Source organism: Telluria sp. AIW5 (assembly GCF_056680575.1).
Genome location: NZ_CM155289.1, coordinates 400558 through 458087, shown reverse-complemented (window position 1 = coordinate 458087; position 57530 = coordinate 400558). Strand labels below are relative to the sequence as shown.

At 65.2% G+C, this 57530-nt stretch carries 46 protein-coding genes and 1 riboswitch (2 of these 47 only partly in view); of the genes, 23 read left to right on the top strand and 23 right to left on the bottom strand.

Going from position 1 to position 57530, the window contains the following annotated elements; all coding sequences use genetic code 11:
- On the bottom strand, positions 1 to 171 hold the 5' end (the start) of the coding sequence (locus AC1MEM_RS02050) for a D-amino acid dehydrogenase (protein ID WP_499475017.1). The gene continues 1083 nt to the left of window position 1, outside the view; the window shows 171 of its 1254 coding nt (coding positions 1-171); its start codon is at positions 169 to 171; the stop codon falls past the left edge of the window.
- A 178-nt stretch (positions 172 to 349) separates the two neighbouring features.
- Positions 350 to 456: riboswitch (TPP riboswitch) on the bottom strand.
- Positions 457 to 630: 174 nt separating this feature from the next.
- On the opposite strand from AC1MEM_RS02050, the gene astC reads away from it, so the two are divergent.
- The 9 genes from astC to AC1MEM_RS02005 all read left to right on the top strand — a co-directional run bounded on the left by astC (position 631) and on the right by AC1MEM_RS02005 (position 15277).
- Entirely contained in the window at positions 631 to 1875 is a 1245-nt protein-coding gene (gene astC, locus AC1MEM_RS02045) for an acetylornithine/succinylornithine family transaminase (protein WP_499475015.1), read from the top strand.
- Between the two features lie 83 nt (positions 1876 to 1958).
- Positions 1959 to 2984, top strand: a complete 1026-nt coding sequence (locus AC1MEM_RS02040) for an arginine N-succinyltransferase (protein WP_499475014.1) — start codon at positions 1959 to 1961, stop codon at positions 2982 to 2984.
- Positions 2985 to 2994: 10 nt separating this feature from the next.
- On the top strand, positions 2995 to 4026 hold the full coding sequence (gene astA, locus AC1MEM_RS02035) for an arginine N-succinyltransferase (RefSeq protein ID WP_499475013.1): 1032 nt from the start codon (positions 2995 to 2997) through the stop codon (positions 4024 to 4026).
- Positions 4019 to 5488, top strand: a complete 1470-nt coding sequence (gene astD, locus AC1MEM_RS02030) for a succinylglutamate-semialdehyde dehydrogenase (protein WP_499475012.1) — start codon at positions 4019 to 4021, stop codon at positions 5486 to 5488. The genes astA and astD overlap by 8 nt, the downstream gene beginning before the upstream one ends.
- A gap of 3 nt (positions 5489 to 5491) precedes the next feature.
- Positions 5492 to 6835, top strand: a complete 1344-nt coding sequence (astB, locus tag AC1MEM_RS02025; protein ID WP_499475011.1) for an N-succinylarginine dihydrolase — start codon at positions 5492 to 5494, stop codon at positions 6833 to 6835.
- 424 nt (positions 6836 to 7259) lie between these two features.
- The gene (locus AC1MEM_RS02020; RefSeq protein ID WP_499475010.1) at positions 7260 to 11969 is read left to right on the top strand and encodes an NAD-glutamate dehydrogenase domain-containing protein; all 4710 of its coding nucleotides are present in this window, start codon (positions 7260 to 7262) and stop codon (positions 11967 to 11969) included.
- A 3-nt stretch (positions 11970 to 11972) separates the two neighbouring features.
- Positions 11973 to 12968 carry a succinylglutamate desuccinylase gene (locus tag AC1MEM_RS02015; protein WP_499475009.1) on the top strand — a complete coding sequence of 332 codons (996 nt, stop codon included), beginning with the start codon at positions 11973 to 11975 and terminating at the stop codon, positions 12966 to 12968.
- 201 nt (positions 12969 to 13169) lie between these two features.
- A complete protein-coding gene (locus tag AC1MEM_RS02010; RefSeq protein ID WP_499475008.1) occupies positions 13170 to 14282 on the top strand; it encodes an NADH:flavin oxidoreductase/NADH oxidase in 1113 nt (370 codons plus the stop codon).
- Positions 14283 to 14410: 128 nt separating this feature from the next.
- Positions 14411 to 15277 (top strand): head GIN domain-containing protein, encoded by an 867-nt coding sequence (locus tag AC1MEM_RS02005; RefSeq protein ID WP_499475007.1) that lies wholly within the window; start codon positions 14411 to 14413, stop codon positions 15275 to 15277.
- Between the two features lie 248 nt (positions 15278 to 15525).
- Here AC1MEM_RS02005 and AC1MEM_RS02000 read toward each other — a convergent pair whose 3' ends face one another.
- Together AC1MEM_RS02000 and AC1MEM_RS01995 are read right to left on the bottom strand one after the other, a co-directional pair.
- Entirely contained in the window at positions 15526 to 16722 is a 1197-nt protein-coding gene (locus AC1MEM_RS02000) for a globin domain-containing protein (protein ID WP_499475006.1), read from the bottom strand.
- Positions 16723 to 16807: 85 nt separating this feature from the next.
- Positions 16808 to 17272, bottom strand: a complete 465-nt coding sequence (locus AC1MEM_RS01995) for an RrF2 family transcriptional regulator (RefSeq protein ID WP_499475004.1) — start codon at positions 17270 to 17272, stop codon at positions 16808 to 16810.
- Positions 17273 to 17451: 179 nt separating this feature from the next.
- On the opposite strand from AC1MEM_RS01995, the gene AC1MEM_RS01990 reads away from it, so the two are divergent.
- The gene (locus AC1MEM_RS01990) at positions 17452 to 18918 is read left to right on the top strand and encodes an APC family permease (protein ID WP_499475003.1); all 1467 of its coding nucleotides are present in this window, start codon (positions 17452 to 17454) and stop codon (positions 18916 to 18918) included.
- 438 nt (positions 18919 to 19356) lie between these two features.
- Here AC1MEM_RS01990 and AC1MEM_RS01985 read toward each other — a convergent pair whose 3' ends face one another.
- The 3 genes from AC1MEM_RS01985 to AC1MEM_RS01975 form a co-directional block, all read right to left on the bottom strand.
- The gene (locus tag AC1MEM_RS01985; RefSeq protein ID WP_499475002.1) at positions 19357 to 21516 is read right to left on the bottom strand and encodes a S46 family peptidase; all 2160 of its coding nucleotides are present in this window, start codon (positions 21514 to 21516) and stop codon (positions 19357 to 19359) included.
- A gap of 126 nt (positions 21517 to 21642) precedes the next feature.
- Positions 21643 to 22920, bottom strand: a complete 1278-nt coding sequence (locus AC1MEM_RS01980) for a phospholipase D-like domain-containing protein (RefSeq protein WP_499475001.1) — start codon at positions 22918 to 22920, stop codon at positions 21643 to 21645.
- A 63-nt stretch (positions 22921 to 22983) separates the two neighbouring features.
- A complete protein-coding gene (locus tag AC1MEM_RS01975; RefSeq protein ID WP_499475000.1) occupies positions 22984 to 23253 on the bottom strand; it encodes a GlsB/YeaQ/YmgE family stress response membrane protein in 270 nt (89 codons plus the stop codon).
- Between the two features lie 300 nt (positions 23254 to 23553).
- Here AC1MEM_RS01975 and AC1MEM_RS01970 point away from each other — a divergent pair, with 300 nt between their 5' ends.
- On the top strand, positions 23554 to 25047 hold the full coding sequence (locus AC1MEM_RS01970; protein WP_499474999.1) for a hypothetical protein: 1494 nt from the start codon (positions 23554 to 23556) through the stop codon (positions 25045 to 25047).
- Positions 25048 to 25125: 78 nt separating this feature from the next.
- Here AC1MEM_RS01970 and AC1MEM_RS01965 read toward each other — a convergent pair whose 3' ends face one another.
- From AC1MEM_RS01965 to AC1MEM_RS01955, 3 genes are read right to left on the bottom strand one after another with little or no spacing between them, the layout of a single operon-like run.
- Positions 25126 to 25695, bottom strand: a complete 570-nt coding sequence (locus tag AC1MEM_RS01965; protein WP_499474998.1) for a YceI family protein — start codon at positions 25693 to 25695, stop codon at positions 25126 to 25128.
- A 22-nt stretch (positions 25696 to 25717) separates the two neighbouring features.
- Positions 25718 to 26281 (bottom strand): YceI family protein, encoded by a 564-nt coding sequence (locus AC1MEM_RS01960; RefSeq protein WP_499474997.1) that lies wholly within the window; start codon positions 26279 to 26281, stop codon positions 25718 to 25720.
- Between the two features lie 3 nt (positions 26282 to 26284).
- On the bottom strand, positions 26285 to 26836 hold the full coding sequence (locus AC1MEM_RS01955; RefSeq protein ID WP_499474996.1) for a cytochrome b: 552 nt from the start codon (positions 26834 to 26836) through the stop codon (positions 26285 to 26287).
- Positions 26837 to 27054: 218 nt separating this feature from the next.
- On the opposite strand from AC1MEM_RS01955, the gene AC1MEM_RS01950 reads away from it, so the two are divergent.
- Entirely contained in the window at positions 27055 to 29004 is a 1950-nt protein-coding gene (locus AC1MEM_RS01950; RefSeq protein ID WP_499474994.1) for a TOL_0244 family TonB-dependent receptor, read from the top strand.
- 193 nt (positions 29005 to 29197) lie between these two features.
- Here AC1MEM_RS01950 and purB read toward each other — a convergent pair whose 3' ends face one another.
- Complete coding sequence (gene purB / locus AC1MEM_RS01945; RefSeq protein WP_499474993.1) at positions 29198 to 30577, bottom strand: adenylosuccinate lyase; 1380 nt, start codon at positions 30575 to 30577, stop codon at positions 29198 to 29200.
- 146 nt (positions 30578 to 30723) lie between these two features.
- Here purB and AC1MEM_RS01940 point away from each other — a divergent pair, with 146 nt between their 5' ends.
- Complete coding sequence (locus AC1MEM_RS01940; protein ID WP_499474992.1) at positions 30724 to 31344, top strand: glutathione S-transferase C-terminal domain-containing protein; 621 nt, start codon at positions 30724 to 30726, stop codon at positions 31342 to 31344.
- Positions 31341 to 32303 carry a PfkB family carbohydrate kinase gene (locus AC1MEM_RS01935; RefSeq protein ID WP_499474991.1) on the top strand — a complete coding sequence of 321 codons (963 nt, stop codon included), beginning with the start codon at positions 31341 to 31343 and terminating at the stop codon, positions 32301 to 32303. The genes AC1MEM_RS01940 and AC1MEM_RS01935 overlap by 4 nt, the downstream gene beginning before the upstream one ends.
- Before the next feature lie 121 nt (positions 32304 to 32424).
- Here the strand turns inward: AC1MEM_RS01935 and AC1MEM_RS01930 are convergent, their stop codons facing one another.
- Positions 32425 to 33000: a TMEM165/GDT1 family protein gene (locus tag AC1MEM_RS01930; protein ID WP_499474990.1), complete on the bottom strand. Its 576-nt coding sequence runs from the start codon at positions 32998 to 33000 to the stop codon at positions 32425 to 32427.
- Between the two features lie 165 nt (positions 33001 to 33165).
- Between AC1MEM_RS01930 and AC1MEM_RS01925 the strand changes: the two genes are divergently transcribed.
- Together AC1MEM_RS01925 and AC1MEM_RS01920 are read left to right on the top strand one after the other, a co-directional pair.
- The gene (locus AC1MEM_RS01925; RefSeq protein WP_499474989.1) at positions 33166 to 35034 is read left to right on the top strand and encodes a M1 family metallopeptidase; all 1869 of its coding nucleotides are present in this window, start codon (positions 33166 to 33168) and stop codon (positions 35032 to 35034) included.
- A 61-nt stretch (positions 35035 to 35095) separates the two neighbouring features.
- Complete coding sequence (locus AC1MEM_RS01920) at positions 35096 to 36730, top strand: serine hydrolase (protein WP_499474988.1); 1635 nt, start codon at positions 35096 to 35098, stop codon at positions 36728 to 36730.
- Positions 36731 to 36935: 205 nt separating this feature from the next.
- Here the strand turns inward: AC1MEM_RS01920 and AC1MEM_RS01915 are convergent, their stop codons facing one another.
- A complete protein-coding gene (locus AC1MEM_RS01915) occupies positions 36936 to 37733 on the bottom strand; it encodes a class I SAM-dependent methyltransferase (RefSeq protein ID WP_499474987.1) in 798 nt (265 codons plus the stop codon).
- A gap of 395 nt (positions 37734 to 38128) precedes the next feature.
- Here AC1MEM_RS01915 and AC1MEM_RS01910 point away from each other — a divergent pair, with 395 nt between their 5' ends.
- Complete coding sequence (locus AC1MEM_RS01910) at positions 38129 to 39295, top strand: GGDEF domain-containing protein (protein ID WP_499474986.1); 1167 nt, start codon at positions 38129 to 38131, stop codon at positions 39293 to 39295.
- Here AC1MEM_RS01910 and AC1MEM_RS01905 read toward each other — a convergent pair.
- Both AC1MEM_RS01905 and AC1MEM_RS01900 read right to left on the bottom strand, forming a co-directional pair.
- Positions 39184 to 41097: an ABC transporter ATP-binding protein/permease gene (locus tag AC1MEM_RS01905; RefSeq protein WP_499474985.1), complete on the bottom strand. Its 1914-nt coding sequence runs from the start codon at positions 41095 to 41097 to the stop codon at positions 39184 to 39186. The genes AC1MEM_RS01910 and AC1MEM_RS01905 overlap by 112 nt on opposite strands.
- Positions 41098 to 41402: 305 nt before the next feature.
- Positions 41403 to 43865 carry a TonB-dependent receptor plug domain-containing protein gene (locus AC1MEM_RS01900; protein ID WP_499474983.1) on the bottom strand — a complete coding sequence of 821 codons (2463 nt, stop codon included), beginning with the start codon at positions 43863 to 43865 and terminating at the stop codon, positions 41403 to 41405.
- A gap of 373 nt (positions 43866 to 44238) precedes the next feature.
- Here AC1MEM_RS01900 and AC1MEM_RS01895 point away from each other — a divergent pair, with 373 nt between their 5' ends.
- Genes AC1MEM_RS01895 through AC1MEM_RS01880 form a run of 4 tightly spaced genes read left to right on the top strand, consistent with a single transcriptional unit; the run spans position 44239 to position 45729 of the window.
- Positions 44239 to 44397, top strand: a complete 159-nt coding sequence (locus tag AC1MEM_RS01895; RefSeq protein ID WP_499474982.1) for a hypothetical protein — start codon at positions 44239 to 44241, stop codon at positions 44395 to 44397.
- A gap of 42 nt (positions 44398 to 44439) precedes the next feature.
- The gene (locus tag AC1MEM_RS01890; RefSeq protein WP_499474981.1) at positions 44440 to 45177 is read left to right on the top strand and encodes an acyltransferase family protein; all 738 of its coding nucleotides are present in this window, start codon (positions 44440 to 44442) and stop codon (positions 45175 to 45177) included.
- 1 nt (position 45178) lies between these two features.
- Entirely contained in the window at positions 45179 to 45388 is a 210-nt protein-coding gene (locus AC1MEM_RS01885; RefSeq protein ID WP_499474980.1) for a hypothetical protein, read from the top strand.
- A gap of 11 nt (positions 45389 to 45399) precedes the next feature.
- Complete coding sequence (locus AC1MEM_RS01880) at positions 45400 to 45729, top strand: hypothetical protein (RefSeq protein ID WP_499474979.1); 330 nt, start codon at positions 45400 to 45402, stop codon at positions 45727 to 45729.
- A gap of 15 nt (positions 45730 to 45744) precedes the next feature.
- Here the strand turns inward: AC1MEM_RS01880 and AC1MEM_RS01875 are convergent, their stop codons facing one another.
- The 8 genes from AC1MEM_RS01875 to AC1MEM_RS01840 form a co-directional block, all read right to left on the bottom strand.
- Positions 45745 to 46527 carry a spermine/spermidine synthase domain-containing protein gene (locus tag AC1MEM_RS01875; RefSeq protein WP_499474978.1) on the bottom strand — a complete coding sequence of 261 codons (783 nt, stop codon included), beginning with the start codon at positions 46525 to 46527 and terminating at the stop codon, positions 45745 to 45747.
- Between the two features lie 48 nt (positions 46528 to 46575).
- Positions 46576 to 47175 (bottom strand): glutathione S-transferase family protein, encoded by a 600-nt coding sequence (locus AC1MEM_RS01870; protein WP_499474977.1) that lies wholly within the window; start codon positions 47173 to 47175, stop codon positions 46576 to 46578.
- A 9-nt stretch (positions 47176 to 47184) separates the two neighbouring features.
- Positions 47185 to 48519 (bottom strand): sensor histidine kinase, encoded by a 1335-nt coding sequence (locus AC1MEM_RS01865; RefSeq protein ID WP_499474976.1) that lies wholly within the window; start codon positions 48517 to 48519, stop codon positions 47185 to 47187.
- 69 nt (positions 48520 to 48588) lie between these two features.
- The gene (locus AC1MEM_RS01860) at positions 48589 to 49929 is read right to left on the bottom strand and encodes a sigma-54-dependent transcriptional regulator (protein ID WP_499474975.1); all 1341 of its coding nucleotides are present in this window, start codon (positions 49927 to 49929) and stop codon (positions 48589 to 48591) included.
- A 30-nt stretch (positions 49930 to 49959) separates the two neighbouring features.
- Positions 49960 to 51192 carry an ABC transporter permease gene (locus tag AC1MEM_RS01855; protein ID WP_499474974.1) on the bottom strand — a complete coding sequence of 411 codons (1233 nt, stop codon included), beginning with the start codon at positions 51190 to 51192 and terminating at the stop codon, positions 49960 to 49962.
- A gap of 13 nt (positions 51193 to 51205) precedes the next feature.
- Complete coding sequence (locus AC1MEM_RS01850; RefSeq protein WP_499474973.1) at positions 51206 to 52516, bottom strand: ABC transporter permease; 1311 nt, start codon at positions 52514 to 52516, stop codon at positions 51206 to 51208.
- A gap of 11 nt (positions 52517 to 52527) precedes the next feature.
- Complete coding sequence (locus AC1MEM_RS01845) at positions 52528 to 53232, bottom strand: ABC transporter ATP-binding protein (RefSeq protein ID WP_499474972.1); 705 nt, start codon at positions 53230 to 53232, stop codon at positions 52528 to 52530.
- A gap of 27 nt (positions 53233 to 53259) precedes the next feature.
- Entirely contained in the window at positions 53260 to 54528 is a 1269-nt protein-coding gene (locus AC1MEM_RS01840) for an efflux RND transporter periplasmic adaptor subunit (protein ID WP_499474970.1), read from the bottom strand.
- Positions 54529 to 54941: 413 nt separating this feature from the next.
- On the opposite strand from AC1MEM_RS01840, the gene AC1MEM_RS01835 reads away from it, so the two are divergent.
- On the top strand, positions 54942 to 56159 hold the full coding sequence (locus AC1MEM_RS01835) for a YeeE/YedE family protein (protein WP_499474969.1): 1218 nt from the start codon (positions 54942 to 54944) through the stop codon (positions 56157 to 56159).
- A 14-nt stretch (positions 56160 to 56173) separates the two neighbouring features.
- Here the strand turns inward: AC1MEM_RS01835 and AC1MEM_RS01830 are convergent, their stop codons facing one another.
- Positions 56174 to 57085 (bottom strand): LysR family transcriptional regulator, encoded by a 912-nt coding sequence (locus AC1MEM_RS01830; RefSeq protein WP_499474968.1) that lies wholly within the window; start codon positions 57083 to 57085, stop codon positions 56174 to 56176.
- Positions 57086 to 57183: 98 nt separating this feature from the next.
- On the opposite strand from AC1MEM_RS01830, the gene AC1MEM_RS01825 reads away from it, so the two are divergent.
- Positions 57184 to 57530: the 5' portion of a mandelate racemase/muconate lactonizing enzyme family protein gene (locus AC1MEM_RS01825; protein ID WP_499474967.1), read on the top strand. Its footprint extends 820 nt past the window's final position; the window shows 347 of its 1167 coding nt (coding positions 1-347); its start codon is at positions 57184 to 57186; the stop codon falls past the right edge of the window.

Genomic DNA, 57530 nt, shown 5'->3' with positions numbered 1-57530 from the left:
ATTGGCCCACGGCTGCGCATGCGACACCGAAATCTGGCCGCCGTTGGCAAAACTTGTCTCGCGCGCCGGTCCGGGCTGGCGTTCAAGGACCGTCACGTCATGGCCGGCCTGCTGCAGGTACCATGCGGACGCCGTCCCGACCACGCCGGCCCCCAATACAATGATTTTCATCGGCTCACCGCCGCTTCATTGTGTGAACAGGACTTCGGCAATCGACGGGTTGCCGCCTCATCCACCGTGGCGGCGGCAGAGAAACATTTCGGGGGGAGGGTGTTCATGTGGCTCCTTGTTGGCTTCTCGGTGGTACGAGCAGGAGCCAGCAAAGGAGTGTAGAGAAACGGCGCGCACGGCCAGTGTCAATATGCTTCCCTTCGCTGGCATTACCCAGATCAGGTTCGAAGGGTGTATCTCACCCGCATGTCGCGTTCGCGACATGCAGGACCCCTAGCGGTTGCCATCATTCGGCAGCCGCAATTCTAACGCGGCCTGCGCTTCTCAGCCCGACCCGGCCAAAAATGAAAATCGCCGTCGCACTTCCGCAAGAACCTGGCAGCTTCTCTTCCTATAATGACCAGACTCGGCGCCCGCGTCCCGGCGCGCCTGTCACTACTTACGGATGAGGAAAAAGTCATGAACGCAAAGCTTGATTCGGGTGTCACAACGCGGCCTGTCACTCGGCAGACCTTCGACGAAGTCCTCGTTCCGACCTACGCTCCGGCTGCGATGGTGCCCGTGCGCGCGTCGGGCCTGGACGTGTGGGACCAGGAAGACAAGCATTACCTCGACTTCACTTCCGGTATCGCCGTCTCGAGCCTCGGCCACGCCAACCCGGTGCTGGTCGACGCGCTGACCAAGCAGATCAACACCCTGTGGCACCTCGGTAACGGCTACACCAACGAGCCGGTGCTGCGCCTGGCCACGGCCCTGGTCGACGCGACCTTCGCCGACCGCGCCTTCTTCTGCAACTCGGGCGCGGAAGCGAACGAAGCGGCCCTGAAACTGGCCCGCAAGTACGCGCACACCAAGTTCGGCCCGCATAAATCGCGCATCATCTCCTGCCTGTCGTCCTTCCACGGCCGCACGCTGTTCACCGTCTCGGTCGGCGGCCAGCCGAAGTACACCGAAGGCTTCGAGCCGCTGCCGCAGGAAATCAACCACATCCCGTACAACGACATCGCCGCCGCGCGCGCCGCGATCCTCGACGATGTCGCTGCCGTGATCGTCGAGCCGATCCAGGGCGAGGGCGGCGTCATCCCGGGCGATCACGCCTTCCTGGAAGCGCTGCGCGAGCTGTGCGACCAGACCGGCGCGCTGCTGATTTTCGACGAAGTGCAGTCGGGCGTGGGCCGTACCGGTTCCTTCTACGCCTACATGGACACCCCGGTCATTCCGGACATCCTCACCAGCGCCAAGGCCCTGGGTAACGGCTATCCGGTCGCCGCGATGCTGACCACCGAGGAAATCGCCCAGCACTTCAACGTCGGTTCGCATGGCACCACCTACGGCGGCAATCCGCTGGCGGCGACCGTCGCGCTGAACGTGGTCGAGCAGATCAACCAGCCGGCCTTCCTCGCGCGTGTCAAGGAAGCCAGCGCGAAGATCTTCGCCAACCTGGAGAAGCTGACCGCCGATTATCCGCAGCTGTTCGGCAAGGCGCGCGGCATGGGACTGCTCATCGGCCTGCCGCTGGCCGGCGCATTCAAAGGCCGCGCCAAGGACGTCACCAAGATCGCCGAGAAGATGGGCCTGATGCTGCTGATCGCCGGTCCCGACGTGATCCGCATGGCGCCGGCGCTGATCGTGTCGGATGTGCAGATCGCGGAAGCCGATCGCATCCTGCGCGCGGCCGTCGACGAATTCCTCGCCGCCGCGTAAAGCCCGCGCTTGCAGTATGTCCCGGCCTGTCCTGTAGAGCGGGGGCCGGGACCCGTTCGCACTGACCCTCCAAGGGAGACCCCATGTATGTTGTCCGTCCGGTAGAACTTGCGGATGTCGACGCGCTGGAAACGCTGGCCGCCGTCATGACGCCCGGCGTGCACACGCTGCCGCGCACGCGCGACACGATCGCCGCGTTCGTCGAGCGTTCGGTCGCGTCCTTCGCGGCCCAAGTCGATATCCCGAGCGAGGAGTCCTACCTGTTCGTGCTGGAAGATTCGAGCAACGGCGAGGTCGTCGGCACGGCCGCCGTGCACGCGTCGGCTGGCTCGAACGGCACGTATTTTGCGTTCCGCAACGACGTGATCCAGCAAGTCTCGCGCGACCTGAATATCTCGCACAGCGTGCACGCATTGACGCTTTGTTCCGAACTGACGGCCTGCTCGCAGCTGGCCGGTTTCCACCTGCGCGACCGTGCGCAGGCCGGCATCGAGGCGGCCCTGTTGTCGCGTGCGCGCCTGCTCTACGCGGTGCTGGCGCCGCACCGCTTTGGCGACCGTTTCTTCGTGCCGCTGGCCGGTGTTACCGATTCCGACGGCGAGTCGCCGTTCTGGAATGCGCTGGGCCGGAAATTCTTCAAGATGGATTTCCTCGATGCCGAACGCGTCATCGGCGGCGCGCGCAACCGCACCATGATCGTCGAGCTGATGCCGCACTATCCAGTCTATGTGCCGCTGCTGCCGGGCGACGCCCAGGCGGCAATGGGACAGATCCATCCGAACGGCCAGCTCGCCTTCGACCTGCTTACCGCCGAGGGTTTCGAAGCGGACGAATATGTCGACATCTTCGACGGCGGCCCGATCCTGGCCGCGCACAAGATGTCGCTGCGCTCGTTCTGCGGCTCGCAGAAGCGCCGCGTTGAAAACGCTTCGCGCGGGAGCGGGGACCAGCTCGTCACCTATGCGGTGGCGACGAACGCCGAGCGCTTCCGCGCCATCACCGTGGCCTGTCCTCCTTGCGACACGTCCGACGCCCTGTGCCTGCCTGCCGCGGCACAGCAGGCGCTGGGCGTGACGCTGGGCGACACCGTCACCTGCGTCAGAATCTGAGAGAGGCACCATGCTCGTTATTCGCTCCATTGCTGCCTCGGACCTCGACCCGCTGATCGATATGGCGCGCGAAGTCGGCGGTGGCATGACCACCCTGAAACCGGACCGGAAAATGCTGGGCGACCGCGTCGCCTGCGCCGTCGCCTCGTTCCAGGAAACGATTCCGCCCGAAGAGCGCGACTACATGTTCGTGCTGGAAGACACCGAGACCGGCAAGCTGGCCGGGGTCTGCGCCATCAAGGCCGCCGTCGGGATGAACGAACCGTTCTATAACTACCGCATCGGCACCCTGGTGCACTCCTGCCGCGAGCTGAACGTGTTTTCGCGCATGGAGACGCTGTACCTCTCGAACGACCTCACCGGCGCGACCGAACTGTGCTCGCTGTTCCTGCAGCCGGATTACCGCAAGGGCTATAACGGCAAGTGGCTCTCTAAAAGCCGTTTCCTGTTCATCGCCCAGTTCCAGCAGCTGTTCACCGAAAAGATCATCGCCGAGATGCGCGGCTACCTGCTGGAAGACGGCACCAGCCCGTTCTACGAGGGCCTGGGACGCCACTTCTTCAAGATGGATTTCAACCACGTCGACGGCCTGACCGCGATGGGCAAGAAGTCCTTTATCGCCGAGCTGATGCCGAGGCAGCCGCTGTACGTGGACTACCTGCCCGAGTCGGCGCGCGAAGTCATCGGCCAGGTGCACCGCTCGACCCTGCCGGCCAGGAAACTGCTGGAGCAGGAGGGCATGCACTACGAGGGTTATGTCGACATCTTCGATGCCGGCCCGGTGCTGCAGGGGCGCGTAAAAGAACTGCGCTCGGTGCGCGACAGCGTGCTGCGGGTGGCGACTGAGGGCCGGGCGGAAGGCGAAACCGAATGGCTGCTGGTGTCGAACACGAAGCTCGACGATTTCAGGATGGTGCTGGCGCAGACGACGATCGATGGCGCCGAAGTGCACCTGTCGGCGCAGGAACTGGCGCTGCTGCGCGTCCAGGCGGGCGAGCCGGTGCGCACGCTGTCACTTAACGTAAGGAAGAACAATGGCTAACCTGTCGAACTACATCAATGGCGAATGGTCTGCGGGAAGTGGCGCGGAGCTGGTCACAGTCGACCCGTCGAATGGCCGCCAGACCTGGACCAGCAAGGAGTCAAACGCGGACGATGTCGCGCGTGCCGCGCAGGCCGCACATGGCGCCTTCGAAGCCTGGGCATTGCGCCCATTGGAAGAGCGCATCGCCATCGCTACCCGTTTTCGCGACCTGCTGAAAGAGCACGCGGAAGAACTGGCGGCGATCATCGCCGAAGAAGTCGGCAAGCCGCTGTGGGAAGCGCGCACGGAAGTGGCGACCATGGCGAACAAGATCGATATCTCGGTGCAGTCGTATGGCGCGCGTACCGGTGAATCAGCGGCCAAGGTCGCCGACGGCAATGCCGTGCTGCGCCACCGCCCGCACGGCGTGTTCGCCGTCTACGGCCCCTATAACTTCCCGGGCCACCTGCCGAACGGCCACATCGTGCCGGCCCTGATCGCCGGGAACACGGTCGTCTTCAAGCCGAGCGAATATGCGCCACGCACGGCCGTCAAAACCGTGCAGCTGTGGGAGCAGGCCGGCTTGCCAGCTGGCGTGCTGAACCTGGTCAACGGCGGCCGCGACACCGGGATCGCCCTCGGCCAGGACCCGCGGATCGACGGCGTGCTGTTCACCGGCAGCAGCCAGACCGGCGCCGCGCTGCATAAACAGTTCGGCGGCCAGCCGGGCAAAATGCTGGCGCTGGAAATGGGCGGCAACAATCCGCTTGTCGTCTGGGATGTGGAGAACATCGACGCCGCCGTGCACCATGCCGTGATGTCGGCCTTTATCTCGGCCGGCCAGCGCTGCACCTGCGCCCGCCGCCTGATCGTGCAGGACAGTGAAAAGGGCCAGGCTTTGATTGACCGCCTGGTCGAAGTGGCAGCCAAACTGCAGGTCGGCGCCTCGAACGCCGAGCCGCAGCCCTTCATGGGCCCCGTGGTATCAAGCGCCGTGGCCGCACGCCTGGTGCAGGCGCAGGCCGAGATGGCAGCGAAGGGCGGCAAGGTGCTGCTGCAAATGCGCCAGCTCGATCCGAACGCGGGCTTCGTCACCGCCGGCATCGTCGACGTGACCGATGCAAAGGGCATTCCGGACGAAGAGTGGTTCGGCCCGCTGCTGCAGGTCGTGCGCGTAAAAGATTTCGACGAGGCGGTCAAGGCCGCGAATGCCACCGAATTCGGCCTGGCTGCCGCGCTGCTGTCGCCATCGGAAGAGTTGTGGAAGCGCTTTGCGGTGCGCGCCCGCGCCGGCATCGTCAACTGGAACCGCCCGACCACGGGCGCGGCCAGCTCGGCGCCCTTCGGCGGCGTGGGTAAATCGGGCAACCATCGCCCGAGCGCCTACTACGCGGCCGACTACTGCGCCTATCCGGTCGCTTCGATCGAAACCTCCGAACTCGAGATGCCGGCCAAGCTGTCGCCGGGACTAACTTTCTAAATCATGCGCAACGCTCGCGAATTCAATTTCGACGGCCTGGTTGGCCCGTCCCATAACTACGCCGGCCTCTCGTTCGGCAACGTCGCCTCGTTCAGCAATGTGCGGAGCAGCTCGAACCCGCGCCTGGCCGCGCTGCAGGGCCTGGCCAAGATGCGCGATTTGGCCGCGCGCGGCTTCGCGCAGGCCGTGATGCCGCCGCAGGCACGCCCCAACTTCCGCCTGCTGCGCAGCCTGGGCTTCTCGGGCACCGATGCCGACGTGCTGGCGCAAGCCTGGAAGGAAGCCCCGGTGATCCTGTCCTGCGCCTGGTCCGCCGCGCCGATGTGGACCGCCAACGCGGCCACCGTCAGCCCGTCGGCCGACACGCGCGACGGCCGTGTGCACTTCACCGCCGCGAACCTGAACAATAAATTGCACCGCTCGGAAGAGCATGCGCAAGCCACGCGCACGCTGCGCGCGATGTTTGCGGACCACGATCACTTCGTCGTGCACGACCCGCTGCCGCCGACGCCGGCTTTTGGTGACGAGGGCGCGGCGAACCACACGCGTTTCGCCGCGAATCACGGCGCGGCGGGTGTCGAGTTCTTCGTGTATGGACGTGTGGAATTCGATCCGTCGGCGCCGTTCCCGAAAAAATACCCGGCACGCCAGACGCTGGAAGCCTCGCAAGCGGTGGCGCGCCTGCACGGCCTCGACCCGGCGCGTACCGTGTTCGCGGCGCAGAACCCGGACGTCATCGACCAGGGCGTGTTCCATAACGACGTCATCGCGGTCGGCAACGGCAACGTCTTGTTCTATCATGAGGAAGCGTTTGCCGACGAGGCCTCGACCATTGACGCGCTGCGCCGTTCGGTGGCGACTGTCGGCGCCGACTTCGTGCCGGTACGTGTGGCCGGCGGCATGGTGCCCGTGGCCGATGCGGTGGCGAGCTACCTGTTCAACAGCCAGCTCTTGAGCAAGCCGGACGGACGCATGGCGCTGCTGGTGCCGCACGAGTGCCGCGAGAATGCGGCGGTGGCCGCTTACCTGGCCGGGCTGGTCGCGAGTGGCGGGCCGATCGACGAACTGCTCGAATTCGACCTGCGCCAGAGCATGCGCAACGGCGGCGGGCCGGCCTGCCTGCGTTTGCGCGTAGCGCTGACGGACGACCAGGCAGCCGCGATGCACCAGGGCGTGATCATGACGGAAACGCTGTACGCGCAGCTGGTGGCCTGGGTCGAGCAGCATTACCGGGATCGGGTGGAGCCGAAGGACCTGGCGGACCCGCAGTTGGCGATCGAGTGCACGATTGCGTTGGAAGCATTGGAGCGGATTCTCGGTTTGCCGGGCTTGTACGATTTTAGTTAATTTGCCGTTGATCGGGCGGTGCAAACGCGTGGGCATGCCCGGTGAACCCGTCATGGCGGCCATTGGCCACCATGACCCCATACGGTGCACCGCAGTCCGTGGCAGTTGCATAACGTAGGGTGGGCATGCCCACGCGGTACGGCAGTAGAAAACAGATAACGCGTCACGCAAGTGCGCCGCGAACGGCGGCATAACGTAGGGTGGGCATGCCCACGCGGTACGGAATCAGAGAGCCGCAAACAGCAGCAAAGAACCGAGGCCTGGCGCACAACGCACCGCCCCGACCCAACAACGAATGACAAGCTTCCGGGACAAGGAAGCCAAGGACCTGGACGGGACAACCCTGTCCACCAAACGCCGGTTGCGCGCAAAGCCACAAGCCGTAGCGCCAACGGGCGACAACACTCGCTTTGGAGAAGCAACGATGAAAGACATGCCGCAAGATTTGCGTACCCAGACCCTGAACCTGGTGACCAGCCAGCCAGCCGCCGGCGCGACCGAACAGGTCCGCGCCCTGATCAGCGCCTGGCTCGGCTCCCTCGACGAAGAAGATCTGGCCGGTACCGCGCCGCAAGCGCTGGCCCCCGTCCTGTGGGACGGCTTCATGCAGGCCGCGAAGCGCACCGCGCACGGCTGCCAGATCGCGCAACTGCGCTACACCGACACCAAGGGCGGCATGGCCACCGCGCTGCTGATCCTCAACCAGGACATGCCTTACCTGGTCGACTCCTTCGTCATGGCCCTGCGCAAGGAGCGCGTCACGGCTGCCGGCGTGATGAACGCCGTGCTGCCGGTCCAGCGCGACGCAAACGGCATCGTCACCGCCGTCGGCACGCCCGGCGCACCGCTCGAGTCCTATGTGCTCGTGCTGCTGAACGACGAACTCGCCTTCGAAGAACTCGACAAGCTGACCGCGCGCATCCGCATGGTGGCCGACGACGCCGCCATCGTGCACCGCGATGCCCTCGCCATGGGCGACCGCATGACCGAAGTGGCTGCCGCAGCAAGCGCCCACGGTACCCCGGCCGGCCAGGAAGTCGCCGCCTTCCTCGAATGGGCGAAGAACGAAGGCTTCGAGCCCTTCGGCTACGCCTACTATGTTGTCCAGCCGGGCCAGGCCCAGCTGGTGCGCGACATCCCGAGCCGCATCGGCGTGCTGAAAGATACGGCGCACCCGGTCTACGGCACCTGCCTGGCCAACATCCCGGGCGAACTGAATACCTTGTCCGGCCGCGCCGAAACCCTGTCGATCGTGAAGGCCGACGTCGAAGGCACGCTGCACCGCGACCAGCCGCTCGACTTCATCGGCGTGCGCAACACCGACGCGCAAGGGAACATCCTGGGCGAGCACTGCTTCGTCGGCCTGTTCACCCGCGCCGCCACGGCGACCCCGCTGGCACGCCTGCCGTTCGCGCGTGGCCGCGTCGCGAAAGTCCTGAGCCTGGCCGGTGTGCGCCAGGAAGGCTTCCGCGCCGAGAAATTCCTCGAGATCCTCGAATCGCTGCCGCGCACCGAAGCGCTCGAAGCCGATCCGGAATGGCTGGCGCAGGTGTGCAGCTCGGTGGTGTCGATGTACAAGCAGCCGCGCCCGAAGGTCTTCGCGCGCCGCGACGTCTATGGCCGCCACCTGAACGCGCTGGTCTACCTGCCGCGCGAGCGCTACAGCGCCGTGATGGCGTCCAGCCTGGCGCAAGCGCTGAAAGAAAGCTCGGGCGCGCGCGAAGTACGCATCCAGACCATGGTGGCCGACGGCCCGCTGGCCCGCGTCTACCTGATCGCGCACGGCGCGCGCTATCCGCTCGACCTCGAGACCGACATCCAGCAGCCGCTGCTGGCGGTGCTGGACGGCTGGCACGACCGCTTCGGCGCCCTGACCAACGCCGTGGAAGACCATGCGCAGCGCAGCAGCCTGCGCAAATTCGGCGCCAACCTGCCGGTCTCCTTTGTCACCGCGACTGCGCCGGACATCGCCTTCCGCGACCTGCAGGCCATGCTGAACAACGGCCAGCACGACCGCGTGGCCGTGCGCATCGAACCTGGCAGCGGCGAGGGCAACGCCGCCCGCGACGCCTCGATCCGCCTGTACTCGGGCGAGAACGTGCCGTCGCTGTCGCGCATCCTGCCGGCCCTGCAGAACGCCGGCATCGCGGTCGACCGCGAGCAGACCTGGTCGATCACGACCGCCGACGGCGTGCGCCGCCACGTCACCGCACTGGCGGTGGACGACGAGAGCGGCGCCAAGCTGGTCAAGGACGGGATCGCGCCGGTGGCCGAAGAACTGTTCACGGCGCTGTTCAACGACGAAGCCGAAGACGGCCGCCTGAACGGCCTCACCATCGAAGGCGGCCTGTCGACGCGCGAAGTGCAGCTGGTGCGCGGCTATATCAGCTACTGGCGCCAGCTCGGCTCGAAGTTCTCGGTGCGCTACATGGCCGAGACGCTGCGCGGCCAGCCGGTCCTGGTGAAGGAATTCGTCACCGCTTTCCTGCAGCGCTTCAACCCGGCCCTGTCGGAGTCCGAACGCGCGCAAGGCACGGCGAAACTGGCGTCGCTGAAGGCCGGCCTGTCGAGCGTGAACCACGCCGACACCGAAGAAATCATGGCCGCCCTGGTCGAGCTGGCGCTGGCAACCGTCCGCACCAACTACTTCCAGAACGACGGCGAAAAAATCATCTTCAAGTTCGACACCAGCAACCTGTCGCTGGCGCCGGAACCGCGTCCGTACCGCGAGATCTACGTGTTCTCGCGCCGCTTCGAGGGCCTGCACCTGCGCGGCGGCCCGGTTGCCCGCGGCGGCCTGCGCTGGTCGGACCGCATGGAAGACTACCGCACCGAGGTGCTGGGCCTGGTGAAGGCGCAGATGGTGAAAAATGCCGTCATCGTGCCGGCCGGCTCGAAGGGCGGCTTCGTGTGCAAGCAGATGCCGAAAGACGCCGTGCGTGAAACCGTGGCGGCCGAGGGCGAAGCCGTGTACCGCCTGTTCATCGCCAGCCTGCTGGAAGTGACCGACAACCGCGTGCGCGGCGCGATCGTGGCGCCGGAAAGCACCGTGCGCTACGACCAGGACGATCCGTACCTGGTGGTCGCCGCCGACAAGGGCACCGCGACCTTCTCCGACATCGCCAACGGCATCGCCGTCCAGCGCGGCTTCTGGCTGGGCGACGCCTTTGCCTCGGGCGGCTCGAACGGCTACGACCACAAGAAGATGGGCATCACCGCCAAGGGCGCCTTCGAAGCGGTGAAACGCCACTTCTACGAAATCGGCCACGACATGAGCACGACCCCGATCACGATGGTCGGCGTCGGCGACATGTCGGGCGACGTGTTCGGCAACGGCGTGCTGCTGTCGCGTCAATTGAAAGTGCTGGCCGCGTTCGACCACCGCCACATCTTCCTCGATCCGAATCCGGACGTCGCGGCCTCGTTCGCCGAGCGCCAGCGCATGTTCGCGCTGCCGCGTTCGTCGTGGGAAGACTACGACAAGTCCCTGATCTCGGCCGGCGGCGGCGTCTTCCCGCGTTCGGCCCGTTCGATCGAAATGTCGCCGCAGATCCGCGCTGCGCTCGACATCGAAGAGACGGCGCTGGCGCCGGAAGAACTGATGCACCGCATCCTGCTCGCGCCCGTGGACCTGTTCTACAACGGCGGCATCGGTACCTATATCAAGTCATCGCTTGAGACGCATGCGCAGGTGAAGGATCGCGCCAACGACCGCATCCGCGTCAACGGCAATGAACTGCGCTGCAAGGTGGTGTCCGAAGGCGGCAACCTGGGCGCGACCCAGGCCGGCCGTATCGAATTCGCCCTCGCCGGCGGACGCATCTTCACCGATGCGATCGACAACTCGGCCGGCGTGGATTGCTCGGACCACGAAGTCAACCTCAAGGTCTGGCTCGACACCGAAGTCAATGCCGGCAAGCTGCCTGAAGCCGACCGTAACCGCATCCTGAACGAGATGACCGGCGACGTCGAGAAGCTGGTCCTGCGCGACAACACGCAGCAGACCCGCCTGCTGACGCGCGAAGTGCAGGCGCAGGGCAACGGTTCCGTCGTCGACAGCTACGCCGCGCTGATCACCAGCCTCGAAGGCGAGGGCGCCGTCTCGCGCGAGCTGGAACAGCTGCCCACCGACACCGAACTGCAGCGCCGCAAAGCGCTGGGCGTCGGCCTCACCGCGCCGGAACTGGCGGTCGTCGTTGCGAACGTGAAGAACCGCTTCAAACGCATCCTGGCCACGCTGCCGCTGACCGACGAACCATGGGCCGACACGCTGCTGCGCCCGTACTTCCCGGCGCAGCTGGTCGCGACCCGCGATCCGCTCGATCACCCGCTGGCCAATGCGATCCTGGCCACCGTGCTGGCGAACGAAGCGGTCAACCGTTGCGGTCCGCTGATGATCCGCGACCTGGCAAGCGAACACCGCGTCGACGAGGCGGAAGTCATCAAAGCCTGGGGCCGCGCCTGGTCGGCGCTGAACCTGGCGCCGGTGTTCGACGCGCTCGACGCCGATGCCCTGAACGTGCCGCGTGAAGTCTCGATCGCGGTCGACCAGCGCACCCGTGCGCTGCTGCGCGCCGTGATCGAAGGCGTGCTGTCGCTGCCGGCAGGTCTTGATGGCATGGCCGAGCTGACCGCGCTGTTCTCGAACAGCGAGCAGCTGCGCCAGCTGATGCCGGCCAAGTCGGAAGCGGACGGCCATGCGGGCCTGAACGCCGGCTTCGTGCAGGCCTGGAAGTCGGTCGAGACGATCGAGTCGCTGGCGACCTTCCTGTTTGCTGCCGTCTCCGTGCAGCGCCCGAGCGGCATGTCGCTGGCCCAGTTCCTGCAGGTCGGCATGGCGCTGCGCGAGAAGGCCGGTATCGACACGCTCGAGCGCGGCCTGAAGCTGCCGCCGCAGAGCAAGTCGCAGGAACAGCTGCGCAACTACGCGATGCAGGCACTGCGCCGCACCCAGCAGCGCCTGCTGCTGCAGGTGATCGAGCGTGCCGGCAGCGGCGATGCGCTGGCGGCGGTCGACAAGGTGACCGCGGATATGGGCCTCACCGGCTATGCGCCGGCCACCGACCTCGAACAGGCAATGCTGGACGTCTGGTCGCTGTCGGAAGGTTCGAACCCCGAACGCCTGGCGGCATAAGCGATGAGCGCGCCCTTGACCCCTGTGGTGTCTGGCGCGGTGCGCGCGCTGGCCGAAGCCGATTTCGGCACGGTCGCGCAGCGCTTCCGCGATGCCGGCTTCGTGGTCGGGATGCCTGCGAAGGGCATCCTGACGGTGAAGGGCGTGCAGCCCGTGACCCGGCCGGCGGTGCTGCTGTCGGTAGGCGTGCATGGCGACGAGACCGGGCCGATCGAAATGGTCGCCCATTTGCTCGACTCCCTCTCGCGCGCACCAGCGGCATTGGCGGTGGACCTGATGCTTTGCGTCGGCAACATCGACGCGATCGCCGCCGGCAAGCGTTTTATCGACGCCGACTTGAACCGCATGTTCAGGGCGGATCGGGGCGCGCTCGCCGGCACCGCGGAAGCGGCACGGGCCGACGAGCTGATCGCCGCCACCGATGCTTTTTTTGCCGGCACCGGCCCGGTGCGCTGGCACCTCGACCTGCACACGGCGATCCGCGCCTCGCACTATCCGATGTTCGCGATCGTGCCGGACCTGATCGCCGACCACGGCAAGGAAGCGCTGATCGACTGGCTGGGACAGGCGGCGATCGGCGCGATCGTCATGAACCCGAAGTCGGCCGGTACCTTTAGCTATTATTCGAGCGAGTACCACGCGGCGGCGGGCAGCACCGTGGAGCTGGGGCGGGTGGGCACGCTGGGCCGGAACAACCTGGAGCAGTTTGCCGATGCGTCCGCGGCGCTGGACGCCTTGCTGCGCGGCGAGCAGGTCGCGGCGAAGACGGAGCCGCATGTGTTCAAGGTGGCGCAGGAGATCGTTAAACTGTCCGACAGTTTCCAGATGGGTTTTAGTCGCGAGACGCCGAATTTTGCATCGCTCAAGCGGGGAGAAGTGATCGCCACCGATGGAGAGACCGTGTATTCGGTGTTCCACGAGGAGGAGATGGTGGTGTTCCCGAATCCGGACGTGCGGGTTGGATTGCGCGCCGGCTTGATGGTGGTGCGTGTGAATTGATCGAAACGCCGCGGCATCCGCGGCGTTTTTTATTTCCGCAGCCATTCACGCGTTCCGTGACGCGTGGGCATGCCCACCCTACGTTACACGACAGCCGCTGGCCCCTGTGCACCGGAGGGTGGGCATGCCCACGCGTACGGCATCTGCAGAATCCCCCCATGTTCGCTAGACTGGCCCTTTGTACAAGACCGGAGCCTTTCCATGAGCATGCTGTTCACCCCCTGCCAACTCGGACCACTAGCACTCACTAACCGCATCGCCATCGCCCCCATGTGCCAGTACTCGGCCGACGCGGGCCTGGCCACCGACTGGCACATGATCCACCTCGGCCAGTTGGCCCTGTCGGGCGCCGCGCTCCTGATCATCGAGGCGACCGCCGTCACGGAGGAAGGACGCATTACGCCGGGCGACCTGGGCCTGTGGTCCGATGCCCACCTGGAGGCCTTGAAACCCGTGATCGCCGCGATGCGCCGCCATGCGCCGATCAAGATCGGCATCCAGCTGGCGCACGCCGGCCGCAAGGCGTCGAGCGCCGCGCCCTGGGAAGGCGGCGCCAACATTCATCCGGACCAGCCGGGCGGCTGGCAGACGGTGGCACCGTCCGCCGTGCCGCATGCCGAAGGCGAGAGCGTGCCGCTGGCGCTCGATAGCGAGGGCCTCCAGCGCATCAAACAGGGCTTCGTCGACGCCGCACTGCGCGCACAAAAACTCGGCCTGGACGCCATCGAACTGCACGGCGCCCATGGCTACCTGCTGCACCAGTTCCTCTCTCCGCTGGCGAACAGGCGCGAGGACGCGTACGGCGGGTCGCTGGACAACCGCATGCGCTTCCCGCTCGAAGTATGCGCAGCGGTGCGCGCGGCGGTGCCGGATATGTGCGTCGGCATGCGCATCTCGGCCACCGACTGGGTCGAGGGCGGCTGGGACCTGGAGCAGAGCGTGCAGTTTGCGCATGCGCTGGAAAAGCTGGGCTGCCACTTCATCCACGTGTCGAGCGGCGGCGTCTCGCCCTTGCAGAAGATCCCGGTCGGCGCCGGCTACCAGATCGCCTTTGCCGAGCGCATCAAGCGCGAGACGAGCATGCCGACCATCGGCGTCGGCCTGATCACCGAGCCGCAGCAGGCCGAGCACATCCTGCGTTCCGGCCAGGCCGACGTGGTGGCACTGGCGCGCGCGATGCTGTACGACCCGCGCTGGCCATGGCATGCCGCGGCCGAACTGGGCGCGCAGGTGGCTGCGCCGCCGCAATACTGGCGTTCGCAGCCGCACCAGTACAAGACGCTGTTCGGCGAGACGCGCCTCGGGCAGCGCTGAACACCGCCTTTTCACGCTCCAGGGCGTGAAATGCGCAGTTCGTCGCAGCCGGCGCGACGGCAGGAGGGACTCGCTCTAGAGTGGATCATCGGCGCACCCGCGCCTCACCACGACTACAGAGGTCCTCCATGCGTAACTTGCTCGCCCTTGCCTGCGTCGCCGCCCTCGGCGGCTGCATCGTCATTGCCACCCCGTCCGGCGATGGCGGCAAGGATTACCAGGTATATACCCCGCTGAACGCGGGGACGATCGAGGGCAACGGCATCGCCGCACGCGATACGCGCAGCGTGGCGCCGGTCCCCGGGCTGGACGTGGGCGGTTCGATGATCGTCGACGTGCGCGTCGGCGGCGCACCGTCGCTGGTGCTGGAGGGCGACAGCAACCTGCTGCCCCTTGTGAAGACCGAGGCGCGCGGCGCGACCCTGTACATCGAGACCAGGAACCGCCTGCGCAGCACCACACCCCTGAAAATTACCTACACGGTGGCGCGCCTGAGCGACCTGCACCTGGGCGGCTCGGGCCATGTCACCGTGCGTGACCTGAACGGCGAACCGCTGTCGGTGCGCCTCGGTGGTTCGGGCGTGGCGCGCCTGTCCGGCGAGGTTGCCGAGTTCGATGCGAAGGTGTCGGGCTCGGGCAAGATCGAGGCGGGCGAGCTGCGCGCGCGCAGTGCGAATGTCGATGTCAGCGGATCGGGCGGGGTGATCCTCGGCCAGGTGCGCGGCGATAACGCGCGCATCGGGATCAGCGGTTCAGGGACGGTGCACACCAGCGGGTCGGTACGCAGCCTGAACGTGCGCGTCAGCGGTTCGGGCAGCGCCGACCTGGCGGGCTTGACGACGGAGCAGGGCGATTTGGCCAGCAGCGGCTCGGGCGGCATCTCCGCTACCGTGCGCCAGTCGGTGTTTGCGCGCACCAGCGGTTCGGGTCCGATCCGCGTGTACGGGCAGCCGGCCCAGCGCGATGTCGGCGGGCGTGGCGTGCAGATGTTGTAAGTAGCGCTGGCGCGTACCTTACATGTAGGGTGGGCGCCGCGTGCCCACGCGGTACGCACGGTTCACGCAGTACGCAGCCGCGACGATCCGCTCGCACAGCATCCGTGCGCCGCGGAATGATCGTGGCACGGTGACGCCGCGCGAGCGACATGTCACCGTATGTAGTGCAAGGATGCGCACGTAAACGCGTGGGCGCAGGGGCGCCCACCCTACGTCAGCACGAGCCAACACCTGGACGCGATTACACCTTACAGCAGGTGATCCAGCAAATCCGGCCCAAACACTTCACGGTGCAGGCGCGGCGCCGGCACGCCGGCATTGAGCAGCGCAAGCCACTGTGCCTGCATGAATTTCAGTGGGCCGCACAGCCAGACTTCGGTCTGCTCCAGGTCCCACTGCGGCAGGCGCGCGATGTCCATGCGCCCGGCCATCACGCCGTCGGCGGCGCTGCCCAGCTCTTCGTAAAAGATCGCGACATGCAGGTTCGGCATGATGGCGCGCGCAGCGGCGAGGTCGGCCTGCAGCGGGTGGTGCGCCGCATCGCGCGCGGCGTGGGCGAAGATGACGCGGCGCTCCGGATGGACCAGCGCGATGCGGTTCAACGCCGAGACCATCGGCGTGATGCCGACGCCGGCCGACAGCAGCACGATCGGCGCTTCGGATTCGGTGTCCGGCGTGAATTCGCCGAACGGGTGCGTCACCTGCAGCACGCTGCCGGCTTGCACGTTGGCGTGGATCCAGTTCGACACTTCGCCGGCCGGCGCGGCTTCCAGCGCATCCTCGCGTTTAACGGAAATGCGCAGGCTGTCTTTACCGAAAGCGTCCGACAGGCTGTACTGGCGCAGCTGGTGGCGCGCGCCCGGCAGGTCGACGGCGACGCTGACGTACTGGCCCGCCTTGAACGGCGGCAGCGGCTGGTCGTCGGCGGGAACGAAGCGGATCGACAGCACGTTGGCGCTCTCACGCGTTACCTCGGTCACGCGCATCGGGCGCGTTTCGCCCGGCTCGATGCCGGCCGTGCTGTACATCTCGGCTTCGGCCGCGATCAGCAGGTTCGCCAGCGAACCATAGGCTTCGGCCCAGGCGTCGAGCAGGGGTTGCGTGGCCGCCTCGCCCAGGGTTGCCGAAATGGCCGCCAGCAGGTTGCGCCCGACGATCGGGTAGTGCTCGGCGCGGATGCCGATCGAGACGTGCTTGTGGACGATGCGCTTGACCACCGGGCCCAAGGCTTCAGGCGTGCCGATATTCGCCGCGTAGGCAAACACGGCCGAAGCGAGCGACTGCTGCTGCGCGCCGCTGGCCTGGTTGCCCATGTTGAACAGGCGCGTCAGCTGCGGGTTCTCGGCGAACAGGTTCTTGTAGAACAGGCTGGTGATGGCAAGACCATGTTCGCGCAGCACGGGGACGCTGGCATCGATATACGGACGGGAGGCGGCGGAGATCATCGTGTTTTCCTCATTGCTGCATTTAATATGCAACTTTACAGTTCAAAAAAACGCCCGCTTCGGGCGCTCCATGCCGGACTGGCTTCTAAGCCGTGCCAGCTGTCGTTCCATTCCAGAACATCTTGTGCATCCGGACGATCTGCTCGCCGGTGCCGCCTTCGGTGATGCGCGCCAGCGTGTAGCGGTCCATCTCCGCGTAAAAGGCGCGCATGCCCGCTTTTAGCAGTCCGCGTAGCTGGCAATCGAGGCTCAGCGCGCAGCGGGTCGCTTCGCAGTCGACGAGTTCGTCGTCGCCTTCGAGTTCGCGCAGCACCTGGCCCACCGTCAACACATGCGGATCGGCCGCCAGGCGCAGGCCGCCGTTGCGTCCGCGCAGCGCGCGTACCCAGCCGACGCGGGCCAGATGGCCGACGACTTTCACCAGGTGGTTTTGCGGGATCGCGAACTGCTTGGCGATCTCGGCAACCGTCACCGGATGGGGGCGTTCGCCGGCGCGCTCGAGGTAAATCAGCACGCGCAAACCGATGTCGGAAAAGCGGGTCAGACGCATAAGATGTCTTCAGGAAAGAACAGGCATATTTTAGCGCATTAAATACGCATTGGAAATGCATCTTTAGGAAAAACTATTTTCTCAAGCATAGCCGAACGGTCCCATGAATCGGCCCTATAATCGCGAACTTTGGCGGCGTTTCGAGCTCAGCCATTTCTCACTCGCGACAAAGGAACACTGTGAATCTGACACTTGGGCAGAAGCTGATTCGTACCAAACCGGCCGAACGTGCACACGAAGACAGCCAGGCCCATGGCGGCGGCCTGAACCGAACGCTCGGCCTGTTCCCGCTGACCATGATCGGCGTCGGCGCCACTGTCGGCACCGGCATTTTCTTCACGATGGTCGAAGCGGTGCCGAAAGCAGGGCCCGCCGTCATTCTATCCTTCCTGATCGCCGCCATCACCGCCGGCCTGACGGCGCTGTGCTATGCCGAGCTGGCCGGGCGCGTGCCGGCATCGGGCTCATCCTACTCGTTTGCCTACGCCACGGTCGGCGAATTCGCCGCCTTCATCGTGGCCGCCTGCCTGCTGCTCGAATACGGCCTGGCCGGCAGCGCGGTGGCGATCGGCTGGTCGGACTACCTGAACAATTTCCTGCAAAATGCGCTTGGCTGGGAAATCCCGGCCCAGCTGCGTTCGCCCATGTTCGTCTCGGACCATAGCAACCTGACTGTCCACTCGGGCGATTTCAATTTGCCGCCGGTGCTGCTGGTGATCATGTGCTGCATCCTCCTGATTCGCGGCACCAAGGAATCGGCGACGACGAATGCCATCATGGTCGTCATCAAGCTGGCCATCCTGACCTTCTTCTCGGTGATCGCGTTTTCCGGTTTTGATGTGAACAATTTCCACCCGTTCTACAATACCGACAACAGCAAGGGTTTTGCCGGCATGGCCGGTGTGACGGCCGCGGCCGGCACCGTGTTCTTCTCCTTCATCGGCCTCGACACCATCGCCACCGCCGGCGAAGAAGTCAACAATCCGCGCCGCAACGTGCCGATCGGCATTCTGGCGGCGCTGGTCATCGTCACCCTGTTCTACATGCTGGTGGCCGTGGCCGCGATGGGCGCGCAACCGGCGCACCTGTTCGAAGGCCAGCAGGCCGGCCTGTCGGTGATCCTGCAGAACGTCACCGGCAAAGCCTGGCCGGCGCTGGTGCTGTCGGCCGGCGCCGTCGTTTCCGTGTTCTCGGTGACCCTGGTGACGATCTACGGCCAGACGCGCATCCTGTACGCGATCAGCCGCGACGGCCTGATCCCGAAGACCTTCCAGAAGGTCAATCCGCGCACGGGCGCACCGGTGTCGAACACGCTGATCGTCTGCCTGGTGGTGGGCCTGGTGGCCGGCCTGGTCGACTCGACCTTCCTGTGGGACATGGTCAGCATGGGTACGCTGACGGCCTTCATCGTCGTCTCGATCGCGGTGCCCGTGATCCGCGCCAAGCAGGGTCCGGATGCCGAGCACGGCTTCCGCGTGCCCTTCGGGCCGTATGTGGTGCCGGGGCTGTCGATCCTGGCCTGCCTGTACATCATGAAAGACTTGCCGCTGGCAACCTTCCGCGTGTTCTTCATCTGGATGGCGGCGACGGTGGCGACCTATTTCCTGTACAGCGTGCGGCACAGCCGGCTGAACAAGAAACTGTAATGACCAACGCCGCGCTCGACGCGGCGTTTTTTTTTGGTGCAGCCTGGATGACCGCGTGGAGTCAGGACTCCACCCTACGAACCGAGGTACGCGTAGGTGGAGTCCCGTCTCCACGCGTGCCAGAGCATGGGCACAGTCCGTAGGGTGGACTCTCGAGTCCACGCGGTACGCACCCTTGCATACCCCAACGCTTGCGATCAACGCTTGACGTACGCTTCCTGGGCTGTGCGCCACGTTTCGATGTGCATGCGTGGTACCGCGTGGACTCAAGAGTCCACCCTACGGATCGCGACACTCCGGTTGCGCGCCATCGATTCATTTCCGGCGCAAACATCGTGGCACTTCTTCCGCTACTTCGCGGAGGGACGAAAAAAAGCCACGCGCCTTGCGGCAGCGTGGCTTTTTATTTTGAAACGGGCACCGTGGCGCCGCTTCACATTACAGCGCGTTCATTTCCTTCAGCAGGTTATCCGCCTTGTCCACATGCTTCATGTTCCACAGGATGTAGCGGATATCGACCTGGATGTCGCGGGTATTGGCCGCATTGAAATCCCAGTCCGAGATGATGGAATCGAGGGTGCCGTCGAAGGCCAGGCCGATCAGCTCGCCGCGCTTGTTCAGCGCTGCCGAACCCGAGTTGCCGCCCGTGATGTCCAGCGTCGCCAGGTAGTTCACAGGAACCGTCTTGAGTGCAGGATCGACGAACTTGCCGAAGTTTTTGGCCTTGATTGCCGCGAGCTGGGCGGTTGGAGCGTTGAACTCGCCTTCGCCGGTGGCCTTCGCGACCACGCCCTTGACCGTGGTGAACGCGGTCCACGAACCGGTGCCGTCGGCGCCATGGTCGCGGCCGGCGATCTTGCCGAAGGTCACGCGCAGGGTGCCGTTGGCGTCCGGGTAGACGGCCTGGCCCTTGCTGTTCATGTAGGCGATCTTCGCTTTCATGTAGGCCGCGTAGGACTTCTGGATTTTGCCGGCGAGTTCTTCCTCCTTGGCTTCGTCCTTCATGTCGGCGTCATACATGGCGACCGCTGCCTTGATGAAGCTGTCGTCGCCGGCCTTGAACTCGGCCGGGGTCTTCTTCAGCCAGGCGGTGCGCTCTTCCTTGTTGGCCAGCCTGGAACCGGCATAGGCCTTGTCGACGGCGGCCTTCAGTTCGTCCTGGCTCATGCCGGAACGGATGCCGAGGGCGGCGTTGAAGGCAGTGTCCTGCTCCTTGGCCGGCTGGGCCAGGTACTTGGTGAGGAAGTGCATGACCAGCGCCTTGTCGACTTTTTCGTCGTAGGTGCGGTCCTGGCCGGTGATGACCGAGGTCATGCGCGCCATGTCGCGTTCCTGGTAGCCCGATTTACGTTCGGCATCCGGCTTGGTGCGCTCGTTGGCGAGGCGGTACAGGGTGCGTGCCGAACCCAGGAAGCGCGGCTGGGCATAGCCCTGGTAGAAGCCTTCCTTGGTGTGGGCGTCGCGCTCGGCGATCAGCTTTTCGACGGCGTCGATGTCGCCGGCAAACTGTTTTTTACGGGCCGCGTCGCTGTTGACCCAGGACTTCAGCGCATTGTGCTCGGCGGTCTTGCGTGCCAGGAAGTCGCTTTCCCCGTAGGAGGTCAGCATGCCCTTGCGGTTCTTGTAGTAATTGTTCACGCCCGCGATCTGGCCGGCGTACTTCAGCTTTGCAGCCGGGTCGTTCTTGGTTTCGCGCTCGATGATGGCGAGCACGTCACCCGAGGCTTGCACGAATGCCGGGTAGTTCCAGTCGAAGGTGTACTGCACTTCCGACGGCAGGCGGTGGCGGTTGGTGCGGCCAGGGTAGCCGACGACCATGATGAAATCGCCTTCCTTCGAGCCTTCGCTGGCGATTTTCAGGAAGTGCTTCGGCACGTAAGGAACGTTATCGGCCGAGTAGTCGGCGGCCTTGCCGTCTTTCGACACGTAGGCGCGGTAGAAACCGTAGTCGCCGGTATGGCGCGGCCACATCCAGTTGTCGGTGTCGCCGCCGAATTTACCGACGCCCGACGGCGGCGCGTGCACCAGGCGCACGTCGCGGATTTCCAGCTGTTTCAAACGATAGAACTCGAGGCCGCCGTAGTAGCTGGCCACGGTGCAGCGGTAGCCCGGCGTTTTTTCGCAGGCGGCAACCATTTCCTTTTGATTCTTTTCGATCGCGGCGATGCGCGCCTTGCCGGTCAGCTTGGCCACTTTGGCGTCGATGATCTGGTCGCTGACGTTGGCCACTTCTTCCGTCACGAACACGCGGCTGCCCGGCGCGGCCGGCAGTTCCTCGCCCAGGCTCTTCGCCAGGAAACCGTTGGTCAGCAGGTCGCGCTGCGGCGTCGAGTTGACGGCCACGCTGTTGTAGACGCAGTGGTGGTTGGTGACGATCAGGCCTTGCGGCGAGACGAACGAGGCCGAGCAGCCGCCCAGGCTCACGACCGCGCCCATCGGGAATTCGGTCAGTTTGGTCAGCGTGGCCGGGTCGAGTTCGAGGCCGGCGGCTTTCAGTTGCTGGGCTACTTGTGGCAGCTGCTGCGGCATCCACATGCCTTCGTCCGCGTGTGCGGCGAAGCTGGAAAGGATGGCCAGCGAGAGGAGGGTCTTTTTCATTCGCGATCGATCAGGAAGGTTATCGGAGACGTCTGCTTCAAAAGAGCATCCCAAGAGTATCCGTAATCCCCGACCGGCTCGTCAACCGTTATTTCCCGCTGCCACACGGCGCCGTACAGACAATATTTACAGCTGTGAACCCAGCAGCGAGGCGAATTCGCCGCTCAGTTTTTCGGTCCACGGGCGGTTGTGCCAGGCGACCAGCGTCATGCGCCGCGCACGCTGCCAGTCCTGGTCGAAGACCGCATCCTGGGCGCGCGCGAAATCGGCGTCGAGCACGTTCAGGTTCGCTTCGTCGTTGATGCTGAACGAGCGATTGTCGAAATTGGTCGAGCCGACCGAGACCATCAGCGAATCGACGATCAGCGCTTTCACGTGGTACATGGTCGGCTGGTATTCGGCGATCTCGATCCCGGCTTCGAGCAGGGGACCCCAGCGTTCGCGCGAGGCCAGGCGCACCACGTCCGAATCGATCTCTTTACCCGGCGTAATGATGCGCACCTTGACGCCGCGTTTCGCGGCGGCGATCAACGCGCGCATGGTCAGTTCGTCGGGCACGAAATACGAAGCCGACAGGTTGATCGACTGGCGCGCGGCGGTAATCGCCATCAGGTACATCAGGTGCATGCTTTCGCTGCCGCCGGTGGGCGAGCTGGAGAACATCTGGGCCGGCATGGTGCCGACTGGCGCCAGGGGCGGAAAATAGGCGGCGCCGTCGAGTACCACACCGGTCGCCTTGAGCCAGTTATCGGTGAACACGGCCTGGATTTGGCCGACCACCGGACCTTCGACGCGGAAATGGGTATCGCGCCAGTGATTTTCGTCCTGGGCATGGCCGCGCCACTGGTCGGCGATGCCGACGCCGCCCGTAAAGCCGACCGTGCCGTCGACGATCAGCAGTTTGCGGTGGGTGCGGTTATTCAGGCGCGCGAGTTTCCACCAGACCGGCTTGTGGTAGCGCTGCAATTGCACGCCGGCGTCGCGCATTTTTTTCATGGCTTCGTCTTTCATCTTGATGCTGCCGATGAAGTCGAGCATCACATGCACTTTCACGCCGGCGCGCGCGCGCTCGGCCAGTGCCTCGGAAAATTCTTCGCCGATCGTTTCCGACCAGTAGATATAGGTTTCGAAGGTGATCGTTTTTTTTGCGCCGCGGATCGCCGCGAGCATGGCGGGGAAGATCTGCTCGCCGTTGAGCAGGGTCTCGACCTTGTTGCCTTCGATAATAGGGGGGCCGAGCAACACGCCCACTGAGCGCCGGAACTGGGCGTCGTGGATATCGTATTGGGTCCTGAGCTGGGTTTCGATCTGCTTCTCGCCTGGCGCGAAATTGAGCGCCAGAAAGCCGACCAGGAGGGTCAGGATGACACTGGTAATTGAAATGGTGACTTTACTGGCGCGCATACGAAGTCCAGACAAAAAAAAACCAACGCGTGGAAGCGTTGGTTATGTGGGGCCAAACACCGATTAACGTACCCGACCGCGACGCAGCAGGTTGACGATAGCCAGCAGGATGACGGCACCCAGGAACGAAACCAGCAGCGACGACACGCTGAAGTCATCCGAATTAATAGTGCCATTACCGAACAGTGGGGAGAGCAACCAGCCGCCCAGGAAGGCGCCGATGATACCGACCACAACGTTCAGAATCATGCCCTGCTCTGCATCGGTCTTCATGACCATGCTTGCAAGCCAGCCCAGGATACCACCGACGACGATCCAGATGATGAATAGCATTTTAGTTCCTCCTCATAGTAAAAAAAACCTACCCGAGGCCAATTGATTGCGGTGGCCATGTAAAAAAGTCTACAGATCGACGGGATAGCGGGTCGGTGCGGCAACGAACGTTAGACGATGAATCTGTAAATCGTGTTCCGGTCACCGATTTTTTTTATCAATTGCATTGCCATTTGGAATGTCCTGAAGTGAGTGCGTCAGCGTACAGAAGAGCATGTGTGCGGGGCATATTGTTCGACCACTGGCAACACAAAGTTGCAAGACCTGACCGCACCACGACACCTTTGAAAGGGATACATCATGAGCTACGACACCAATAAACAAAATTCGCGCATGGTCACCGGCCTGTTCCCGGACCGCGCCAGCGCAGAGCGCGCATACAGCTCGGTCTCGGACCGTGGATACAGCAAGGACGACGTTAACCTGATGATGTCGGATACGACCCGCCAGACCCATTTCAGCGACACGGATACTGAACTCGGCAGCAAGGCCGCTGAAGGCGCCGGCATCGGTGCAGGTATCGGCGGCACCATCGGCGCCGTCCTGGCAGGCATCGCCGCCGTCGGCACGAGCCTCGTATTGCCAGGCATTGGCCTGGTCGTGGCTGGCCCGTTGGCCGCAGCCCTGGCCGGCGCCGGCGCCGGCGGCATCACCGGCGGCCTGATCGGCGCGCTGATCGGCGCAGGCATTCCGGAAGAGCGCGCAGCGCACTATGAAGAAGGCATCAAGAGCGGCGGCATCCTGATGGGCGTGAACGCCCGCAACGATGAAGACGCTGCCCACATCGAGCGTTCGTGGACCGAACACGGCGGTTCGCACGTGATCGGCACCGGCGTCGGCGCCGTCGGCGGCGCGCTGGCTGGTGCCGCGATCGGCTCCGCAGCCGGTCCGATCGGTACCGTTGCAGGTGCCGCCATCGGTGGTATCACCGGCGGCATCGCTGGTAAAGGCGCAGGCGAAGTCGTCAATCCGAAAGCCGGTGACGACCTGTCCGAACACCACCTGGCCAAAGGTGCCACCGCAACGGCCGGTGCTGCCACCGGCGCGGCAGTCGGCGCCGTTGGCGGCCCGATCGGCATGGCTGCGGGCGCCGTCGTCGGTGGCCTGGCGGGCGCGGCTGCCGGCCGCGGCGCCGGCGAAGTCGTCAACCCGACCCCAGACGACAAGCTGCGCGAACATAACCTGGCGCAAGGCGTCGGCGGCGCTGGCGGCGCAGTGGCAGGTGCAACCGTTGGCGCGGTCGGCGGCCCGATCGGCATGGCAGCTGGTGCCGTGATCGGCGGCCTGGCAGGCGGCGCAACCGGCAAGGGCGTCGGCGAAGTCGTGAACGCGAAGCCGGGCGACGACCTGCACGACCATAACCTGGCCAAAGGTGTTGGCGCAGGCGGCGGCGCAGCGGCTGGTGCAGCCATCGGCGCGGTCGGTGGCCCGATCGGCATGGCAGCCGGTGCTGCCATCGGCGGCCTGGCTGGCGGCATGGCCGGCAAGGGCGTCGGCGGCCTGGTCAATCCAGCCCAGGAAGATGCTTACTGGCGCAATTCGTACCAGACGCAATCGCACTACACCCCTGGCTACACCTACGACGACTACGCACCGGCCTACGCGCTGGGCTACAACGGCAAAGGCCGCTTTACCGGCAGCTACGACCAGAACGAGCACTACCTGGCCGACGAGTGGAACACGACCCGCGGCACCTCGCGCCTGTCGTGGGACCAGGCCAAGTCGGCCAGCCGCGCCGCCTGGGACAAGGTCGAGCGCGCCATTCCAGGCGACTCGGACCGTGACGGCCGTTAATCAGACCAGTTCAGTCCTGTAAGGTAAAAAGCCCCGCTGCCGATTTGGCAGCGGGGCTTTTTCTTTGTACTTCGGCGTTTACTGCTTGATGGCTTCGACCTGGATCGCCAGCTTCACTTCCGGCGAGAACTTCGGCATGCCGTAGGTAACGCCATAGTCGCTGCGCAGGAAGAAGCCATGCGCGTCGGCGCCGCAGACTTCGCGTTTCAGCATCGGGTGCTGGATGCACTTGAACTTGGCGATGTTCAGGGTCATCGGCTTGGTAACGCCGTGCAGCGTGAAGTCACCCTCGACGGCCACCAGGTTTTCGCCTTCGAAGCGCAGTTTATTGCCCTTGAACGTGGCGGTCGGGTACTTGGCGACATCGAAAATGTCCGGCGTGCGCGCATGCGCGTTCATCTTTTCGTGGCCGAAATCGATGCTGTTCATGTCGACCGTGATGTCGACGCTGCCGGTCTTCGCGGCGCGGTCGAGCACGATGGTGCCGTCGGTTTTGGTGAACTTGCCGCGCCAGACCGAAATGCCCATGTGGTCGGCTTCGAAGCTCGGGTAGGTGTGGTTCGGTTCGATTTTATAGGTATCGGCCGCGGCGCAGGCGAAGCCGGCGCTGGTGGCGAGGGTGGCGGCGATCAGGAGCTTGAGTTTCATGAACTATCCTTGGATGAATTAATTATTTTCCCGCAGTGACGCGGAATTTGATCACAACTTCGTCGGCGACCATGCTGGTGTCTTTCCACTCGCCTTCGCCGATGTTAAAAGCAAGCCGCTTGATCGGCAACTGTCCTTCGAAAACTTGTTTTCCAGCTTCGGTCTTCACGGTGAGCGGGAAATTCACCTCGGCGGTCTTGCCCTTGATCGTCAGCTTGCCGGCGACATTCAGTTTGCCCGCGCCGGCCGGCTTGATCGCGGTCGAGACAAAGCTCGCTTTCGGGAACTGCGCCGTGTTGAACCACTCCTTCTTGGAAACCTCGCGATTGTATTCGGGGTCGCCCAGGTCCATGCTGGCCGTCTGGATATCGACGCTGGCCTTGCCCGCTTCGGGGTGGGCGGCGTCGTAGTCGATCGACGCCGTGAAAGTTTTGAATTTCGCTTCGACCGGCACGTTCATCTGCTTGAAGACGGCGGCGACGCTGCTTTTGGCAGGGTCGCTCTTGAGCGCGGCGGCGCCGGCGAAGGGGATGGCAAAGGCGCTGGCGAACAGGGAGGCGAGGGCGAGGGCGCGCAAGGGTTTCATTGATTAACTCCTGATGTCTTGTTTCGTCGAAAAGGGCAGCATGCGGCCCATGATGCCATCGCGGTCGACCAGCATATGTTTCAAGGCGGCCAGCACGTGCAGCGCCACCAGCGCGGCCAGGCCCATGTTGAGCCAGTAGTGCAGGGCGCCGAGCACAGGTTTCAGGGCCGGGTCGGCGCCGATCAGCGTCGGGAGCGGGAGCAGGCCGAAATACACGACTGGTACGCCGGCGGCAAGGCTGTAGAAATAACCGGACAGCGGTACCGCGAACATGAGCAGGTACAGCAGGCCGTGCAGCGCATGGGCGGCGCGGCGTTGCCAGGCGGGCATCGTGGCGGGATAGGCGGGCGGCGTGCTGCGCAGGCGCCACAGCAGGCGGCATGTCGCCAGCGCCAGTACCGTCACGCCGGCCCATTTGTGCCAGGAAAAATAGCGCAGCTTGGTGGGGGTCAGCCCGGGAATGTCGGTCATCACCAGCCCCAGCGTAAAGGTGCCGATGATCAGGAGGGCGATGAGCCAGTGCAGGACGATCGCGGGAAGGGAGTATCGCTGCATGGTGGCGGCCGGTGGTACTGATCAGAACGAAACTATAGCAAAAAAGGTGACACGCGGCTCGCCAGCACATGTTTCTTTTCGTACACTAGCATGGATTGTTAAACGTGCACAGCAGCGGCCCGCCGGAATGTAAAATCGAAGTGAGCGCGTTTTTAGAATAGAAGCAGAGATAGCAGCACTGAATAAAACGGGTGCCCATGCCCCTGTCGAGGAATCGTATGTACAATTGTTCACCAAGCCGGCCACGCCCGCGTGCGCTGGTCCTGCTGCTCGCCGCCGCGCTGGCGAGCCAGGCCCATGCCGCCGATCCGCAAGGCACGGATTTCGCCGACCTGTCGATCGAGGAACTGGCGAATATCCAGGTCACCTCGGTGTCGAAAAAACCGGAGCGCCTGCTCGATGCACCGGCCTCGGTCTTCGTCATCACCGCTGACGACATCCGCCGCTCCGGCGCCGCAACCCTGCCCGAAGCGCTGCGCCTGGCGCCGAATCTGCAAGTCGGCCAGGTCAGCAGCTACGGTTATTCCATCAGCGCGCGCGGCCTGAACGGTTCCGGTAACAGCGCCCCCAACAAGCTGCTGGTGATGATCGATGGCCGCTCGGTGTACGCGCCGCTGTTTTCCGGCGTGTTCTGGGACCAGCAGGACGTGATGTTGGAAGACATCGAGCGCATTGAAGTCATCAGCGGCCCGGGCGGCACGATGTGGGGCGTGAACGCGGTCAATGGCGTGATCAATATTACGACCCGCTCCGCCCACGCCACCCAGGGCAGTCTTGCCGTGCTGCGCGGCGGCAGCGATGGCGGCGACGCCGCTTTCCGCCAGGGCGGCAGGCAGGGCGACGCCAGCTGGCGTGTGTATGGCAAGGTGCTGTCGCGTTCCGCCACCGAGACCGCGTCGGGCTCCGCTGTGGACGACCGCTGGCGCCAGGCACAGCTGGGCTTTCGCGCCGACTGGGAGCGCGGCGGCGACCTGTTCAGCGTGAACGGGAATGTGTACCGCGGCGAGCTCGGCCAGCCCGAGCCGGGCGCCATCTCGGTCACCGGCACCGAGCTGCTCCTGGGCGACATCGACACCCACGGCGCCAACCTGAGCGGACGCTGGGAACACGGCCTGGAGGGTGGCGGCCGCCTGAGCGTGCAGGCCTACCTCGACCATACCCGGCGCGCCGTGCCGCCGACCTTCACCGAATCGCTCGACATCGCCGACCTCCAGCTCCAGCATTCCTTTCCCACCTGGGGCATGCACAGCCTGGTGTGGGGCGCGAATTATCGGCATAGCTGGGACCGCGTCACCAACAGTGAGGTGATTGCCTTCCTGCCGGCGCGCGAGGAGCAGACCTGGGCCAGCCTGTTCGCCCAGGACGAAATCGCGCTGCGTCCCGACTTCAGCCTGACGCTGGGCGCCCGCATCGAGCACAACGATTACACCGGCAGCGAACTGCTGCCCACTGCCCGCCTGTCATGGCGGCTCAGCCCGCGTCATGCCGTGTGGACCTCGCTGTCGCGCACCGTGCGCGCGCCGACCCGGCTCGACGTCGACGCCTTCATCCCGGGGCGTCCGCCTTACCTGCTGCGCGGCGGGCCGCAGGTGCGCGCGGAAGTGGCGAAGGTGTTCGAACTCGGCTACCGCGGCCAGCCGCTGGCCGGGCTGTCCTATTCGGCCACGCTCTTCCACAACGAATACGACCACCTGCGCACCCAGGAAATCGACCCGACCCGCAGCTTCCTCACCTTCGGCAGCCTGATGGAAGGAAACGCGACCGGCATCGAGATGTGGGGCAGCTACCAGCTGAGCCAGGCCTGGCGCATGTCGGCCGGCTACACCGCCCTGCACGAACGCCTGCGCCTGAAACCCGGCAGCAATGACCTTGCCGGACCGGGCAATGCCGGCAAGGACCCGTCGCATACGCTGCAGCTGCGCTCGAACTACAGCTTTGACGACCAGCGTGAGATGGAAGTGGCGCTGCGTAAAGTTGCGGCGCTGGCCAACCCGGAAGTGCCGGACTATTGGGCGCTGGATGCGCGCTTCGGCTGGCGCCTGCGGCGCAATCTCGAGCTGTCGATCGTCGGGCGCAACCTGAATGGCAGCCATGGCGAGTTCGGGCCGCTGGCGACGCGTACCGAGGTGGGTCGCGAAGTGGGCGTCAAACTGGTTTGGCAAAACTGAGGCCGTTGCGTACCGTAGGGTGGACTCCTGAGTCCACGCGTGCAAAGCGTGCTGGCCACGTACCACGTTTCGATCGGGAACCGTGCGTAACGCGTGGGCACAGGTGCCCACCCTACGGTGCACAGCCGTCGCGGAAATAAAAAAGCCCGCTCCATTTCTGAGGCGGGCTTTTGTTGAAGACGTCGCAGCGGAATTAAATCGCCTTCGCCAGCTCCGCCGCCAGACCGGTGTAATTCGCCGGCGTCATCGCCAGCATCAAGTCCTTCGCTTCCTGCGGCACGGCCAGGGTGCCGATGAACTCGCGCAGCGCTTCCCTGGTGATGCCCTTGCCGCGGGTCAGTTCCTTCAGCTGCTCATACGGATTCTCGATGCCGTAACGGCGCATCACGGTCTGCACCGGCTCGGCCAGCACTTCCCAGTTCGCGTCGAGGTCCGCTTCCAGCTTGGCCGCGTTCACTTCCAGCTTGTTCAGGCCGCGCAGGCAGCTGTCGTAGGCCAGCAGCGTGTAGCCGAAGGCGACGCCGATGTTGCGCAATACTGTCGAGTCCGTCAGGTCGCGCTGCATGCGCGAGACCGGCAGCTTTTCCGCCATGTGGCGCAGCACGGCATTCGCCAGGCCCAAATTACCTTCGGAATTTTCGAAGTCGATCGGATTGACTTTATGGGGCATGGTCGACGAACCGATCTCGCCGGCCTTCAGCTTCTGCTTGAAGTAGCCGAGCGACACATAGGTCCAGATATCGCGGTTCAGGTCGAGCAGGATCGTGTTGGCGCGCGCAATCGCATCGAACATCTCGGCCATGTAGTCGTGCGGCTCGATCTGGATCGTGTACGGGTTGAACGTCAAGCCGAGGCGCGACTCGATCACGTCCTTCGAGAACGCCGGCCAGTCGAAGCCCGGATAGGCGGACAGGTGGGCATTGTAATTGCCGACCGCGCCGTTCATTTTGCCGAGGATCTCGACGTCGGCGATGCGTTTTACGGCGCGCTGCAGGCGCGCGACGACGTTCGCGAATTCTTTACCCAGGGTGGTCGGGCTGGCGGTCTGGCCGTGGGTGCGCGAGAGCATCGGCAGCGCGGCGTTGGTGTGGGCGATCTCCGTCAGCTTCGCGATGATGGCGTTCAGCGAAGGCAGCATCACGGTGTCGCGCGCGGCCTTCAGCATCATGCCGTGGCTGGTGTTGTTGATGTCTTCCGAGGTGCAGCCGAAGTGGATGAACTCCGAGGCAAGCACCAGTTCCGGCACGTCCTTGACTTGCTCCTTGAGCCAGTACTCGACCGCCTTGACGTCATGATTCGTGACCGCCTCGATTTCCTTGATGCGGGCGGCATCTTCTTCATCGAAACCGGCCGCGATGCCGTCGAGGTGAGCGCTCGCTTCGACCGAGAACGGCTTGATCTCGGCAAAGCCCGCCTGGGCCAGCGCCTGCAGCCAGGCGATCTCGACCATGACGCGATGGTGCATGAAGCCTGCTTCGGACAGGATCGGGCGCAGCTTGTCGGTCTTGGCCGCGTAACGGCCGTCGAGCGGCGACAGGGCCGACAGGGAAGAAAGTGGGGCGGTAGCGGTCATGGCGGGCGGTCCGTGCAAAAACGCGGATTTTACCACCGGAGCGCATTCGGGGCCTTGTTGCGGGCACAGTGAAACCGGGCTGCGCGGCCGTTTTCGGCAGCCGGGCCGATGCTATACTCATATTAAATCCCTCTTCCCGAGCATCTATGAAACTCATCGGTTCCAACACCAGTCCCTATGTGCGCAAGGTCCGCGTCGTGATGGCGGAAAAAAAGCTCGACTACTCTTTCGAGCTCGACAACGTGTGGGCCGCCGAGACGCAAGTCCACCTGGCCAATCCGCTGGGCAAGGTGCCTTGCCTGGTCATGGAAGACGGCAACGCCCTGTACGATTCGCGCGTGATTGCCGAATACCTCGACACGCTCACGCCCGTGTGCAAGCTGCTGCCGCCCAACGGTAACGGACGCGACCGCGCTGACGTGAAGGTATGGGAAGCGCTGGCCGACGGCGTGCTCGACGCGGCCGTGCTGGTGCGCCTGGAAAAGACGCTGCGCCCGCAAGAGCAGCAGAGCCAGCAATGGATCGCGCGCCAGCTGGGCAAGGTGCATGCCGGCCTGGCCGTCATGTCCGAGAAGCTCGGCGAGCAGCCTTTCTGCATGGGCAAGTCGTACACGCTGGCCGACGTCGCCGTCGGCTGCACGCTGGGCTGGCTCGCTTTCCGCTTCCCGGACGTCGCCTGGCGCGATGACTACCCGAACCTGGCGAAACTGCTCGACAAGCTGAGCGAGCGCGCGTCCTTCCGCGACACGGCGCCGTTCGAAGGATGAGCGCAGTACACAGTAAAGGCGATAGTACCGGCGCCACGGTCGTTTTCGGCGAAGCGCTGGTCGACGATTTCGCCACCGAGCAGATCGTCGGCGGCGCGCCTTTCAACGTCGCGCGCCACCTGGCCGCCTTCATGGCGCCGCAACTCATGATCACCCGCATCGGCGCCGACCACAACGGCGCGACGATCCAGGCCGAATTCGAGCGCTTCGCCATGTCGCAGGCCGGCCTGCAGCGCGACCCGATCGAGGAAACCGGCCGCGTCATCGTCGAGCGCGGTCCGAAAGGGCACCGCTTCGTCATCGTGCCGAACCAGGCCTACGACTACATCGCCCGCGACGAGGCGCTGGCGGCGCTGAAGACGGTCGCGCAGGTGAACGATCGCGGCGCCCTCTATTTCGGCACCCTGGCCCAGCGCGGCGAACGTTCGCGCGGCACCCTCAAGGCGCTGCTCTCAAGCACGAACGCCACCCGCTACCTCGACCTGAACCTGCGCGAAGGCCAGTTCGACGAGCGCGTCGTCTCCGAGGCGCTGCACGCGGCCGACATCGTCAAACTCAACGAAGACGAGCTGCAGGCCATGTTCGGCTGGTACTTCCAGCTCGGGCCGAACGACGCGCCGATGGCGGCCGACGAAACCCGCTCGGCCTGCGCGGCGCTGCTGCAGATGTTCGGCTTGCAGGCGCTGGTCGTCACGCTGGGCCACCGCGGGTCCGTGTATTTTGGCGCGGGCGGCGTCATGATCGACACCCGCGACACGCCTTCTCCGCCCTTCGTGATCGACACCGTGGGGGCAGGGGATGCGTTCTCGGCGATCTTCCTGCTGGGCCGCGCACGCGGCTGGCCACTCGAACTGACGCTGGCGCGCGCCAACGAATTCGCCGGCGCGATCTGCGCGATTCCGGGCGCGGTACCGCGCGACCTGGGGTTTTACGACCAGTGGATGACGCGCTGGAGGTAATGGTTTTGTAGGTGATTTTGTAGGGTGGGCGCCCCGTGCCTACGCGGTCCGGCGCGATGCCAACGTGTCAACCAAGGATCGTAGGGTGGGCGGGTCTCCCGCCCACCCTACGTCCCTACGCTTAAAATCCGTAATGCGCGCCGGCTCCCATCAGGGTCGCCACCCCCAGCGCCGCAAAAATCAAGGCCGCAATCCCGTGCACCACGGACAGCGGCACCTTGTTCGCAATCCGCTCCCCGAACAGCACCGCCGGCACGTTCGCCAGCATCATGCCCAACGTGGTGCCGGCCACCACCGGCGCGATGTCGGTATAGCGCGCGGCCAGGGCCACGGTGGCGACCTGCGTCTTGTCGCCCATCTCGGCCAGGAAAAAGGCGAGCAGCGTCGTCATGAATACGCCAAACCTGGGCAGCGCGGCGTCGTCCTCGTCGATGTGATCCGGGATCATCGTCCACACCGCCATGCCGAGGAAGGACAGGCCAAGCACCCAGCGCATCACGAAGGGGCCCAGCAGTTCGCTCACGAGCGCGCCGACGGCGGCGGCAAAGGCGTGGTTGAGCAGGGTGGCGATGAAGATGCCAAGGATGATCGGCAGCGGGCGGCGAAAGCGCGCGGCCAGCAAAAAGGCGAGGAGCTGCGTCTTGTCGCCGATTTCGGCGAGGGCGACGATGCCGGTTGCGACAAGAAAGGCATCCATGGAGGGAGCGGATAACGCGGATTAAAGCAGAGCGCGGATCATAGCAGAGTCGCCGCGGCGCCAGTGCGTCAATACGAGAAGATGGCCTACGTAAGGGCGCGCTTTCCCGTCCAACGGTTAAGTGCTATTCTTCTCGCGCCCTCCGCTCAGCCATTCATCACACGCATGCACACACCTTCCCTCCTGCGCGCCACCGCCTGCGCCCTCCTCGGCCTGTACGGCGCCGCTGCGCATGCGCTCGACCACGCGCTCGATCCGCTCAGCTACGCCAACTATGACCAGGTCAAGACGCGCGCGCTGCACCTCGATTTAAAAGCCGACTTCGCGAAGAAGACGCTGGCCGGCCACGCCGAACTCACGCTCGACTGGTTTGACAAGGCCGCGCGCCGCCTCGACCTCGACACGCGCGAGCTGACGATCTCGAAGATCGAAGCACAGGATGCGCGCGGACGCTGGGCTCCGGCCACATACACGCTCGACAAGTTCGACCCCGAGAAGGGCCAGGCCCTGCACATCGCGCTGCCGACGCAGGCGCCGAAGGTGCGCATCTATTACCACACCGCGCCCACCGCCAGCGCCCTGCAGTGGCTCACGCCCGCGCAGACCCTGTCCGGCAAGCGTCCCTTCATGTTCAGCCAGTCGGAAACGATCAACGCACGCTCCTGGGCGCCGGTGCAGGACACGCCCTCTGTGCGTTTTACGTATACCGCCCGTATCGAGGCCCCGGCAGGCCTGCGCGTGGTGATGAGCGCCGATAACGATCCGAAGGCCACGGGCAAGGGCGGCTGGAAGTTCAACATGCCGCAGCCGATTCCCTCGTATTTGCTCGCGATCGGCATCGGCGAACTCGAAGCGCGCACGCTCGGCGGACGCACCGGCGTCTACGCCGAGCCGAAACGCATCGACGCTGCCGCATACGAACTGGCCGACACCGAAAAAATGGTCGCCGCCGCCGAGTCCCTCTATGGCCCGTATCGCTGGGGGCGCTACGACATGCTGGTGCTGCCGCCTTCGTTCCCGATCGGCGGCATGGAGAACCCGCGCCTGACCTTCCTGACGCCGACCATGATCGCGGGCGACCGCAGCCTGGTCGACCTGATCGCGCACGAACTGGCGCACAGCTGGTCGGGCAACCTGGTCACCAACGCCTCGTGGAAGCACTGGTGGCTGAACGAAGGTTTTACGACCTATGTGACGACGCGCATCCTCGAGAAGCTGTACGGCGAGGAGGTCGCGACCATGAACCTGCAGCTCGAGCAGGAAGAGGCGATCGAGTCGCTGAAGGAGATCCCGGCGGATAAACAGGCGCTGCTCGCGCGCGGACCGGACACCACGTCCGCCAACTATACCGACGAAGGCCTGGCCTATCCGAAGGGCGCCTGGCTGCTGCGCACGCTCGAAGAGCGGGCAGGGCGCGCCGTGTTCGATCCCTTCCTGCGCGGCTGGTTCGACGGCCACGCCTTCCAGAGCGTGACGACCGCCCAGTTCGTGCGCTACCTGCGCACGGAACTGCTGGCCAAACATCCGCAGGTGATGAGCGAGGCGGAGCTCGACGAGTGGCTGTACGGTCCCGGCATCCCGGCCAGCGCGCAGCATGCGGCCTCAAGCCGCCTCGATGCCCTGGACGCGACCACCGCCAGCTGGCTGAAGGGAGACACGCCGACGGCGCAACTCGATACGAAGAATTGGACTGCCCTCGAGTGGATGAAGTTCTTGAACGACATCGACAACAAGGCCGATGCCGCGCGTTTGCGCGAACTCGACGCCGCTTTTGGGCTGGCGAAGACCGGCAACAACGAAGTCGCCTTCCGCTTCTACCGCGCCGCGGCCCATGCCGGCTACCGCGAGGTGCGTCCGCAGATGCAGGCCTTCCTCATGAGCGTGGGCCGCAAGAAGTTCGTGGTGCCGCTGTACGTGGCGCTGCGCGCCCGGGACGAGGACCGCGCCTGGGCAGAGAACGTGTACAAGGCGGCGCGCGAGCGCTACCACCCCGAGACGCAAATCGGCGTCGACAAAGCGATGAACGCCAGATAAGCGTGTGAACCCAAGGGCCGGGAGACGGCTCGACAAGCAAAGGAACCGAAGAGTGCACCACATGAACCGCATTGCAGCCGCGATCCTGATCGCGTTTTCCGCCGTGGGCGCCCACGCGCAGACCGCCGCCGCACCTGCCCGCGCAGCTGCCAGCATGCAGGTAGCCGTCCCCGCCTACAACCTCGAACAGGACGTCACGCGCGTCATGAAAGCGTTCGACGTGCCGGGCATCGCGATCGCCGTCGTCAAGGACGGCAAAGTGATCGCCGCCCAGGGCTTCGGCGTCCGCAAGCTCGGCGAGCCGGCGAAGGTCGACGGCCAGACCCTGTTCGAGATCGCCTCGAACTCGAAAGCGTTCACGGCCTCCGCGCTGGCGATGCTGGTCGACGAAGGCAAACTGAAATGGGACGATCCGGTCGTAAAACACCTGCCGGACTTCCAGATGTACGACCCGTATGTCACGCGCGAGATGACCGTGCGCGACCTGCTGACCCACCGCAGCGGCCTGGGGCTCGGCGCCGGCGACCTGCTGTGGTGGCCGACGACGAATTTCAGTACCGACGAAATCATCGAGCGCCTGCGCTATGTAAAACCGGCGACGAGCTTCCGCAGCGCCTACGCCTACGACAACCTGCTGTATATCGTGGCCGGCAAGATCATCGCCCAGAAATCGGGCAAGTCCTGGGGCGACACGGTGCGCGAGCGCATCCTGAAACCAATCGGCATGAACACCACGACCACCAGTCTCGCCGAGAATGCCGGCAACCCGAACACCTCGAACGCGCACAGCAAGATCAACGACAAGATCGCCGCCGTGAAGTCGATGCCGGTGAATAACGCGGTCGGCGCGGTGGGCATCAACACGAATGCCGAAGACATCGCGAAGTGGATGAAGGTGCTGCTCGACGGCGGCCGCATCGAAGGCGCCAGGGGGCCTGACGGCAAGGAGCTGCGCCTGTTCAGCGAAGCGCAGTCGCGCGAAATGTGGACCGCGCAGACGCCGATCAAGGTCGGCATGCCGAAAGGTCCGCTGGCGGCGGTGAAGCCGAACTTCCTGGCCTACGGCCTGGGCTTCCAGCTGCGCGACTACAAGGGCCAGCTGGTGGCGAATCACGGCGGCGCGCTGCAGGGCTTCTATTCGAAGGTGCTGCTGGTGCCGGAGTCGAAACTGGGCATCGCCATCCTCACCAACGCCGAAAGCGGCGGCGCCCTCAACGCGCTGCAATACCGCCTGCTCGACCAGTACATGACGGGCAGCGCGCCGACCGACTGGATCAAGCTGATCGCCGACGACGAAGACAAGAAGCACGCGGACGAACTGGCGCGCCTGAAGAAGACCTCGACCGCGCGTGTCGCCGCCTCGAAGCCCTCGCTGGACCTCGACGCCTATGAAGGCCAGTACAGCGACCCGTGGTACGGCCCGATGACCATCAAGCGCGTCGGCAAGAAGCTGGTCATGTCGTTCGCGCGCACGCCTGATTTGACGGGCGAAATGGAGCACTACCAGCACGACACCTTCATCGTGCGCTGGAAGGAGCGCAACTTCAACGCCGATTCCTATGTCACCTTCGCGCTCGACTACGACGGCAGCATCGAGCATGTGAAGATGAAGGCGGTGTCCACCGAGACCGACTTCAGCTACGATTTTCACGATTTGCTGTTCACCCCGGTGAAGGCGCCGAAGGCGAAGCTGTAAAAGAAACAGGGGCCGTTGGCCCCTGTTTTTTTTGTTTGCCCGTAGGGTGGGCGCCCCGTGCCCACGCGAAACGTCGTGTCATCGGCGGCGCGACGCGAAGAGATATCGCCGGCGACATAAGGTCGCGTAACCGACATGAACCGGGCCAACCCTGGTCACGCGTCCGCGTGGGCACGGGGCGCCCACTCTACGTCTATGCCCGAGATTACGGTTTCACGAACTTCAGCGTCATCCGGTCGCTCTCGCCGATCGCCACGTACTTCTCGCGATCCTTGTCCTTGTTCGCCAGCGCCGGCGGCAGCGTCCACACGCCTTGTTCGTGATCGGCCTTGTCCTTCGGATTGGCGTTTACTTCCGACTTGCCGGCCAGTTTGAAACCGGCGCCCTCGGCCATCCTGATGACATAGGCCTCGTGCACATAGCCGCTCGAGGCTTTCTCGTCCTGCTTCATCGCGCCAGGTAAGCGGTGGTCGACGAGCCCCAGTACGCCGCCCGGTTTCAGCACCTTGTAGATTTCCCTGAATGTCGTTTTCACCGCCTCGTCGCCGTCGCCGACCCAGTTGTGCAGGTTGCGGAAGGTGAGGACCATGTCGACGCTGCCCGCCGGCGCGATGTCGATGCGGCTCGGCGGCTCGAACACGGCGGTCACCGCCTTGCCGTACAGGGCGGGATTCGCATCGAGCCTGGCGCGGAAGGCCAGGCCGCCGCGCTTGCCCGGTTCGATCGCCTGGCCGGCGCCGATGTACTTGCCCTGGTCGCGCAGGTAGGGCGCCAGGATCTCGGTGTACCAGCCGCCGCCCGGCACCAGTTCCACTACCGTCATGGTCGGCGTGATGCCGAAGAAGCGCAATGTCTCGTACGGATGGCGGTACACGTCGCGCTTCGCGCTCTCCGCGCGGTGCGCGCCGGCGATGGCGGCCTTCAGGGCGTCGTCGGCAGGGTTTGCACTGGCGGCGCCGGCAGCGCCTGTGGCCAGCAGGGCGGCCAGGATCAGTCTTTTCATACGTCGGAGTCTCCGTTGTGGTTGTCGGCCGGCCGGTGCCATCGCCGCCGCGCCCATGGTCGAACAAGCAACCGGGCGCGTCAAGCGAATCCGGGCTGGACCACGCGTTCGCACGGCGCGCCGGGATTGGCGCGGAAAAAGCCGCGCAACTGGCCCCTGCGCTCGTCGTTGTCGAGTGGCAACAACCGTGTCCGGCGACTTCGTTCCTTAAAGTAAATATCTCGACTTTCCCTAATGTGTTCGGTAAAGTCTGAACGCCCGCTTGCGCTACCCGATCAGCATCCACAGCCCCGCAGGCGCGGCCGCTTACCGACACGACGACCCACCAGACTATTGAAGATTGGCCGAATGCCTTACCGGATCCCAGCCGCACCGATGGCCTGCAGGGCGCTGCCGTGAACGCGTTGCGTCGTCTCGCTGTCCTGCTGTACGGGACCGATCCGGGCATGCGCCGCATGCTCCAGTATTGGGCTGCGACCTGGGTACTGTACGTCGTCTGCATCGGCCTGCTGATGGTGCAGGTCCAGCAAGGCCTGAGCGAGGCCGGCGCGGCGCACGGCCTGGTCGCCTTTGGCGCCTGCGGGGCACTCGCCTTCTATTTCCTGATCCGTGCAAACGGCTTGTTCAAGCTCGCGCCCGACCAGCTGGCGGTGGCGCAGGCCGCGTTTTCGCTGGTCTGCGCCGTCTGGGCCTATGCCATTTCCGGACCGCTGCGCGCTGCCATGCTGACGATGGCGGTCGTGATCATCGTGTTCTGCATGTTTGCGCTGCGCCCACGCCAGACGCTCATGCTCTCGGCTGCCGCCATTGCCGGCATGGGCACGACCATGTGGTGGCTGCAAGCGCACGATCCTGTGCGTTTTCCTCCGGTGACCGAGGCACTGACCTTCGGCTACCTGGCCGGCGCGCTCGTGTCGACCGCGCTCCTCAGTGGCGAGATGAGCAAACTGCGTTCGCGCACCAAGCGCCAGAAGCGCGAACTGTCCGACGCCCTCGATACCATCCGGGTGCTGGCGACCGTCGACGAACTGACCTCGCTGATCAACCGGCGCCACATGAACGAAGTGCTCGATGCCGAAGAACGCCGCCACCCGTCGGCCGCCGCTACCTGCATCGCCCTGATCGACATCGATTTCTTCAAGCAGGTCAACGACCGCTACGGCCACGCGGCCGGCGACAACGTCCTGCGCCTGTTCTCGGCCACCGCACGCGCTGCGCTGCGCACCAACGATGTGCTGGCGCGCTGGGGCGGCGAGGAATTCCTGTTGCTGCTGCCGGACGCCGCGCCGGACGCTGCCCGCGCCGTGCTGGAACGGATGGCCGCACGCGTGCACGCCATGGCGGTGCCGGGCCTCGAGGGCCGGCGTATCAGCTTCTCGGCCGGGCTGGCCAGGCGCCGCGCCGGCGAGCCGTTCGCCGACGCCATCAGCCGCGCCGACAGGGCGCTGTATCAGGCGAAGGAGGCGGGACGCGACTGCATCGTGCTGGCCGAATCCGAATCCGATTCCGAGTCCGATTCCGAGTCCGATCCCGCGTCCGATCCCGAATCCGATTTCCGCTGAGCCTGAACGGCGACCGGCCGATCGAAGTCATAAGTACTCGCGTCATGCACCTCCCAGGCGCCGTCGCCCATCAGGCGCAGCACGTGGGTATGGTGGCGCAGTACCGCGGCGCGGTGGGCGATGCTGATGAGCGTCGTTCCGTTCTCGCGCAGGCGGCCGTACAGCGATGCTTCGTTGCCGCTGTCGAGCGCGCTGGTCGCTTCGTCGAGGATGACGATACCCGGCTGGTGCACCAGCACGCGGGCAAACGCCAGGCGCTGCTGCTCGCCGACCGACAGCAGCTTTTCCCAGTCCTGCACGGCGTCGAGGCCGCCCACGCGTTCGGCCAGCTGCGGCAGGTGCACCTGCTCCAGGATGTCGAGCAGCTGCGCGTCGTCCAGGCTCGACTGCGCGCTCGGGTAGATGAGCTGGCTGCGCAGGGTGCCGGACTGCAGGTAAGGCTGCTGGGGCAGGAAGAAGAAATCCTCCAGCGGTGGATGATGAATCACGCCGCTGCCCGTGTTCCACAAACCGGCGATCGCCCGCAAGAGCGAACTTTTGCCGCAGCCGCTGTCGCCGGTGATGAGGAGCGCATCGCCCGGTTTCAGGACCAGGCTCAGCTCCTTGATGAGCACCCGTTCCGATTGCGGCGGATGCAGGGTCAGCGATTCCAGCGCCAGGTGCTCGCCTGGACGCGTCTCGATGCGCGGGTGCTTGCCGTCGGCGGCGACCGCGGGCTCGGCGCCGGGCAGCACGAGCTTCGACAGGGCCTGCAGGCGGTCGATGCCGGCCACGAAGCGGCTCAGGCTCTCGAAGTTGTCGACGATGACGCCGACGGCGCCCAGCACGGCGGTGAAGGCGCCCGCCGCCTGGATCGCGCGGCCCACTTCCAGCTGTCCCGACAGGACGCCGTCGGCCAGGATCACGCTCGGCAGCACCAGGGTGAGCTGGCTGAAGGTGCGCTGGAACAGGTTGAGGGAACGCTGCTTCTTGATCAGCTTTGCAAAATTGTTGATCACCTTGTCGAACTTGCTGTCGATGTGCGCGCGCTCCTGTGCTTCGCCGCGGTAGAAGGCGATCGATTCGGCGTTTTCGCGCAGGCGCATCAGGCTGAAGCGGAAATCGGCCTCGCGCCGCAGCTGCCAGAAATTCAGCTGGATCAGCGGATTGCCGAAGACGTAGAGCGCGACCACGGTGCCCGTCAGCGCGTACACCGCCAGCACGCCCACCAGCACATGCGAAATTGACCACAGCACGGCGCTGAAGGCCACCAGCTGCATGAGCGAGCCCAGGAAGATCAGCAGGAAGTTGATCGACCGCCCAGTAAACGTGTTGATGTCTTCGCTGATGCGCTGGTCCGGGTTGTCGATCTCGCTGTCGGAGCCCAGCTCGTAGTATTTGCGCCCCTTCAGGTAGCCGTCGAGGAAACGGCCCGTGAGCCAGCGCCGCCACTGGTTGGCGAACTGGTCGCGCATGTAGTAATAAAAGGCGTAGATCGGTACCGCGAAGGCCAGCACGAACAGGCAGGCGTGCACCGATTTCCAGAAGCGGTCGCCACTCTTTGCCGCCAGCGCCGAGGTCATCTCGCCGGCCTGGTTGTTCAGCATGACGGCCGCCTTGGTCTCGACCAGCATCAGCACGATCAGGAGCAGCAGCAGGCTCCAGGCCTTTTTCCGTTCTTCCCCCAGCCAGTAGGGTTTGGCCACATTGACGAACTGCTTCCAGGCGGCGAGCGACAAGCCGGCGGGCCGGCGTCTTTTTTTGGTTTCCGGCGGGACCTCGTCAGGCGCGGCATCGGTGGTGGCGGAGGTAGGCGTAGTCATGTTCGGTCCAGCTGCAGTAAGGGGCGAGGGGCGGACTCACGGGCCCGATTGATTCGCAATCTGCTCCGGTCACACCCCGAGCATAGGGCCGGGAAAGAAATCGTTCAGTGCGGGAACGGACATAGTATCGATAGTCCGTTTCTGAACAAGGGATACGCGCAGGACGGCGACAGGGACTGCTTCTTGCCAGGCGCCGGGCAAGAAAAACCCGGCGCGCGGGCCGGGTCGGGCAAGGAGGGGAGGCTGCGGACGTTGCGGGAACGTCCGCAGTCGCTTATCGCCGGCCGAACGCGCCGGCGGTGTGCTTAAAACGCATAGTCCGCCCGCGCATACATCGCGCGCCCGTTGACCCCGAACGGGCAGGTCTCCCAGCAATGCGTAAAGCCCATCTGCGGGAAGGGCGCGGCGCGCGTCGTGTCCCAGCGCGTCGGATAGCGGTCGAGCAGGTTGTCGGCGCCGACCGTCAGGCGCAGGCTGCGCGTGAACGAATAACGCAGCGCCAGGTCGACCAGCCACTTCGCGCCCCAGGTCTGGACAAAGGGCGCGGTAAAACCCTGCCCCTGCACCTGGCCGTAGTAATTCGCGCGCAGGTTCGCGTTCCAGTCGCCGCGCGTGTAGTCGGCCGCCACGACATGGTGCTGGCGCGGCTGGCCGCGCTCGATCAGCGTCACCTGGGCGTCGTCGAAGAGCTGGGTGCCGGTGAGCACCGGTGACGACGAACGGCGCGCCCTGACGCTGGTGCGGTTGATGCCCAGCTGTCCGGACAGCACCAGCGTGCCCGAGGCCAGGTTGCGCGTCGTGTGCTCGGCGACGACGTCCAGGCCGAGCGTTTTGGTATCGATCGCATTCGTGAAGAACTGCGCCTGGCCGACGCGCAGCGGATCGAGGATGGCCCGGATCGGGCAGGCCGCCGCAGTGGGGCAGGCGCCCAGTTCCGGAGAAATCGTGCTGGAGAAGACGATGCGATCGTCGATGTCGGTGCGGTACAGGTCCGCCGTCACCGAAAAATTCGAGACCGGACGCAGCACCATGCCAATGCTGGCGCTGCGCGAAGTCTCATCCTTGAGCGGGGCAATGCCGAAAGCACGGGTGACGGCGCTGCCTTCGCGCGCGGTCAGGGTTTCGGTCAGCACACCGGCGGTGTTCAGATTCGTCGATACCGAGCTGTAGAACTTCTGCTGGACCGACGGCGCCCGGAAGCCGGTCGAGGCGCTGGCGCGCATACCAAAGCGGGGGCTCGCGTCGAAACGGGCGATCAGCTTGCCGGTCGTCGTGTTGCCGAAGTCGGAATAGTGCTCGTGGCGCAGGGCCGAACCCAGCGTCAGCCGATCGTTCCATTTGTGTTCGGCGTCGATGTAGAAGGCGGTGTTGTGGCGGCCGTCATAGACCTGGGTGGCCGGCATATAGCCCGGGAAGCCCTGGATGCCGGCCTGCGCGATCCCGCCGTTCTGGTCATGGATGACGATCGCGGGATTATTGGTGCGGCCGTACTGGTAAGAGACCGGTTCGCCCGCCTCGATGCGGTAGCTGTCGCGCCGGTATTCGAAGCCGGATGCGACGAAGATCGGCTGGCCGAGGAACAGGACCTGCCCCTTGACGTCGACATTGAAGGTCGACTGCTGGAAGCCGAGCGTGCCGGTATAGGCTTCGCGCGGCGACTCGCCGATGATGGCGCAGGGGCACTTCGGCTCGTACCAGTAGCTGACGTTGATCGAATTGCGCTCGTTGAACACCAGTTCGCTGCGGCCGTGGTTGAAGCTGGTATCGAATTTCCAACCGCCGCCGAGATCGGCGCGGTAGCCGAAGGCGATCGAGGCATCGCGCACTTCGGTGCGGATATTCGGCAGGAAGCCGTCCGGATACACGGCCGGCACGTTGCGCGCATCGTCGCGCGGACGGAAGAAGCCGGCGGCGTCGCCCTGGCGGCGAGAGGCGCCGCCGAACAGGTACAGCTCGCCGCCATGCCCGACCGGCAGCATCGCGTTGGTCCACAGGTAGGCGTCGCGCGCCTTGCTGTCGCCGATGCGCTGGGTGACGCGCGGCGGATCCACGCGCAGGGTATCGATGCCGGCGCGGTTGGTTTCGCCGCGGTGGCGGGCCTCGACGGACAGGTTCAGGAAGCCGCCGGCCTCGCCCAGCGCGAAGCCGCGCCAGGCGCTGGCGCCATAGGTGTCGCCGTCGCCTTTGGAGGTGGTGCCGGCGCTCAGGCTGGCCCCGCCTTTACCGATGCCTTCCTTGAGCACGATGTTGATCACGCCGGCAATCGCATCCGACCCGTACTGGGCGGCGGCGCCATCGCGCAGCACTTCGATATGGTGGATCGCCGACATCGGGATGGCGTTGATGTCGGTGCCGGCCGAGCCGCGCCCGATCGTCTGCTGGACGTTGACCAGCGCCTGCTGGTGGCGCCGTTTGCCGTTCACCAGCACCAGCACCTGGTCCGGGCCGAGGCCGCGCAGGGTGGCCGGCCGGATGATGTCGGTGCCGTCGCTGATGAAGGTGGTGGTGAAGTTGAACGAGGGGTCGAGCTCCTGCAGGGCCTTGCCCAGTTCGAGCGAGCCGGTCGAGGCCAGGTCTTTGGCGCTCACCAGGCCGACCGGCACGGCAGTGTCGAGTGCCGAGCGGGCGGCGCCGCGCGAACCCATCACGACCACCTGCTGCGCTGCTTCCTCGTCGGTCGCTCCCGTTTGCGCCTGGGCCCGTGCTTGAGGAAAGGCCGCCAGCAGCGCAGCAGCAAGCAGGGTTGGCCGGAGTGTCTTGTGCATCATCGAATGTCCTCGTTGAAGAGTGTCAGTGACGATGAGTCTTGCTCGCGGTAACTCTTGCAGACTTGCGCTATATCAAGGCATTCGGGAACATCCGGGCACATGTGTCGAGGCGACAACAGCTGGTGGAGATGATGGTATGTGTCCTGCTAACGATACGATATAGTTGTCAGATTGTAATAACCAATCGCCCACGATGCGCGCCATCGATTCGTGCGATGTGTGCGGACAGCGCTCACGCCCGGGGCCATCGGGTGGATGCACTCAACAACAAGCTGCATGCAATCCTGACCATCTCGGACCAATTTTTGCCGAATGCGGGGTTAAAGCAGGCGACTGAAACGATCTACGTCGAAGGCTGACAGTTGAGATTCCGATGACACAGGCAACCGATACGAAGACGAGGACTACCGGCGCGGACGCGCACTCTTCAGTATCGCCGCGCACGGGTTTTCTCGACCGGATCCGGCTGGTGCTGACAGGCGTCGTCATCCTGCACCACAGCGCCATCATGTTCGGCGCGCCCGGTGGCTGATATTTGACCTAGCCGGCCGGACAGCTGGGCGAGCGCGTGGCCATGACCGTCTTCGTGTCGGTCAACCAGGCCTTCTTCATGGGCTTCTTCTTCCTGCTCGCCGGTTATTTCAGCGTTGCGTCGTACGACCGCAAGGGACCGCTGCCGTTCATGCGCGACCGGCTCGTCCGGCTTGGGATTCCGATCCTCGCCTATGGCTATGTGCTGGGACCGATGACGATCGCCCTGGCCGGGGTGGAACGGGGTGAGCCCTTCCTCGAACACTGGGGCGCCCTGGTGCGTGGCGGCTATTTCAATATCGGTCCACTGTGGTTCGCCCTGGCGCTCCTGTTGTTCAGCCTGGCCTATGTGCTCTGGCGCGTCCTTGCGCGGGGCGCCGCAAGCGGTGCGGGCTTCGTACCGCGCCAGGCGCACCTGCTGGCGGCGGCCATCGCGACCGGCGTGGGGCCTTCCTGCTGCGCCTGTGGGTGCCGGCTGCGCGACAGCGCGCAGCCGCTGGCTCGAACGCATCGATGCGCGTACCGCGCGCACATGGCGCATCGTCGCCTGGGTCTGCGCGCCGCTGCTGTTCGTGTATGGCCTCGCCGCCGGTGCGGCGCGCGGCCTGCCCTTCGACACCTCGGGCGGCTGGACGCTCCCCGCGCTCGTGTACGCGTTCTGGGAACCGTTCGTCGCCTGGGGCATCATCCTGGGGATGCTGTGGCGCTTCCGCTCCCGCTCGGACGGCGCGCGGACCGGGGCACGGGACAAATGGCCGGGCTGCGCCTATGCGGCCTATAGCGTGCATTCGCCCGTCGTCGTTGGCCTGGGACTGCTGCCTGGGCATGCCGCGCTGCCAAACAGCCTGCGCTTCGTCATTGCCGGCGCGGCCGGCATCGTATTGAGCTTCGTGCTGGGGCGGCTCCTGCTGCTGATTCCCGGCGCCAGGCTTGCTCTGGGCGCGTTCGCCGGAGTGACAATGTGCGCATTTCTGCGGCGAAACAAACTGTAGACTTCCCAGCCATGAAACCACAACACAAACTCCACGTCGCCAACGCTCTCATGGTGTTGGGACTGCTTCCACTGCTCGTCGGCGGCTGCTGGCTGTTTTCCACCCTTGCAAGCACTGACTACCATCAGCAAAGCCAGATAGGCGGTGCCTTCCTGGTGATCGGCAAAGTGATTTTCGCCTACGTCTTTGCCCTGATCATCAGCGGCGCCAGCGCCGTGTGGTCGGCCGTTGTCGAAAAACACAACGCGGAAACCCAGGTGCGCGCTGCCCGCGTGATCCGAACGCTCGTCCTGGTCATGCTGGTCGTTCCGCTGGCCATGGCAACCCTGGCGCGGCTGTGAACGGCGGCCGGTTCTTCAAGCCTGTTGCTGGTCCCGCATCCACTCCTTCAAGCCTTCGACCCACTTCTTCGCCGGCAGGTTCAGCCGGCGCCTGATCTCGCCGGCGCGCTCGTACAACACCGAGAAATCGATCTGCGGCGCGCTTTTGAAGGCGATGACGACGATGTTCGCATCGTGCACCTCGGGCAGCCAGACGACGGCGTCGAACACGTCCCGCATCGCTTCCAGGTTCTTGTCGTAGTTGCCGACTTCCCCGAACACGTTGGCGGTCATGATGCCGCCCGGCGTCAGGCAGTCGAAACAGCCCCGGTAAAACTCGGGCGTATCGAGCACCGGGCCGCGCGCTTGTTCGTCATATAAATCGACCTGCAGCGCGTCGACCGTGCCGTGGTGTCGGCGGTCGAGCACGAAGTCGAGCGCGTTCATCTCGCGGACAATCAGGCGCTCGTCGTTCGGCGGCAGCTCGAACAAGGCGCGGCAAATCGCAATCACGTTCGGATTGAGCTCGATCGCCGTCACGCGCGCCTCGGGAAAGCGGCGGTAGCAAAATTTGGTGAGCGCGGCGCTGCCGAGACCCAGCTGCACGATGTGCCTGGGTGCCGCCTGGAACAGCAGCCAGGCCATCATCATCTGCACGTATTCGAGTTCGATCGCGTCCGGGCGCGACAGGCGCATCGCGCCTTGCTCCCACGAGGTGCCCAGGTGCAGCGAGCGCACGCCCTCGAATTCGGTGATCGTGGCCGGTGGATGGCCGGGCTGGGCGAAACGTGGGTCGAAAGACGGGAAGTGTTCAGGCATGGTCGGCGGCGCAGGTGAGGGCCGATCTTACCAGAGCCCGGGCGCCTTTTACGGCACGCCGTTGGCGCACCATGCACGGTAGCCCGGCCGTTCCGACAGGCGCGCCAGGTAGGACGCCACCTGCGGATAATCCGGGCGCGCCATCGGCGTCATCGACCAGCGGTTGAGGGACAGGCCGATCACGACGTCCGCCAGCGTGAAGCGCTCGCCCGCGACCCAGGCGCCGGTGGCGGCAAGGCGCGCGTCGAGGATGCCGACATGGCGGTTCCAGCTGTCGACGCTGGCGGCGATCTGCGCCGGGTCGACGTGCTTCGGGCTGGCCCGCACCAGCGCCATGAAGGCGTAGACCCAGGCCTTGTTCAGTTCAGTCGCCTGCCAGTCCATCCATTGTTCGACCCGGGCCCGCGCCCGCGCATCAAGGGGCAGCAGCGCCTCGCTTCCCTCGCGGGCGCACAGGTAGCGGCAGATCGCGTTCGACTCCCACAGCACGAAGTCGCCGTCGACCAGTACCGGCACCATCCGGTTCGGATTCAATGCCGCATGTTCTTCGTTCCAGTCCTCGCGCTCGAAGGCCAGGCCCAGTTCGACGCAGGTCCACAGGACCTTGCGCACGTTGATCGAGGTCGGTTTGCCGATAATCCTGAGCATATTGTTCCTTCAGTGTGGGGTGAGCGCCGGCAGGATCATCGTCACGGCCAGGCCGCCGCCGTCGCGGTTCGACAGCAGGATGCGCCCGCCGTGCGCCTCGGCGATCTCGCGCGCCAGCGCCAGGCCGAGGCCCGTGCCGCTGCGCTTGGTCGAGTAGAAGGGGACGAGGGCGTTGGTCAGCACCGCTTCGTTCATGCCGCTGCCGCGATCGAACACTTCGATGCGCAGCAGGTCGTGGGCGCGGCGCACCTGCAGTTCGACGTCCCCGGGGGCGGAGCCGGATTCATGGGCATTCTTGAGCAGGTTGAGCAGGGCCTGTTCGAGTTGGGCCTGGTCGAGCAGCGCCGGCTCGGAGGGCAGTTCGCCCTCCAGGCGGAAGGGGATTTGCGAGGCGAGGCGGGCGGTGAATGCGGGCCAGTCGCAGCGCTCCAGGCGCGGCGTCGGCAGCTTGGCGAAGCGCGCATAGCCGAGGATGAAACTCTCGAGGTGGCGCGTGCGTTCGCCGATGGTTTCCAGGATTTGCGGCAGCCGTTCGGTCTGGCCGCGCCGCACCAGCTCCGCGCCGGAATGCGCCAGCGAAGCGAGCGGTGCGAGCGAATTGTTCAACTCGTGGCTGATCACGCGGATCACCTTTTTCCAGGTCTGCACTTCCTGGCGCCGCAGTTCGGCCGTCAGGTGGCGCAGCAGCAGCAGCTCGTGCTTGCGCCCATTCAAACTGAAACTGCTGCGCGCCAGGTGATAGACCTGTTCGTCTTCTCCTTCGCCGGCGGTGAACAGGCCGTCGCCGCCGCGCGCCAGCGCCTCTCCCAGCGCGGGGGAGGCGTGCGCCAGCAGCTCGTCGAGTGCATGTCCCTCGAGCTTGCGGCCGTCGGCCAGAAGCTGGCGCGCGGCCAGGTTGGCGTAGACGACGGCGCCGGCGCCGGCGTGGCGAGGCACGTCGGCCACCAGCAGCATCGCCACCGGGGTGTTCTGCACCATCGTGTCGAGCAGCAGTTCGCGCTGGACCAGGTCGCGCCGCTGTTCGCGCAGTACGTTGCCGAGGTCGTTGTGGGCCCGGATCAGGTCCGCCAGTTCGTCGTTTTGCGGCCAGTGCAGGCTGAAGGAGAAATCGCCGTCGCGGTAGCTGGTGACCGTCCCCTCCAATGCGCGGAACAGGGACAGGATCGGGGCCACCTGCGAGCGGACGGTGATGATGGCGATCGGGATCACGCAGGCCAGGCACAGCGCGGCGGTCAACAGTGGACGGCCGGGCAGCAGGTGGTCGAGCGTGAGGGCGATGATGATGCCGACGGTGAGCAGGGTGCCGACCAGGGCGGAGAAGCGGGTGACGAGGGAGAGGCGCATCGCGTTTTTCGTTTCAATGTCGATTGTGCGGCGCGCATCGGTACGACCGCGTGGGCACAAGTGCCCACCCTACGAGCGGCCAATACCCAAGCGCTCCATGCGGCGGTACAAAGCCTGGCGGGAGAGGCCGAGTTCGGCAGCGGCTTGCGAGACGACGCCGCCGGCGCGGGCCAGCGCGGCGACGATGGTGTCGCGGTCCGGCTCGGCCTCGAGCGCGGGAGGCGCTGCCGAAACGGCAGCGGGCAGGCCGAGGTCAGGCGGGCGGATCACGCTGCCTTGCGCGAGCAGGTTGGCGCGCGCCATCACGTTTTTCAGCTCGCGCACGTTGCCGGGCCAGGCGTGGGCCAGCAGGGCAGTTTCGGTACTGCGGTCGAACTGCTTGCCGGGCGCGAGGAAACCCTGCGCCAGAGGCAGGATGTCGCCCGGGCGCGCAGCGAGGGCCGGCAGGCGCAGCTCGATCACGTTCAGCCGATAAAACAGGTCTTCGCGGAAGGTGCCGGCGCGGATCATGGCCGGCAAATCCGCATTCGTGGCGCTGATCACCCGCACTTTCACCTGCCGCTCGCGGTTCGAGCCGAGGCGTTCGAAGCGGCCGGTTTCCAGCACGCGCAGCAGTTTCATCTGGCCGGCGGGCGGCAGGTTGCCGATCTCGTCCAAAAACAGGGTGCCGCCGTCGGCCGCTTCGAACTTGCCTTCCCGCGCCCGCGAGGCGCCCGTGTAGGCGCCAGCGTCGGCGCCGAACAGTTCGGCCTCGATCAGTTCGGAGGGCAGGGCGCCGCAGTTCAGCACCACGAAGGGGCCATTGCTCACTTGCGAATTGGCCTGGATGATCTCGGCGATGCGTTCCTTGCCGGTGCCGTTCGGCCCCGTGATCAACACCGGCACGTCGGCGCGCGCGACCTGGCAGGCCAGTTGCAGCACGCGCTCGGTGGCCGGATCGGCCCAGACCAGGCCGCGCAAATCGTAGTGCTGTTCCAGCTCGCGCCGTTCGCGCCGCTCACGCCCCACGCGCTGCGCCAGCGCGCGGTTGGCCTGGCCGAGTTCGACCAGGTTGGTCACGGTCGCCAGCAGGCGCTCGTCGTTCCAGGGCTTCGGCAGGTAGTCGGCGGCGCCCGCTTTCACCAGGTCGACCGCCGCGTCCAGGTGGGTCCAGGCCGTCAGCAGGATCACGGGCAAATCCGGATACAGCCCGCGGATCTGGCGGAACAGGGCCACGCCTTCCTCGCCCGAAGTGGTGTCGGCCGTGAAGTTCATGTCCTGGATGACCAGGTCGACCGGCTCGCGCGCCAGCACGGCGAGCCCCTCCCCGGGCGACGCCGCATGCAGCGCCGCGATGTCGTGCAGGGAGAACAGCACGTCGAGGGCGAGGCCGACGGCGGCGTTGTCGTCAATGATGAGTACAGTAGGCATGCTTGCTAGGATAGCATCACTCCGTTGCCATCAGGCACTGCGGGTGGCCAGCGCCGGCGAAATACTCGCCGCCCGGCCCGCCGGACCGTAGACCGCGATCACGCCGAGCAGCCAGAAGACCACGGCGCCGCCGACCAGGTATTCGAGCGGCAGGCGCGCCATCTCGAGTTTGCTCACCAGGAGCTGGTTCAGCGCCACCCCGAGCAGCACCCCGCCCACCACGCCGGCGCTGGTGATCATGAAGTTCTCGGTGACGAAATAGCGCAGGATGTCGGCCTTGCGCGCACCGAGGGCGCGGCGCACGCCGATCTGTTTGCGGCGCTGCTGCACCCACAGGCTGGCCATGCCGACGATGCCGCTGGCGGTAATCAACAGCAGCAGCACGCTCACGGTGACCAGCATCCACGACAGCGCCATGTCGGCGCGGTAGCGGTCCTTGCGGATCTGGTCGAGCGTGGTCGATTCGAGGATCACGGGCGTCGGCGAAGCCTTGCGCAGCGCTGCCTCGACATCGCGGATGACGCGCTCGCGCTGGCCCGCTTCGGCGCGCACCGTGTAGGTGGCGCCGGGGTAGTCTCCATATTGGCGCATCGGCGCGATGCTGGAGTACTCGCCGCGCTCGGTGACCTGCGCATTTTGCGTTTGCAGGCGTTCGACCACGCCGACCACGCGCACCTCGATCGCATCTTCCCCGGTCCCGAAGTACATGTTCTTGCCGGTCGCGGGCACGCCTGGCCACATCTTCTCGGCCAGCGCCTTGGTGACGATCACGTGGCGCGGAAAAACGTTGGTGTTGGCGTCGATGTCGATGTACTCGTTCGGCAGGAAATCGCGCCCCTCGACCAGTTTCAGGCCCCAGGTTTTCACCAGCGAGTCCGGGGAAAAGTAGAACGAGGACGGCGCCGTTTCGTCGACCTGCTTGCGGTCGACGGCGACGCTGTTGTTCCAGCCCGAATTCGACAGCGGGATCTGGTTGACGTTGGCGGCCGAGACCACGCCCGGCACGGCGCGAATCACCTCGGCTTCGCGCTTCTGGGTGGCCAGCATCTGCTCGGGGCCGCCGGCGGACAGGTTGCGCACGCTGATCGAGAACACCGCGTGCTCGTCGGCCACGCCGCTCGGGCGGTTCGATACGATGCGCCGTTCGCTGACGATGTGCAGGGCGTTGGCCAGGATCGCCAGGCTCAGCGCCACCTGCAGGGCGACCAGGATGGCGCCGGTCTTGTTGCGCAGGAGCGCGGACAGGATGGGACGGATTTCCATGATGGTGACTCGCTTATTGTGATTTGAGTTGGAGGGCGGGCGTGACCTGGCAGGCGCGCCAGGTCGGCAGCAGTCCGGCCAGCACGGCGGCGAACACCGACAGCGCGAAGGTAAAGGCGAGCATCGTCAGGTCCATGCGGGCGACCACGGACACTTCACTGCCCTGCATTCCGAGCAGGGCCAGCGCGCCGAAGGCGAGGACCAGGCCCAGCACGCCGCCGGCCAGGCCGACGACGGCGCTCTCGATCAGGAACTGGCGGAAGATCTCGCGGCGCGAAGCGCCCAGCGCGCGGCGGATGCCGACTTCGGCGGCGCGCACCGAGAATTTCGCCAGCAGCAGCCCGATGGTGTTCACGAGGCAGAGCAGCAGGAAGCCGAAGGCGAGCCAGGCGGACAATTTGGTGTCCTTGGCGACTACTTCGCGCTCTTCCATCCACTCGGTCACGTTGAACAGCTTATTGGGCGCGGCGCGCTTCATGCGGCCGAGTTTGCGCTGCTCGGCGGCGTAGCTGTCGATGTAGTCCTGCAGCGCGGCGCGGTCGCTGCTGGACGCGGTCTCGAACCAGAACTGGAGCCAGGTGCAGTTCGAGCGCAGGACGCCCTGGAAGCCGGGATCGGAGCGTTCGGAGCAATTCATGCCGCCGTTGCGGGTGGCCTCGTGACGGATCGCACTGGCCAACGGAATGAAGAGGTCTTCGCCCTTGCCGAACTGCTCGCCGCCGACCAGCCGGTAGTAGCGCGGCTGCGGCACCCATTTGTCGATCACGCCGACGATGGTGAACGGGGTGTTCATCACGTTGATGCGGCGGCCAACCGGATCGGCGTTGCCGAACAGCTTTTCCGAAATCTCGCGGCTGAGCACGACGACATCGGCGCCGCGTTCGTCGTCCTGCACGCTCCAGGCCTGGCCGTGCAGGAAGGGGACCTCGAACATCGCAAAGAAATCGCGCGTCGGCGCCATGCCGTTGCTCGAGAACACGGGCAGGTCCTTGCGCGGCGGTTCGATCGGCGCCGAGATGCCAAACAGGCCGGTACGGCGCACGCCCTGGCCGCTTTTCAGCAGGTTCATCACATCCGGATAGCTGACCTGGCTCTCGCGCAGCTTGTCGCCGGGCTTGTAGTTGTCGACCGGCGCCACGTCGAAGATCGGCACGAACAGGCGGTCGCTCTTTTGCGGGATCGGGTCGCCCGACATCATGTGCAGGATGGTCAGCGTCGAGACGCTGGCGGCCACGCCGATGGCGAGCGTCAGCACCATCAGGACGGTGAGGGCCGGATTGCGGCGCAGGCTGCGCAGGCCGAGCTTGAAGTAATAGCTGAACATGGATTCTCTCCTTATGCCATGCTGGTCGTGGCCAGCGTCGGCCCCTTGCGCACCAGGTCCGACACCTGGCCGTCGATGATGTGCACGTTGCGGGTGGTGCGCACCGCCAGTTCCGGATCGTGCGTGACCATCAGGATCGTGGTGCCGGCCGCGTTGATCTCTTCCAGCAGTTCCATCACGCCGCGCGCCATTTGGGTGTCGAGGTTACCGGTCGGTTCGTCGGCCAGCAGCAGCTTCGGCGAACCGGCCAGTGCGCGCGCGATCGCCACGCGCTGCTGCTGGCCGCCCGACAGCTCGGCCGGGAAGTGCTTCATGCGCGAGGCGAGACCCACTTTCGCCAGCGCGTCCTCGATGCGTTCCTTGCGCTCGGCCGCGTTGAAGCCGCGGTAGCGCAAGGGAACGTCGACGTTGTCGAACAGGCTCAGGTCGGGGATCAAATTAAAACCCTGGAAGATGAAACCGAGCTTCTCGTTGCGCAGGCGCGAACGCGCATCGTCGTTCATGCCCTTCACGTTGACGCCGTCGAGCACATATTCTCCGCTGGTGAATTCTTCCAGCAGGCCGGCGATGTTGAGAAAACTGGTCTTGCCCGAGCCCGAAGGGCCGGTAACGGTCACGAACTCGCCTTTATTTACCTGGATCTCGAAGCCGCGCAGCGCGTGGGTCTCGATCATGTGGGTACGGTACACCTTGGAGAGCTTGGTCATGCGCAGCATGGGATGTCCTTTCAGGAGAAGTTGTTATTAACGATTGATCGAGACGCGGGCTGCGTTCTCGAAGGTGTCGGTGCCGGCGACGACGACCTTGTCGCCCGGTTTCAGGCCGGAGACGATTTCGACGGCGGAGATGCTGGTCGCGCCCAGCTGGATCGGGGTGCGCACGGCGATGCCGTCCTGGACCACGTAGGCGAAGCGTCCGCCTTCGCTTTCCACGAAGGGGCCGCGCGCCAGCAGGACGACGTTCGGCTTTTCCTCGATCAGCAGGCGCGCCGTGACGCGCTGGCTCTGGCGCAGGCCCTTCGGCTGGGCACCGTCGAAGCGGACGCGCGCCAGCACCTGGTTTTTCACGACTTCCGGCGACAGCGCGACCAGCTTGCCGGTGGCGGTACCCGAAGGCAGGGTGATTTCGGCCGTCATGCCGAGGCCCATGTCCGACACATAGGTTTCCGGAACTTCGAGTTCGACTTCCAGGCGCGATAAATCGACCAGGGTCATCAGCGGTGCGTTGGCGGCGACCACCATCCGGTTCTGCACGTTCAATGTGCCGATGAAGCCATCCACCGGGGCGTGCACCGTCAATTCGTCCACGCGGCGCTGGGCGTTCGCCATCGACAGGCGGGCGCGTTCCATTTCGTTGGTCTTGGTGCGGATGGCGAGGGCCACGTCGTCGCCTTCGAGGGCGGCCGCCTGGGTCGCGTGTCTGGCGCGGATGCCGGCCGAGTTCAGCGCGTCCTTCGCTTTCTGGTAATCGATCTTGGCGATGACGCCGACCTGCGCCACGCTCTCGTAGCGCTCGAGCGTGCGCTGGGCCGACAGGCGGTCGATCTCGGCGACGTCGGCTTCGCGCTGGGCCAGCAGCTTCTGCTTGCGCGACAGGATCTGCTGGCGTGCGACTTCCGCCTTCAGCTGTTCGTAGGTCGACTGCTCGCGTTTCAGGGCGTCGGAGAGGTCGGGGGATTCGAGCACGGCAAGGACGTCGCCCCGTCGGACGGTGTCGCCGGCCGCGACTTTCAGGTTGACGGTGGCCGGCGCGGTCGAGAACAGGGTCGGGCTGACGGCGGCGACGACGCGGCCGTTGACGGAAGCGTCGCGCACCAGGGTGCCGCGGCCGACTTCGGCGATGCGCAGGCGGCTGGCGCTGACGGAGTGTTCGCTGTTGCGCCAGCTGGACAGGAGCAGGGCGGCGATGGCGACCAGCGCGATGGCGCCGCCGGCCAGCAGCGCGCGCCGTTTGGTTTTTTGGCCCGCTGGCGCGGCGACGACGGTGTCTTGATGGGATGTATCGCGGATCATGGTGGTTTTGGTAACGACGTGAATGCTGTCGTTATCGCACGATCCGTGCCAGGGGGTAAGTACTTGATTTGATTGGGCGGACACGTGGGCGGACGGGTGTCCGGTGTGTCCGGGCCAGGGTGTCCGTACGTACGCGGACACAGGGGTGTCGGGGGGGTGTGGGGCTGTTGCCTGTGATGTTATCGGTCCGCACGGTCCGCATGGGCATGCCCATCCTACGGTCACGGTATCGGCGAGATGATACGAAACCCGGATACGTAGCGTCGAATGTAGGATGGGCATGCCCATGCGGATTCAACATATTGATAGCAGGGCAGGTAACAGCCCCACGTCCCTCCGTACATGCGTTCGCTGCAAAAAAAACCTAAAAGCGCGAAAATGGCAGATTACGGTTTCCGGCTTAATTCATCCCCATGTCCAATTCCACAACTGCTGCTCTTCCTGGCCGCGCCGACATCAACCTGAAACCCTTCGGCGTCGCGCTTGTCCTCATCCTGCTCGGCGCCTGGTACCTGGCGCAGACCGTCAGCGCGCGCCTGGCCGCGCTGTACGTGGTCGGCGCGCTGCTTGGCGTCGCGCTCTACCACGCGGCCTTCGGTTTTACTTCCGCCTGGCGCGTCTTCATTGCCGACGGCCGCGGCGCGGGCCTGCGCGCGCAAATGCTCATGCTCGCGGTCGGCGTGGCGCTGTTCTTCCCGGCGCTCGCCAACGGCACGCTGTTCGGCAACCCGGTCACCGGCCTGGTGTCGCCGGCCGGCACCTCGGTCGTCGTCGGCGCCTTCATCTTCGGCATCGGCATGCAGCTCGGCGGCGGCTGCGCCTCCGGCACGCTGTACACGGTCGGCGGCGGCAGCACGCGCATGATCGTCACCTTGATCGCCTTTATCGCCGGTTCCGTCATCGCCACCGCCTACATGCCATTCTGGACTTCGCTGCCGCAACTGGCGCCGATCTCCCTCGTCAAGACGCTGGGCCTGGCGCCGGCGCTGCTGCTGAACTGGGTGGTGTTCGCCCTGATCGCGGTCATCACGATCGTCGTCGAAAAACGCCGTCACGGCCGGATCGTCGTCTCGCCCCTGAAACCCGTGCAGGGCTCGCGCTGGCTGCGCGGTCCGTGGCCGCTGGTGGCGGGCGCGCTGGCGCTGGTGGTCCTGAATTTTGCGACGCTGGCGCTGTCGGGCCGGCCGTGGGGCGTGACCTCCGCCTTTGCGCTGTGGGGCGCCAAGGCGGCGGCGCTGATCGGCATCGATACCCCGAGCTGGGCCTACTGGTCGACCAAGGCGAATGCCGCCGCGCTCGCCGCGCCCGTGTCGCATGACGTGACCTCGATGATGGACCTCGGTATCGTGCTCGGCGCGATGCTGGCCGCGGCGCTGGCCGGCCGCTATGCGCCGGTGTGGCGCCTGCCGCTGCGCTCGTTTATCGCGGCGGTGGTCGGCGGCCTGATGCTGGGCTTCGGCGCGCGCCTGGCCTACGGCTGCAACATCGGCGCCTATTTCAGCGGCATCGTCTCGGGCAGCCTGCACGGTTGGCTGTGGCTGGTGGCAGCGTTTGCCGGCAACGTCCTCGGCACGAACCTGCGTCCGCTATTCGGCCTCGAAGTCGAACGCGTGAAGCTGGCCGCCTGCTGAACGCGCGCTCTGCCTTATGGGCGCCGCGCTTGCGGCGCCTGGAAATGCTCGACAAGAAAATCGATGAAGGCGCGCGCACGGAGCGTCTGGTTGCGCTGGCTGGGATAGTAGACGAACAGGTCGGCCGCAGGTAGGGCGAATTCGGGCAGCACGATTTTCAGCCGTCCACTGTCGAGGTACCTGGCCAGGTCCCATTCCGACCTGACCAGGATGCCGTGGCCGTCGAGCGCCCATCCCAGCACGATGTCGCCGTCGTTGCTCGACAACATACCCTGGACTTTGACGACTTCGGTATCGTCCTTGTGCACGAAGCGCCAGATACCATAGGCATCGTCGTTCTGGCGGTGGATGATGCAGCGATGGTGCGCCAGCTCGTCCAGGCTGCGCGGGGCGCCATGGCGCTCGAGGTAGCCCGGGGAGGCGCACAGGAAGCGCCGGTTCGACAGGATGCGGCGCGCATTGAGGCGCTTGTCCGGCAGCGCGCCGAAGCGGATCGCCAGGTCGAAACCGCTCTCGACCAGGTCGACCGGCCGGTCGGTCACTTCCATTTGCACCTCGACGTCCGGATAGCGGGCGGCGAAGCTGGACACCAGCGGCGCGATCGTCGTGCGCCCGAAACCGAGCGTCGCGTTCACACGCAGCAGTCCCCGCGGAGTAGCGCGCCCTTGCGCTACTTCGTCTTCCATCTCTTCCACTTCCGCCAGGATGCGCGTGGCATGGCGCAGGTAGGTCTCGCCCTCGCTCGTCAGGCTGAGGCTGCGCGTGGTGCGGTTCAGCAGGCGCACGCCGAGCCGGCCCTCCAGCGCGGCCAGGCGCTTGGTTGCCGCCGGCGGCGTCAGGTCGATGGCGCGCGCCGCCGCGGCCAGGCTGCCGTGGCGGGCGACGAGCACGAAAAACTGCATGTCCGAGGTCGGCTCAGTTTTCACTTTTTTTCACTTAATAATTGAATGTGAGTGAATTATAGGTCGGCCTGTGCCGATTAAGCTATGGCTTTCCCGCACCAGACCACATCCAGGAGACACCCGTGAAAATCGTAGAAATCCGTGAACAAACTTTACCCATCAGCTCGCCGATCCGGAATGCCTACATCGACTTCAGCAAGATGACGCTGAGCCTGGTGGCCGTGATCACCGACGTCATCCGCGACGGCAAGCCGGTCGTCGGCTACGGTTTCAATTCGAACGGCCGCTACGGCCAGGGCAAGCTGATGCGCGAGCGTTTCATTCCACGCATCCTTGAAGCCGATCCGGGCTCGCTGGTCGATGAAGCCGGCACCAACCTCGATCCGCACAAGATCTGGGACTGCATGTTCACCAACGAAAAGCCGGGCGGCCACGGCGAGCGCTCGGTGGCCATCGGCACCATCGACAT

Excerpts from the sequence above, each read along its gene's own strand:
- astC (WP_499475015.1), top strand. The coding sequence starts at position 631 with ATGAACGCAAAGCTTGATTCGGGTGTCACAACGCGGCCTGTCACTCGG.
- AC1MEM_RS02040 (WP_499475014.1), top strand. The coding sequence starts at position 1,959 with ATGTATGTTGTCCGTCCGGTAGAACTTGCGGATGTCGACGCGCTGGAA.
- astA (WP_499475013.1), top strand. The coding sequence starts at position 2,995 with ATGCTCGTTATTCGCTCCATTGCTGCCTCGGACCTCGACCCGCTGATC.
- astD (WP_499475012.1), top strand. The coding sequence starts at position 4,019 with ATGGCTAACCTGTCGAACTACATCAATGGCGAATGGTCTGCGGGAAGT.
- astB (WP_499475011.1), top strand. The coding sequence starts at position 5,492 with ATGCGCAACGCTCGCGAATTCAATTTCGACGGCCTGGTTGGCCCGTCC.
- AC1MEM_RS02020 (WP_499475010.1), top strand. The coding sequence starts at position 7,260 with ATGAAAGACATGCCGCAAGATTTGCGTACCCAGACCCTGAACCTGGTG.
- AC1MEM_RS02015 (WP_499475009.1), top strand. The coding sequence starts at position 11,973 with ATGAGCGCGCCCTTGACCCCTGTGGTGTCTGGCGCGGTGCGCGCGCTG.
- AC1MEM_RS02010 (WP_499475008.1), top strand. The coding sequence starts at position 13,170 with ATGAGCATGCTGTTCACCCCCTGCCAACTCGGACCACTAGCACTCACT.
- AC1MEM_RS02005 (WP_499475007.1), top strand. The coding sequence starts at position 14,411 with ATGCGTAACTTGCTCGCCCTTGCCTGCGTCGCCGCCCTCGGCGGCTGC.
- AC1MEM_RS02000 (WP_499475006.1), bottom strand. The coding sequence starts at position 16,722 with ATGATCTCCGCCGCCTCCCGTCCGTATATCGATGCCAGCGTCCCCGTG.
- AC1MEM_RS01995 (WP_499475004.1), bottom strand. The coding sequence starts at position 17,272 with ATGCGTCTGACCCGCTTTTCCGACATCGGTTTGCGCGTGCTGATTTAC.
- AC1MEM_RS01985 (WP_499475002.1), bottom strand. The coding sequence starts at position 21,516 with ATGAAAAAGACCCTCCTCTCGCTGGCCATCCTTTCCAGCTTCGCCGCA.
- AC1MEM_RS01980 (WP_499475001.1), bottom strand. The coding sequence starts at position 22,920 with ATGCGCGCCAGTAAAGTCACCATTTCAATTACCAGTGTCATCCTGACC.
- AC1MEM_RS01975 (WP_499475000.1), bottom strand. The coding sequence starts at position 23,253 with ATGCTATTCATCATCTGGATCGTCGTCGGTGGTATCCTGGGCTGGCTT.
- AC1MEM_RS01970 (WP_499474999.1), top strand. The coding sequence starts at position 23,554 with ATGAGCTACGACACCAATAAACAAAATTCGCGCATGGTCACCGGCCTG.
- AC1MEM_RS01965 (WP_499474998.1), bottom strand. The coding sequence starts at position 25,695 with ATGAAACTCAAGCTCCTGATCGCCGCCACCCTCGCCACCAGCGCCGGC.
- AC1MEM_RS01960 (WP_499474997.1), bottom strand. The coding sequence starts at position 26,281 with ATGAAACCCTTGCGCGCCCTCGCCCTCGCCTCCCTGTTCGCCAGCGCC.
- AC1MEM_RS01955 (WP_499474996.1), bottom strand. The coding sequence starts at position 26,836 with ATGCAGCGATACTCCCTTCCCGCGATCGTCCTGCACTGGCTCATCGCC.
- AC1MEM_RS01950 (WP_499474994.1), top strand. The coding sequence starts at position 27,055 with ATGTACAATTGTTCACCAAGCCGGCCACGCCCGCGTGCGCTGGTCCTG.
- purB (WP_499474993.1), bottom strand. The coding sequence starts at position 30,577 with ATGACCGCTACCGCCCCACTTTCTTCCCTGTCGGCCCTGTCGCCGCTC.
- AC1MEM_RS01940 (WP_499474992.1), top strand. The coding sequence starts at position 30,724 with ATGAAACTCATCGGTTCCAACACCAGTCCCTATGTGCGCAAGGTCCGC.
- AC1MEM_RS01935 (WP_499474991.1), top strand. The coding sequence starts at position 31,341 with ATGAGCGCAGTACACAGTAAAGGCGATAGTACCGGCGCCACGGTCGTT.
- AC1MEM_RS01930 (WP_499474990.1), bottom strand. The coding sequence starts at position 33,000 with ATGGATGCCTTTCTTGTCGCAACCGGCATCGTCGCCCTCGCCGAAATC.
- AC1MEM_RS01925 (WP_499474989.1), top strand. The coding sequence starts at position 33,166 with ATGCACACACCTTCCCTCCTGCGCGCCACCGCCTGCGCCCTCCTCGGC.
- AC1MEM_RS01920 (WP_499474988.1), top strand. The coding sequence starts at position 35,096 with ATGAACCGCATTGCAGCCGCGATCCTGATCGCGTTTTCCGCCGTGGGC.
- AC1MEM_RS01915 (WP_499474987.1), bottom strand. The coding sequence starts at position 37,733 with ATGAAAAGACTGATCCTGGCCGCCCTGCTGGCCACAGGCGCTGCCGGC.
- AC1MEM_RS01905 (WP_499474985.1), bottom strand. The coding sequence starts at position 41,097 with ATGACTACGCCTACCTCCGCCACCACCGATGCCGCGCCTGACGAGGTC.
- AC1MEM_RS01900 (WP_499474983.1), bottom strand. The coding sequence starts at position 43,865 with ATGATGCACAAGACACTCCGGCCAACCCTGCTTGCTGCTGCGCTGCTG.
- AC1MEM_RS01895 (WP_499474982.1), top strand. The coding sequence starts at position 44,239 with ATGACACAGGCAACCGATACGAAGACGAGGACTACCGGCGCGGACGCG.
- AC1MEM_RS01890 (WP_499474981.1), top strand. The coding sequence starts at position 44,440 with ATGACCGTCTTCGTGTCGGTCAACCAGGCCTTCTTCATGGGCTTCTTC.
- AC1MEM_RS01880 (WP_499474979.1), top strand. The coding sequence starts at position 45,400 with ATGAAACCACAACACAAACTCCACGTCGCCAACGCTCTCATGGTGTTG.
- AC1MEM_RS01875 (WP_499474978.1), bottom strand. The coding sequence starts at position 46,527 with ATGCCTGAACACTTCCCGTCTTTCGACCCACGTTTCGCCCAGCCCGGC.
- AC1MEM_RS01870 (WP_499474977.1), bottom strand. The coding sequence starts at position 47,175 with ATGCTCAGGATTATCGGCAAACCGACCTCGATCAACGTGCGCAAGGTC.
- AC1MEM_RS01865 (WP_499474976.1), bottom strand. The coding sequence starts at position 48,519 with ATGCGCCTCTCCCTCGTCACCCGCTTCTCCGCCCTGGTCGGCACCCTG.
- AC1MEM_RS01860 (WP_499474975.1), bottom strand. The coding sequence starts at position 49,929 with ATGCCTACTGTACTCATCATTGACGACAACGCCGCCGTCGGCCTCGCC.
- AC1MEM_RS01855 (WP_499474974.1), bottom strand. The coding sequence starts at position 51,192 with ATGGAAATCCGTCCCATCCTGTCCGCGCTCCTGCGCAACAAGACCGGC.
- AC1MEM_RS01850 (WP_499474973.1), bottom strand. The coding sequence starts at position 52,516 with ATGTTCAGCTATTACTTCAAGCTCGGCCTGCGCAGCCTGCGCCGCAAT.
- AC1MEM_RS01845 (WP_499474972.1), bottom strand. The coding sequence starts at position 53,232 with ATGCTGCGCATGACCAAGCTCTCCAAGGTGTACCGTACCCACATGATC.
- AC1MEM_RS01840 (WP_499474970.1), bottom strand. The coding sequence starts at position 54,528 with ATGATCCGCGATACATCCCATCAAGACACCGTCGTCGCCGCGCCAGCG.
- AC1MEM_RS01835 (WP_499474969.1), top strand. The coding sequence starts at position 54,942 with ATGTCCAATTCCACAACTGCTGCTCTTCCTGGCCGCGCCGACATCAAC.